Source organism: Nocardioides nanhaiensis (assembly GCF_039542785.1).
In the GTDB taxonomy this organism is placed as follows: domain Bacteria; phylum Actinomycetota; class Actinomycetes; order Propionibacteriales; family Nocardioidaceae; genus Nocardioides; species Nocardioides nanhaiensis.
Window position 1 is genome coordinate 1,028,747 of the sequence record NZ_BAABIM010000001.1, and the last position, 56,947, is coordinate 1,085,693.

Genomic DNA, 56,947 nt, shown 5'->3' on the forward strand with positions numbered 1-56,947 from the left:
ACCACTGGGCCAGCCAGCCCGGGGTGCGGCCGATCGCGAACAGGACGGTGAACATCTCCGGCGGGAACTGGAAGGCCTCGTAGATCAGGCCGGAGTAGAAGTCGACGTTCGGGTAGAGCTTGCGCTGCACGAAGTACTCGTCCTCGAGCGCGATCTTCTCCAGCTCCTGGGCGATCTCGAGCAGCGGGTTGACCCCGGTGACCTCGAAGACGTCGTCGCAGGCCTTCTTGATGATCTTGGCGCGCGGGTCGTAGTTCTTGTAGACCCGGTGGCCGAAGCCCATCAGGCGCTCGTTGCCGTCCTTGACGCCCTGCATGAAGGCGGGGATGTTCTCCTTGCTGCCGATGCGCTTGAGCATCCGCAGCACCGCCTCGTTGGCGCCACCGTGCAGCGGGCCGAACAGGGCGCCGACGCCGGCGGAGACGGCCGAGTAGGGGTCGACCTGCGAGGAGCCCACCGAGCGCACCGCGTTGGTGGAGCAGTTCTGCTCGTGGTCGGCGTGCAGGATGAACAGCACGTCGAGGGCCTTGACCAGGCGCTCGTCGGCCTCGAACTTCGACTCGCTCATCTTGAACAGCATCGAGAGGAAGTTGGCGGTGTAGCTGAGGTCGTTGTCGGGGTAGACGTAGGGCTTGCCCTGCGCGTGGCGGAACGCCCAGGCCCCGAGGGTCGGCATCTTCGCGATCATCCGGACGATCTGGATGTGGCGGTTGTCGGCCTCGGAGATGTTGCGCGCGTCGGGGTAGAACGTCGAGAGGGCCCCCACCGACGCCATCAGCATCCCCATCGGGTGCGCGTCGTAGCGGAAGCCCTGCATGAAGGACTTGACGTTCTCGTGCACGAAGGTGTGGAAGGTGATCTCGTGCTCCCACGCGTCGTACTCGGCCTTGGTGGGCAGCTGCCCGTGCACCAGCAGGTAGGCCACCTCGAGGAAGTTCGAGTGCTCGGCGAGCTGCTCGATGGGGTAGCCGCGGTACTCGAGGATGCCCTTCTCGCCATCGATGTAGGTCACGGAGCTTCGACAGGAGGCGGTGTTGACGAAGCCCGGGTCGTAGACGGCCAGTCCGGGCGTCTCGTCGTCGGCCTTGATCTTCCCGATGTCCGCGGCCTTGATGGTGCCGTCGGTGATCGGGACGTCGTACTCCTGGCCGGTGCGGTTGTCGCGTACGGTGAGAGAGTCGGTCACGCGCCCGACCCTAGACCTCGCCCCCAGCCTCCGGTAAGGCGGGCGGTCGCAGGATGGGACGGCGCCGACCCCGCCGCCGCCCGCCCCGCCGAATTGTGTCCGGCGTCCGCAGGCCCGTACTCTTGCGTGTCGCGTCCCTGCCGCGTCCTGTCCTGGTGCCCGTCACCTGGGGCGGGGTGCAGATCCGGACGGCGTCCCACGACGTCGAGCCGGGCCGTGTTCGTCAGAAGACGCAGCAGCACCGCCGGTCGTCCGGGCCGGCTCCACGAACGAACGAAGAAGGTCGTCATGCGCACCTACAGCCCCAAGTCGTCGCACATCCAGCGCAGCTGGCACGTGATCGACGCCGAGAACGTCGTCCTCGGCAAGGTGGCGGTCGAGGCCGCCAACCTGCTCCGCGGCAAGCACAAGCCGCAGTACGCGCCGCACATGGACATGGGCGACTTCGTGGTCATCGTCAACGCCGAGAAGGTCCACCTCTCCGGCTCCAAGCGCACCACGAAGATGGCCTACCGCCACTCCGGCTACCCGGGCGGTCTGACCGCCACCCCGATCGGCGAGATCCTCGAGAAGGACGCTCGCAAGGCGATCGAGAAGGCCGTGTGGGGGATGCTGCCGAAGAACAAGCTGAGCCGGCAGCAGATCAAGAAGCTCAAGGTCTACTCCGGCCCCGAGCACCCGCACCAGGCCCAGCAGGTCACCCCGCACGAGATCAAGCAGATCTCCCAGTAGTCACCGCCGCCCGCGCCGACGTAGACCAGAGTTGAGGAAGAACCACCGTGTCTGAGAACACCACCGAGGTCGAGGAGACCTTCGAGACCGACGAGCGAGGCGTGGCCTACAGCTCCGAGAGCGCGCCCTCCGCGGACGCCCCCGAGCGCCCCGCCACCATCGCTCCCTCCGCGGCCACCGGCCGTCGCAAGGAGGCCGTGGCCCGCGTGCGCCTCGTGCCCGGCACCGGCGAGTGGACCGTCAACGGTCGCACGCTGGACTCCTACTTCCCGAACAAGCTGCACCAGCAGGTCGTCAACGAGCCCTTCGTGACCACCCAGCTCGAGGGCCGCTTCGACGTCATCGCCCGCATCCACGGCGGCGGCATCACCGGCCAGGCCGGCGCGCTGCGCCTGGGCGTGGCCCGGGCGCTCAACGCCCTCGACGTCGAGGCCAACCGCGCCTCGCTCAAGAAGGCCGGGCTGCTCACGCGCGACGCCCGTGTCATCGAGCGCAAGAAGGCCGGTCTGAAGAAGGCGCGCAAGGCGCCCCAGTTCAGCAAGCGATAACTCGCCACGCACGGCGGGCACCCGGCACCGGGTGCCCGCCGTTGCTGTGTCCGGACGACATGACAAGGCGGTTCCCATGACGCGCATCTTCGGCACGGACGGCGTGCGCGGGCTGGCCAACGGCCCGCTCACCGCCGAGCTCGCCCTCGACCTCGGCGTCGCCGCGGCGCGGGTGCTGGTCGACCACGGCGAGTACGACCGGCCGCGGCCGCTGGCCGTCGTCGGCCGCGACACCCGCATCTCCGGGCAGTTCCTCGAGCACGCCGTCGTGGCAGGGCTCGCCGCCGCCGGGGTCGACGTCGTCCGCCTGCGCGTGCTGCCCACCCCCGGCGTCGCGCACTTCACCGACGCCCTCGGTGCCGACGTCGGCGTGGTCATCAGCGCCTCGCACAACCCGATGCCCGACAACGGCATCAAGTTCCTGGCCCGCGGCGGCGTCAAGCTCGACGACGCGCTCGAGCGCGAGATGGAGGCGGTGCTCGACACCGACTTCGCGCGCCCCACCGGCGCCGACGTCGGACGGGTCACCCCGCACCAGGACACCGTGGCCGCCTACGCAGCCCACCTGGTGGGCACCCTCGACGCGCCCCTGGCCCCGCTGAAGGTCGTCCTCGACTGCGCCCACGGCGCGGCGTGGGAGGTCGGCCCGCTGGCGCTGCGCCAGGCCGGGGTCGAGGTCGTCGTCATCGGCGCCGAGCCCACCGGCCTCAACATCAACGACGGCGTCGGCTCCACCCACCTCGACCCGCTGCGCGCCGCCGTGCTCGAGCACGGGGCCGATGCCGGGTTCGCCGTCGACGGCGACGCCGACCGCTGCCTGGCCGTCGACCACACCGGCGAGGTCGTCGACGGCGACCAGATCATGGGCGTGCTGGCGCTCGCGCTCCACGAGTCCGGCCGGCTGCACGACGACACCCTGGTCGCCACCGTGATGAGCAACCTCGGGCTGCTGATCGCGCTGCGCGAGGCCGGCGTGACCGTGCAGCAGACGGCCGTCGGCGACCGCTACGTGCTCGAGGAGATGCGCCGGGGCGGCTACAGCCTCGGCGGTGAGCAGTCGGGCCACGTGATCCTGCGCGAGCACGCCACCACCGGTGACGGCCTGCTCACCGCGCTGCACCTGCTGCAGCGGATGTCGCAGACCGGCCGCACGCTGCGCGACCTGGCCTCCCTGATGACCCGCCTGCCCCAGGTGCTGGTGAACGTGGCCGGCGTCGACAAGGCGCGCGCCTCCTCCGACGAGGGGCTCGCCGCCGCCGTCGCCGAGGCCGAGGCCGAGCTGGGCGACACCGGCCGGGTGCTCCTGCGCCCCTCGGGCACCGAGTCGCTCGTGCGGGTCATGGTCGAGGCGCCCACCCAGGAGCAGGCGCAGGGAGTCGCAGAGCGGCTCGCCGACGTCGTCCGGCACCGCCTGTCGCTGTAGCCGCTGGCGTCGCTGCTGAGGCGGCTCAGACCTTGCGCAGCCGCACGTAGCGCACCGAGTGGTCGCGGTCCTTGCGCAGCACCAGGGTCGCCCGCGAGCGGGTGGGCAGGATGTTCTGCACCAGGTTGGGGCCGTTGATCGTGTCCCAGATGCGGCCCGCCTCGGCCACCGCCTCCTCGCGGCTGAGCCCGGCGTACTTGGAGAAGTAGGAGTCGGGGTCGCGGAAGGCGGTCTCGCGCAGGCGCAGGAAGCGCTCCACGTACCAGTCGCGGATCTTGTCGCGGCCGGCGTCGACGTAGACGGAGAAGTCGAAGAAGTCGCTCAGCGTGAGGCCGCTGCGGCCGTCCTCGCGCTGGCGCGCCGGCTGCAGCACGTTGAGGCCCTCGACGATGACGATGTCGGGCCGGTGCACCACCACCTTCTCGTCGGGGACGACGTCGTAGACCAGGTGGGAGTAGATCGGGGCCTCGACCTCGTCCTTGCCCGACTTGATGTCGACGACGAAGCGCAGCAGGGCACGGCGGTCGTAGGACTCCGGGAAGCCCTTGCGCTGCAGCAGCCCGCGGCGCTCCAGCTCGGCGTTGGGGTAGAGGAAGCCGTCGGTGGTCACCAGCGCCACGTTGGGGTGCTCGGGCCAGTGCGCCAGCAGCTGCTGCAGCACGCGCGCCGTCGTCGACTTGCCGACCGCCACCGATCCGGCCAGGCCGATCACGAACGGGGTGCGGGGCGGGACCCGGCGGTGCAGGAAGTCCTCCTGCTGGCGGTGCAGGGTGCCGGCGGAGGCCACGTAGAGGCTCAGCAACCGCGAGATCGGCAGGTAGACCTCCTCGACCTCGCGCAGGCTCAGCGAGTCGCCCAGGCCGCGCAGCCGCTGCACCTCGGCGTCGCTGAGGGGGATCTCGGTGTCGGGGGCGAGCGCGGCCCACGCGTCGCGCTCGAGCTCGATGTAGGGGGAGGCCTCGCGGTGCGCCTCGTCGCGGCCGTGCGCGGGACCAGCGGACCCAGCGGCGGACCCAGCGGCTGACATGGGATGTGATTCTTGCAGCACGGCTCGCCGCACGCCGCGCGCGACCCCGGGTCGGACCTGCCCCGGGCACTAGAGTCTGGCCTCATGTGCGGGATCGTCGGCTACGTCGGGCACCGCTCCGCGGCCTCAGTGGTGGTGGAGGGGCTGCGACGCCTGGAGTACCGGGGCTACGACTCGGCGGGCATCGCGCTGGTGTCGGTCGAGGCCGGTGAGGACGGGTCCGGCGGGCTGGCCACGGAGAAGCGGGCCGGCAAGCTGGCCAACCTGGAGAAGGCGATCGCCGACACCCCGCTGCCGGAGGCCACCACGGGCATCGGGCACACCCGCTGGGCCACCCACGGCGCGCCCAACGACGTCAACGCCCACCCGCACGCCGGGGCCACCCGCCGCGTGGCGCTCGTGCACAACGGCATCATCGAGAACTTCGACGACCTGCGCGCCCGCCTCGAGACCGACGACCACGTGCTGCTCTCGGAGACCGACACCGAGGTGGCCGCGCACCTGCTGGAGCTGCAGGTGCTCTCCGGCATCGACCTGACCACCGCCATGCAGCGGGTCTGCCAGCGCCTCGAGGGCGCCTTCACGCTCGTCGCCGTCGACGCCGAGGACCCCTCCCGCGTGGTGGCCGCCCGCCGCAACTCCCCGCTCGTCGTCGGGCTGGGGGAGGGCGAGAACTTCCTCGGCTCCGACGTCGCGGCGTTCATCGAGCACACCCGCGAGGCGCTCGAGCTGGGCCAGGACCAGGTCGTCACGATCACCGCCGAGGGCGTCGAGGTCACCGACTTCGACGGCACGCCGTCGTCGGGCACCGCCTACCACGTGGACTGGGACCTCTCCGCAGCGGAGAAGGACGGCCACGACTGGTTCATGCGCAAGGAGATCTTCGAGCAGCCGCGCGCCGTGGCCGACTCGCTGCTCGGCCGACGCAGCCGCACGGGGCGGCTGCAGCTCGACGAGATGCGGCTCTCCGACGACGAGCTGCGCGACATCGACAAGATCATCATCATCGCGGCCGGGACGTCGTTCTACGCGGGCATGGTGGCCAAGTACGCCATCGAGCACTGGTGCCGGGTCCCGGTGGAGGTGGAGCTCTCCTCGGAGTTCCGCTACCGCGACCCGATCCTCGACTACTCCACCCTCGTCGTGGCGATCAGCCAGTCGGGCGAGACCGCCGACACCCTGCAGGCCATCCGCCACGCACGCACGCAGCGCTCCAAGGTGCTCGCCATCTGCAACACCAACGGCTCCACCATCCCGCGCGAGTCCGACGCCGTCATCTACACCCACGCCGGGCCCGAGATCGGCGTCGCCTCCACGAAGGGGTTCCTCACCCAGCTGGTGGCCTGCTACCTGCTCGCGCTCTACGTCGCGCAGGTCAAGGGCACCCGCTACGGCGACGAGATCGCCGAGGTGATGCACCAGCTCGAGGCCATGCCCGACCACGTGCAGACCGTGCTCGACGGCGCGGACGCCGTCTACCAGCTGGCGCGTGCGCACACCGGGACGAGATCAGTGCTCTTCCTGGGCCGCCACGCGGGCTACCCGGTGGCGCTCGAGGGAGCGCTGAAGCTCAAGGAGATCGCCTACCTGCACGCCGAGGGCTTCGCGGCCGGTGAGCTCAAGCACGGCCCGATCGCGCTCGTCGAGCCCGGGCTGCCGGTGCTGTGCGTGGTGCCGCCCCGCGGCCGCGACCAGCTGCGCGAGAAGATGCTGAGCGGCATCCAGGAGGTGCGGGCCCGCGGGGCGCAGACCATCTGCCTGGTCGAGGAGGGTGACGACTCGATCGGCCCCTACGCCGACGTCGTCATCCGGCTGCCCTCGGTGCCCGTGCTGCTGCAGCCGCTGGTCTCGGTGGTGCCGCTGCAGCTGTTCGCCTGCGAGCTGGCCACCGCGCTGGGTCACGACGTCGACCAGCCGCGCAACCTGGCCAAGTCCGTCACGGTCGAGTGACCTGCCCGTGGCGGTGATCGGCGTCGGCATCGACGTGTGCGACATCGAGCGGTTCGGCGAGTCGCTCACCCGCACCCCGGCGCTGCGCGAGCGACTCTTCACCCCGGCCGAGGCGACCCGCCCCCTCGCGTCGCTGGCTGCCCGCTTCGCCGCCAAGGAGGCGATGGCCAAGGCCCTCGGGGCTCCCCGTGGCATGCACTGGCACGACGCCGAGGTCGTCTCGGAGGACTCGGGGCGCCCGCTGCTGGTCATCCGCGACTCCGTGCTCGCCCGCGCCGACGAGCTCGGCGTCGCCCACGTGCACCTCTCGCTCTCCCACGACGCCGGCATCGCCTCGGCCGTGGTGGTGCTCGAGTCCTGAGCGGCGCCGGCCACCCGCGGGGTCACCCGTGGCTGCTCGCCCGCGCCGTAGGTTGGGGCGATGCGGTGCGCACACACGGTGGAGCAGGTCCGGGCGGCGGAGTCGCAGCTGATGGCGCGGCTGCCCGAGGGGGCGCTCATGCAGCGGGCGGCCACCGGGCTGGGCCACGCGGTGGCCGAGCTGCTCGGCGGGGTGTACGGCCGGCGGGTGCTGTTGCTGGTCGGCTCGGGCGACAACGGCGGCGACGCGCTGCTCGCCGGGGCGATGCTGGCGCGCCGTGGCGCCCGCGTGGAGGCCTGGCAGCTCGGTGAGCGCTGGCACGACGACGGCGCCGCCGCCCTCCGAGCGGCCGGCGGGCGGTGCGTCACGGCTGTCTCCGCGACGGCGACGCCGGCACCGGCCGCAGGTGGCTACGACGTCGTCGTCGACGGCGTCACCGGCATCGGGGGCCGCCCCGGGTTGCGGGACGCAGCGCGGGCCGCGCTCGACGTCGCGTTGGCGGCGGGCACGGCAGGCGGCCGGCCACTCGTCGTCGCCGTCGACACGCCCTCGGGCGTCGACGTGGAGACCGGCGAGCTGCCCGAGGGCGCCGACCACGTGCGCGCCGACCTGACGGTCACCTTCGGCACCCACAAGCCGGTGCACCTGGTGGAGCCGGGGGCCTCGGCCTGCGGGGCGGTGCACCTGGTGGACCTCGGCCTGGACCTGCCGCCGGCGCCGCTCGAGGCCCTGCAGCCGGGCGACGTGTCGGCCCTGCTGCCGCGCCCCTCGCTCGAGGCGCACAAGTACACGCGCGGGGTGGTGGGCGTGCGTGCCGGCTCGACCACCTATCCGGGTGCTGCGCTGCTGAGCGTGGCCGGTGCGGCGAGCGGGCTGGTGGGCATGGTGCGCTACGTGGGCTCCGATGCCGTGGCCCGCACCGTGCGCGAGCAGCACCCCGAGGTGGTGGGGGAGGGGCGCGTGCAGTCCTGGGTTGTGGGCTCCGGCAGCGGCGACGACGCCGCGCAGCACCTGCGCCAGGCCGGCTCCGACGGCGTCCCGGTGGTCGTGGACGCCGACGCCCTGGCGCACCTGGAGATCCTCGGAGCGGCCGAGCAGCGCCCGCCGCTGGTGCTCACGCCGCACGCCGGTGAGCTCGCCCGGCTGCTCGACGTCGAGCGCGAGCAGGTGGAGGAGCGGCAGCTGCACCACGCGCGCGAGGCGGCTGCCCGGTTCGGCGCGACGGTGCTGCTCAAGGGGCCGCACACGCTCGCCGCCGCGCCCGACGGCCGGGTGCGGGTGACGACGACCGGCACGCCCTGGCTGGCCACGGCGGGTGCCGGCGACGTGCTCGGTGGCGTGGTCGGTGCCCTGCTGGCGGCTGGGCTGGAGCCCCTCGACGCCGCCTCGGTGGGCTCGTGGCTGCACGGCGCCGCGGCCACCCTCGCCGCGGCCGGAGGGCCGATCGTGGCCGGTGACGTGGCCCGTGCTCTGCCCGCCGTCGTCCGTGGGCTGCCGCTCGCATGAGCGGTGGCAGTGGGAGGATCGGGGGCATGAGCCCGCTGCGACCCGAGATCGTCGTCGACGACGGTGCGCTCGCGCGCAACGTGGCGCGGCTGACCGAGGTGGCACAGGGCGCGGCGCTCATCGCCGTCGTCAAGGCCGACGGGTACGGCCACGGCCTGGTGCCGGCCGCGGGCGCCATGCGCGCCGGCGGCGCCCCCTGGCTGGCCACCGCGACGCCGGCCGAGGCCCTGGCGCTGCGCGCGGCGGGCGACGAGGGCCCGCTGCTGTGCTGGCTCACGGTGCCCGCCGACGACCTCGCGCCCGTGGTGGCGGCCGGTGTCGACGTCACCGCCTACAGCCTCGCCGAGCTGGCGCAGGTCGCCGACGCCGTGACCCGCACCGGCCGGCCCGCCCGCCTGCAGCTCAAGGTCGACACCGGGCTCTCCCGCGGGGGCGCTGCGCGTGAGCAGTGGCGCGGCCTGTTCGCCGAGGCGGCGCGCGGCGAGGCCGAGGGTCGCTGGCGCGTCACCGGTGTCTGGAGCCACCTGGCCTGCGCCGACGACCCCGCGCACCCCGCCAACGACGCCCAGGAGCAGGCCTTCCGCGAGGCGCTCGAGGCCGCCGACGCCGCCGGCCTCGAGCCCGAGGTGCGCCACCTGGCCAACTCCGCCGGCACGGTGCTGCGCCCCAGCGCGCGCTTCGACGCCGTGCGCTGCGGCATCGCCACCTACGGCCTGGACCCCGCGCCCGGGCACACCGACGACCTGGGGCTCGATCTGGAGCCCGCGATGACGGTGCGGGCGCCGCTGGCGCTCGTCAAGCGACTGGAGCCCGGCGACGGCGTCTCCTACGGCCACACGTTCACCGCCGACCGTCCGATGACGGTGGGCCTGGTGCCCGTCGGCTACGGCGACGGCCTGCCCCGCCACGCGAGCAACCGCGCCCAGGTGTGGGTCGGAGGCAGGCGCCGACCCCTGCTCGGGAGGGTCTGCATGGACCAGGTCGTCGTCGAGGTCGGCGACGGGGCCGCGCCCGGCGACGAGGTGGTGCTCTTCGGGCCGGGAGACCGCGGCGAGCCCACCGCCCAGGACTGGGCGGAGGCCTGCGAGACGATCAACTACGAGATCGTCACGCGCATCGGGGGGCGGCTGCCGCGCCGGCACGTGACGACGAGCGGGCGGTCCGACCGCGTGGTGGCGGAGGCCGTCCGGTGAGCGTGCGTCGTCGTGTGATCGGGGCCGTCGCAGGGGCGCTCGGCGTCGCCGCGGCGGGCACCGCGGTCGGGGTGGCGCGCCAGCAGCAGGCGATCAGCCGGCGCGCGGGCGAGGCGGTGCCGTTCGGCGCCCTGCGCTCCACGCCGATCACGGTCGTGGCCGACGACGGGCTGCCGCTGCACGTGGAGGTCGACGAGGTGGAGGGGCCGCAGGGCCTGCGCGAGCGGGTCGCGGGCCGCCGGCGTGCGCAGGGCGGCGACCACACCGCGGTGACCGTGGTCTTCGTGCACGGCTACTGCCTCAACCAGGACTCCTGGCACTTCCAGCGCGCGGCCTACCGCGGCCTGGTGCGCACGGTGTTCTACGACCAGCGCTCGCACGGACGCTCCGGACGCTCGACCCGCGAGAACGCCACCATCGACCAGCTCGGGGCCGACCTGCACCAGGTGCTCGACCAGGTCGTGCCCGAGGGGCCGGTGGTGCTGGTGGGCCACTCGATGGGCGGCATGACGATCGTGGCGCTGGCCGAGGCGCACCCGGAGCTCTTCGGCGACCGCGTCGTCGGCGTCGGCCTGATCTCCACCACCGCCGGTGGGCTGGATCCCGGCCGCATCCTGCTGCCGCTGTTCCCGACCCGGCTCAGCGGCGGGGTCACCACGCGGGCGGTGGGCACGCTGCGACGCGGGCACCGGCCGATCGACCTGGTGCGGCGTGCCGGGCGCGCGATCGCCACCGTGGCCACCGACAAGCTGGCCTTCGGCCAGGCGGTGCCCGAGAGCTACGTGCGGTTCGTCGACGAGATGCTCTCCGCGACGCCCTTCGAGGTGGTGGCCGACTTCTTCCCGAGCTTCTCGAGCCTCGACAAGTTCGACTCCGTGGAGGTGCTCGGTGCGGTGCCGACCTCGGTGCTGTGCGGCACCTCCGACAAGCTCACCTCCATCGGCCACTCCCGCAAGCTCCACGCCCGCATCCCGGGCTCGCAGCTGCTCGAGTGCGAGGGCGCGGGGCACATGCTCCCGCTGGAGCGCCACGACCTGGTGAACGCCGAGCTCGACCAGCTGATCTCCGCGGCCGCCGAGAGGGTGGTCCGCCGGTGGTGACGCCTCCCGCCCGGGTCGAGGTGCGACGCGTCGGGCCCGATGACGCCGCCGCGCTGCGCGCCGTCGTCCTCCCGGCCTTCGAGGCCCGCCAGCCGCTGGACCCGCCGGCTGCCGCGCTGGCCGAGACCGAGGAGCAGCTGGCCGAGCTGCTCTCCCACTTCGGAGGGCTGGTCGCCCGCTACCGCGGCGAGGACGTCGGGGGGCTGGTGCTCGACCCCGTCGGCCAGACCATGTACCTGCGCCGCTTCGGGGTCGCCCCGGGCCACCAGGGCCACGGGGTCGCGCGGGCGCTGATCGACGCCGCCGTCGACGCCTCCCACGGGTACGAGGACCTCACGGTGGTGGCCCGCGAGGAGCTGCCCGGGATCGTCCGGTTCTGGGAGCGCCAGGGGTTCCGGGAGATCCTGCGCGACCCGCCCAACGTCGAGCTGCGCCGGCCGCTGCGCACCTTCCTCTTCGACGTCCCCGACGCCGAGGCCATGCGCGCGCTCGGCGAGAGCCTCGCCTCCCGGCTGGAGCGGGGCGACCTGGTGGTCCTCAGCGGCGAGCTGGGCGCCGGCAAGACCACCTTCACCCAGGGCGTCGGCGCCGGCCTCGCGGTGCGCGGCCAGGTCACCTCGCCCACCTTCGTCATCGCGCGCGAGCACCCCTCGCTCGGCGAGGGCCCGGGCCTGGTGCACGTGGACGCCTACCGGCTCGGTGGCATCGACGAGCTCGACGACCTCGACCTCGACGCCTCGCTGGACGACGTCGTCACCGTCGTGGAGTGGGGCGAGGGCGTCGCCGAGGGGCTCGCGGAGTCGCGGCTGGAGGTGCGGATCATCCGCGCGCTGGCCGACGAGGACGACGGCCTGGACCCGCGCCGCGTGCTGATGACGCCGATCGGCCCGCGCTGGCACGACCTCGACACGCCCGCCTCCGAGCGGCGGCCGCTCGCGGCCAAGCGCGACGAGACGCTGCTGGTCGACTTCCTGCCCTGTGCCGAGGACGAGCTGGACTCCCTGGACCCCGCGATCCCGCTGCGCCTCTCGCTGATGACCGCGCGGCTGGGCGACCGGGTGCTGGTGGTGCGCAACGCCGTCAACGGCGAGTGGGAGCTCTCCGGCGGCGAGGTCGGCGAGCACGAGACGCCGCGCGACGCCGCCGTGCGCCGCTTCCTCGAGGAGACCGGCGTGCGCGCGGGGCCGGTGGCCTTCGTCGGCGTCGCGACCGCGCAGATCGGGCACGCCCGCGACATCGAGTTCCTGGCCCTGTTCCGCACCACGCTGGTCGTCGAGCCGCCCACCGAGGACGGCGTCGCCCCCACCCGGCGCGAGCTGGCCTGGTGGCGTCCGGGCGAGGCGATGCCCGGGCTCTCGCCCATCGACGCCCACCTGGCCGAGGTGTCGCTGCGCGAGGGGCACAGGTAGGCAATACCCTCAGGGCGTGCTGCTGGCCCTCGACACCTCCTCACCCACGGTCGCCGTCGCGCTGCACGACGACGGCGCGGTGCTGGTCGACCTGGTCTCCGAGCGGCCGATGAAGCACGCCGAGCAGCTCGCGCCGCTGATCGAGCAGGCACTCGCGCGCACGGGCACCGACCGGCACGACCTGACGGCGATCGCGGTCGGCGTCGGGCCCGGCCCCTTCACCGGCCTGCGGGTGGGGCTGGTGACCGCCCGCACCCTGGCCTTCGTGCTGCAGGTGCCGGTCTACGGCGTGTGCTCGCTCGACGTCGTCGCCGCCCAGGCGCTGGCCGAGCAGCCGCTCGAGGACGCCGGCGGCTCCCTGGTGGTGGCCACCGACGCGCGGCGCAAGGAGGTCTACCTGGCCCGCTACGACGCCGGGGGCGCCCGACTGGAGGGCCCGCTCGTCGAGAAGCCCGCCGTCCTCGCCACCGACCTGCCGGTCGCCGGTGAGGGAGCAGTGCTCTACCCCGACTCCTTCCCGCACGGGCGCGGCCCGGCGCGGCCGAGCGCCGGCTGGCTGGCCCGCTGCGTCGCCGAGGAGCTCGCAGAGCTCCACGACCCCGACCCGCTCTACCTGCGCCGGCCCGACGCCGCCAGCCCGGCGACCCCCAAGCGGGTCTCGTGATCCGCACGGCGGTGCACGCCGACGTGCAGGTCGTCGCCGACCTGGAGCAGCGCTGCCTCGGCGCCGACGCCTGGTCGCCGTGGCTGGTGGAGCAGGGTGTGCGCGGCGGGCTGCCGACGGTGCACTACGTGGTGTTCGAGCACGGCGACGCCGGCGTCGTCGGCTACGCCTGCGTGAGCATCGTGGCCGACATCGCCGAGCTGCAGCGGATCGCCGTGGCACCCGAGCACCGGCGCACCGGGGTGGCGCGCACGATCCTGGACGCCGTCGTCTCGCGCGCCCGCGCCGGGCGCGCCGACCGGCTGCTGCTCGAGGTGCGCGAGGACAACGCCGGCGCCCTCGCCTTCTACGCCGCCGCCGGCTTCACCGAGATCGACCGCCGGCCCCGCTACTACCGCGACGGCACCACTGCCGTGGTGATGCTGCGCCGTCTGCGTCCCGCTCCACCGGACTGACCCGGACCGACCCGGACTGCCACGGAGTCGCCGACGTGACGGGTCGGGGGCCCGTCCGGGTGGTGCGGGCATGGCCCGTTCGGGTGATTTCCGGTCCGTGCCCCTCCCGGACCTGCTGTACACACCCCCGGGGGTGTGTCCGGTCTGGACCGGGCCTGCCAGGGTGGGGGCACTGCTGATCCAGGCTGTCGCTCCGGGTGCGACCGCTGCCCGCACGGGTGACGATCGCTCCCCGGGCCTCCCTCGACGTCCTGTCCCGTCTCGGAGGACGTCTCGTGCTGCTCGCCCCACCCCGCGCCGCCGTGCGCCCACGCGCGCCGATCGGTCATGGTGCCCCTGATCCCTCTGGGTCATCGTCCCCGACGAGCGGTCAGGGCGTCCGCGTTCGCCCGCGCGCCGGCGCCGGCCACCGCAACGATGCTCCCAGGAGCATGAGGGAGGGCAGCCCCGCGACGTCGTCGGTCGACGACGCTGCGGGGCTGTGCGGGGGGACGCCTTCTCGAGTCGGATCATTCGAGGGAGCAGTGTCGTGAGCACCGCCGTCCGTCCGCGTCAGCAGCGGCGCGTCGCCCAGAGGTGGGCCGCCCTGGTGGCCGCCTGTGGCGTGGCCCTGAGCCTGCTCTCCTCGTTCGCGGTCGCGACGGCGCCCCCGGGTGGCTCCGCGGCGCGCTCCTCGCTGCTGCAGCTCGCGGCTCCGGTGGCAGGTCCGACGACGGTCACCCTGCGCGGTCGCGCCAGCACGCGAGCGGTGGTGCTGCAACGCCGCACCGACCGCGGATGGCAGCGCGTGCGCCGGGTGCCGGTGCGTCAGGGGCGGTTCGCCGTGCGGATGCCGCGCACGGACTCCGCGCAGCGGGTGCGCGTGCAGGCCGACGGGCAGCGCAGCGCCGTCCGCGTGGTGCCGCCGCGCGCGACCACCGCGCCGGCCCAGGTGCGTGCCCCGCAGGACGCCTGCGGCGCCCGGCCCCGCAAGGCGGACGGCACCTACTGGTCGTGCACCTTCGTCGACGACTTCGACGGCACCGAGCTCGACCCCACCAAGTGGGTGAAGCAGACCATCTTCAGCAGCGGCACGGACTCCACCTACGCGTGCTACCACGAGGACAACGTGGCGGTCGCTGGCGGCTCGCTGCACCTGACGCTGCGGTACGAGGAGGAGCCGAAGCCCTGCATCGGTTCGGACCGTTCCACGCGATACACCGCGGGCAGCGTGATGACCTACGGCCTGTTCAGCCAGCAGCACGGGCGCTTCGAGGCGCGGATCAGGAACACCGCCACCCATGCTCCCGGCCTGCAGGAGGCCTTCTGGCTCTGGCCGGACGAGTTCGTCAAGGACCCGAAGCTGATGTGGCCGGCGGCCGGCGAGATCGACATCAGCGAGACCTACTCGGCGTGGTCGTGGCTCTCGATCCCGTCGCTGCACTACGGCGCGGGCGGCGCCGGTGAGGATGGGGTCACCACCGCCTGGGACTGCGCGGCCCCACGCGGTGCCTGGAACATCTACGCCCTGGAGTGGTCGGCCGAGAAGCTGGAGGTCTTCGTCAACGGCCGCAGCTGCCTGGTCAACACCGACGGCGCCGACATCGCCTTCCAGCACCCCTACATCGTCGCGTTGACCCAGCTGCTCGGCACGACGGGCAACGAGCCCTCGGCCGACACCCCGCTCCCCGCGACCATGAGCGTCGACCACGTGCGCGTCTGGCGCTGACCCACGCGGCACCGGGTCGGACGTCGACCGGGGCTGGCACGATGGCCCCGTGACGACGACCCGCGGCGACGAGCCCCTCGTGCTCGGCATCGAGACCTCCTGCGACGAGACCGGCGTCGGGCTGGTGCGCGGCCGCACGCTGCTGGTGGACGCGGTGGCCAGCAGCGTCGAGGAGCACGCCCGGTTCGGGGGTGTGGTGCCCGAGGTGGCCAGCCGTGCCCACCTGGAGGCGATGGTGCCCACCATCGAGCGCGCCTGCGAGCAGGCCGGCGTGCGGCTGCACGACGTCGACGCCGTCGCGGTCACCAGCGGCCCGGGCCTGGCCGGCGCGTTGCTGGTCGGGGTCGCCTCGGCCAAGGCGCTGGCGCTGGGGCTCGGCAAGCCCCTCTACGGCGTCAACCACCTGGCCGCCCACGTGGCGGTCGACGAGCTGGAGCACGGCCCGCTGCCCGAGCCGTGCCTGGCGCTGCTGGTCAGCGGTGGGCACTCGAGCCTGCTGCGGGTCCTCGACGTGACCGACACCGTCGAGCCCCTGGGCGCCACCATCGACGACGCCGCGGGCGAGGCCTTCGACAAGGTGGCCCGCCTGCTGGGCCTGCCCTTCCCGGGCGGCCCGCACATCGACCGCGTGGCGCGCGAGGGCGACCAGGTGGCCATCGACTTCCCGCGCGGACTCACCAGCCGGCGCGACCTGGAGCGGCACCGATTCGACTTCTCGTTCTCCGGCCTGAAGACCGCGGTGGCCCGCTGGGTCGAGGCGCGTGAGTGCGCCGGTGAGCCGGTGCCGGTGGCCGACGTCGCCGCCTCGTTCCAGGAGGCGGTGTGCGACGTGCTGGTGCGCAAGGCGCTCGACGCCGCGCAGCAGGACGGCATCGAGGACCTGCTGATCGGTGGCGGCGTGGCCGCCAACTCCCGGTTGCGCGCCATGGCCGAGGAGCGCGCCGCCCGCGTGGGCGTGCGGGTGCGGGTGCCGCGCCCGGGGCTGTGCACCGACAACGGCGCGATGGTGGCGGCGCTCGGCTCCTCGATGGTCAGTCGCGGGCGGACGCCGTCGGCGCTGGACCTGCCCGCCGACTCGAGCATGCCGGTCACGCGCGTCCTGGTCTGAGCCGAGGCCGACCCCGGCTCCGCCGACGCAGCGACGCCGGCCCCGCGGTGCGCGGGGCCGGCGTCGTCGTTCTGTGCACGCTGGGGGTGCGGTGGGTCAGTCGAGGACGGCGTGCGCTCCGCCCTCGTCGTCGAGCCAGTCCTGGCCGTCGTCGAAGAGGTCGCGGGTGGTCTCTGGCTTCTCGTCGTCGCGACGGCGACCGCCGCGGCCGGCGCCTGCGCCCACGCCGCCCTTGCCTGCAGCGCCCTTGCCCTGGGCGCCCGGCTTCTGGTTGCGGCCCGCGGTGCCGGCGGCGCCACCCTTGGCGCCGCGCGCGCCCGCGGTCCCGGTCTTACCCCCGCGGCCGGCTGCCCCTGCTGCTCCGGCCTTGCCGCCGCGAGCGGCCGCACCGCCGCGACCCGCGCCCGCGCGGGCGGTGGAACCGGCCGCCGGGGTCGCCCCCCGCCCCAGCGCACCTCCCGTGCCGCTGCGACCACCGGAGCCGATGGCGCGTGTGCCCGAGGGGCGGGTGCTCTGACCGGGGACACCCGCCGAGCCGCCGCGGCCCAGCGCGCGGCCCAGGCCGGTGGCCAGGGCGCCGGCACCCAGACCGATGCCGCCGGCCATGCCGGGGTTGAACCCTCCGCCTCCGCCGCCGGGCGACCCGGGGCTCACCGGGGTGCCCGGAGCGCTGGGGTTGCCGCCGATCTCGGTGCCGTCGCCGCCGGGGCCACCCGGGGTGCCGGGGGTGCCGGGATTGCCCGGGTCGACCGGCGTGGTGGGCACCGTCGGGTTGGTCGGGTGCGTGGGGTTCGTCGGATGGGTCGGATTCGTCGGGTGGGTGGGGTTCGTGGGGTTCGTGGGGTTGGTCGGCGGCTGCGTGCTGATCGGCGCCCCGGGTCCGGTGCCGGTGGGCATCCCACCGCCGGAACCGCCGGAGGGTCCGACCTCGGGGTCGGGCAGGCCGTGGATCTCCTTCATGGTGTCGCCGTTGCGGCGCAGGTCCTCGTTGAGCTTGTCGAGGATGACCTTCGCCCTGCGCTCACGCCTGTCGAGCGCGGCCTGGTAGTCCTCCATCGCACCCTCGTGCTTGCCGCGCTCGGTGTCGATCTTGGCCTGGTCCCAGTCGTCCTTGATCTCGAAGGTGGGCGCCGACGCCGGGACCGGGAAGTCGGCGTCGAGCTGACCGCGGTCGAAGCCGGCGAAGAAGAAGGACCAGTCGGCGCCGTTCATGGCCTGGACGCCCTGGAAGAGGCGGTCCTTCTTGGCCCTGACCTCCTCGGCGGCCGCGGTGAACGCGGAGCGCATCGAGTTGCCGGTCTCACCCTGGATGTTGGTGTTGGCGGCCTCGTGCAGTGCGTCCTCGACGGCCTGGAGGCTCTCGTGCCGGGCCTTCCAGTCCTTGTCGGTGATCTGCTCCCGGTTGGCGGTGTCGATCGCCTGGTTCAGAGCGCTCTCGTTGGGGCCCACGCGTGCTTCCTCTCCGATCTCGGTGACTTCTGACGGTCGGCCGTCAGCCGTCGGAGGTGTTCAGGTCGTCGTTGTCGAGGTAGTTGGTGCCGAGGCCGATGGTGCTCTCGTCCACCTGCCAGGCCAGTGTGTTGACGTCGTCGGCCGCGTTCTGGTCCGCCTCGAGGTGGATCTCCTCGGCCTTGTTGACCGCGGTGCGGTAGTTGGTGATGCCGTCGCGGATCGCGACCAGCGCGTCGATGGCGGCCTGCTCGGCCAGCGAGGTGTGGTGCGCCATGTACTGCCCGCCGTCCGAGGGGCCGAAGGCCGAGGCCGGCGTCGTGGCGTCACCGGTGCCGGACAGTGCTGCGATCGCGCTGTCGAGCTGCCCCCTGAGCGTCTCGATCGCGGTCGTGTCGACCTCGACGGTGCCGCCACCGCCTCCCTCGGCCTGCAGCTGCGAGACGGCTTGCGAGATTGCCTGGGTGAGATTGGCGAACCCGGCCATGTCACTCCTCACGGGCTGGTGTGTGGGTGCGCCGGCGCGGCGCAGGGGGAACGATCCGGTACTACCCTGCCTCACCCGCCGCGAAACCTCAGACTTCACCGAACCCGCCGGCCCGGTCCGCGCGGTGTGCGGACGGCGTGCGGGCGGTGGATGCGGGCGGTGGATGCGGGCGGTGGATAGGGTGACCGCCGGGCACGCGGTGTGCCCCGCACATGTCTCGGTTTCTCGGGAGGGGCGAGTCGCATGAAGGTCGGACGCGCGCACGGCGGCGTGCTCGGGGCGACGGCGGTGCTGGTCGCGCTGGTCGCGTTGGTGACCGGGTGCGGGACGGACGAACCCCGCACCGGGGGCTCGCAGGAGACGTCGGCCGAGACCTCGCAGGGCGCCTCGGAGTCACCCTCGGACTCGGGCTCGCCGTCGGACTCCGCGTCCGGTGCTGCGGAGTCGTCGACACCCAGCCCCAGCGTGGCTCCGGCCGACGGCCCGACCCTGCGCACCACCGACGGCGTCTCGGTGACCGTGCCCCGCGGCTTCGACGACGGTCAGGCGGGGCGCCTGGACACCGTGGTCATCAGCCAGCGGGAGAGCGACCTGAGCGAGATCACGGTCTCGACCCGCCAGCAGGTGGGTGAGCAGGACTTCGAGACGTTCAAGGCGATCTCCCTGGAGTCCACGCCGTCCGCCATCTCGTTGCGCGAGGAGGCCGACCGGGAGCTGCTCGGCCAGCCGGCCTACCACTTCGCCGGTGCGTGGAACCGCTACCAGCGCGCCGACGAGTTCGGCGTCGTGGTCGACGGCACCGTGGTCTCGCTGCGCTTCGTGCTGCTCAAGACGCTGACGCCGGCCCAGCGCGACGAGGTCATCGAGCCCGTGCTGGCCTCGATCGCCGTCGACGGCTGACTCAGCTCGCCGCCTCGAGCACGAACGGCGCCGGGAAGGCGTCGGCGGACGCGCCGTCGGTCGCCAGCACCTCGCCCTCGCCGTCGAGGCCGACCCGCACCAGCTGCCACCCGTCGTCGCTGACCGTGACTGCGAGCAGGTGCTCGTCGTCCTCCCAGGCGGAGGTGGCGACGACGCCGCTCGGCGGCGTGTAACGCGCGGTCTCGCGGCCGGTGTCGGCGTCGATGATCGCGAGCCAGGCGTTGCCGAGCCCGTCCTGGTAGGGGTGGGTGCCGCTGAGGTGCCGGCCGTCGGGGGAGAAGGCGAACAGCGAGCTCTCGCAGGAGGCCCAGGCCTCGGCGCCGGTGGCGGCGTCGCGCACCGCCCAGCACGACTGCTCGCCCTCGTAGGAGGTGAGCACCGCGGCCATCCCATCGCGGGAGACGTCGACCACCTCGATCGCGTCGGGCACCGGCGTGCGCTCGCCGTTGAACGCGTCGACGACGGCCGCGCCGCCGGCTCCTTGCACGTAGACCGGGCAGGTCGCTGCGTCCACCTGGCACTCAGGGCTCAGCGCCGTCACGTAGTCGTTGCGGTCGAGCCGGACGGGCCGGCGCTGCTCCGGGGCGGCGGGCTCGGACTCCGAGAGTGGGGTGGAGACGACGGTTCCCGACACCTGCAGGGTCCGGTCGGCGTCGACGACGACCGCGGTCGCCGAGCCGTTCACGACGGGCACGTCGAGCACCCGCTCCTCGGACTCCACCTCGCCGTCGACCAGCGTCGCGAGGAGCAGGTTGCCCTGCTCGTCACGGCTGGTCACCAGCACGCCCGTGCCGAGGTCGACCACGCTGTCGTACCTCTCGGCGAGGGAGACGGTCGAGCCGTCGTACCGGTGCAGCGTGGTCCCCTGCAGGTAGGCGCGGGTGCGCGTGTCAGCGCCGGTGGAGCCGCCGTCCGTGGGCGTCGCGGGGTCCGAGGCGGCCGGCTGATCGGGTGCGTCGTCACCGAGACCGCCGACCCCCAGCACCGCCACGGGCAGCACGACGGCGGCCGCGGCGAGCACGCTGCCCGCGGCCACCGCCCGGCGACGGCGCCGGATGGCGCGGGCGCTGCCCTTGACGGCGTCGAGGGTGAGCGGCGCGGCGTGCAGGTCGCGCACCCGGCTCTCGAGGCTCTCGCCCACGACGTCCTCCCAAGGATCGTTCTGCTTGCTCATCGATCGGCCTCCGGGGTGCGTGGGTCGAGGTCGGCGGGGGCGCGGTCGCGCAGGGTGGCGAGCGCGCGGCTGCACTGGCTCTTGACGGTGCCGGTGCTGATGCCGAGCACGTCGGCGGTCTCGGCCTCGGTCAGCTGCTCGTAGTAGCGCAGCACCACCACGGCCCGGGCCTTGGGCGGCAACGAGCGCACCAGCTGCCACAGGGCGTCGCCGGTGCCGTCGTCGTGCCGGTGGGGGGACGCGGCGTCGGGCAGGGTCTCGGTGGCGCGCTCGCGCTTCTTCCAGCCGCGCCGCCACAGCGAGTTGTGCTCGTTGACCATGATCCGGCGCACGTAGGCGTCGGTGGCGCCGCGGTCGTGCACCTTGTCCCAGGCCAGGTACAGCTTGGCCAGGGCGGTCTGCAGCACGTCCTCGGCGGTGTGCAGGTCGCCGGTGAGCAGGTAGGCGGTGCGCATCAGTGCCGGCTGCCGCGCGTGCAGGTAGTCGGTGAACTCCTCGTCGCGCCGCTGCTCGCGGCTGCGCGCACCCGACACGCCCCTGGCCACGGGCCCAGTGTGGGGCCGCGGCACGGCCTGCATCGTCATCACCTCGTCCACACACCCAGGACGCGAGCGCCGGCGTAAGGGTTGCAGTCCTCCGCGAAGGTCCTTCAGCCGGCGTTCAGCCGCCACCTGGGACGATCAGGGGATGCGCGTGCTGGTGGTGGACGACGAGGTGCGGCTGGCCCGCTCGCTGCGGGTCGGCCTGGAGGCCGAGGGCTTCGCCGTCGACGTCGCCCACGACGGCACCGACGGGCTGTGGCTGGCCCGCGAGCACGACTACGACGCGATCGTGCTCGACCTGATGCTGCCGGGCATCAACGGCTACAAGGTCTGCGAGGCGCTGCGCGCCGAGGAGGACTGGACGCCGATCCTCATGCTCACCGCCAAGGACGGCGAGTGGGACCAGGTGGAGGGCCTCGACACCGGCGCCGACGACTACCTCACCAAGCCGTTCTCGTTCCCGGTGCTGGTGGCGCGGCTGCGCGCCGTCGCGCGGCGCGGAGCCCGCGAGCGCCCCACCGTGCTGGAGGCCGGCGACCTGCGGCTCGACCCCGCCGCCCGGCGCGCCTGGCGCGGTGAGCAGGAGGTCTCCTTGACGGCCCGGGAGTTCTCGATGCTGGCGTTCCTGATGCGTCACCGCGACGACGTCGTCTCCAAGACCCAGATCCTCGAGGCGGTCTGGGACGTCGACTTCGACGGCGACCCCAACATCGTCGAGGTCTACGTGCGCCACCTGCGCAACAAGGTCGACCGCCCCTTCGGCCGCGAGGCCATCCAGACGCTGCGCGGCGCGGGCTACCGCCTGGCCGGCAACGGGGGCTAGCACCGTGTGGGCATCCGTGCGCGTGCGAACCACGGTGGGCGCCGTCGTCGTGGTGGCGCTCGCGCTGGTGCTGGGCGGCCTGCTGCTGGTGGGGCTGCTGCGCGACTCGCTGCGCTCGGGCCTGGAGGGTCAGGCCGAGGCCCGCGCCGCCTCCCTGGTCGCCCAGATCGAGGACTCCGGTGTGCCGGGAGCGATCTCCGACGACGACGACGGTGACGACTCCGACGACGACGTGGAGGACCGTCCCCGTCGAGAGGGCGCCCGGGACCCCGACGACCCCGACGATCCCGACGAGACCGTGCTCTGGGTCAGCGACGACGACGGCCGCGTGGTCGTCTCCTCCCAGGCGGTGGCGGTACCGGCCGCCCGCGACGGCGAGGTGTCGCTGCCCGGCGGCGACCACGCCTACGTGCTGGTGAGCGAGGACGCCGAGGACCCCGACGGCGAGGAGTACCTGGTGCGGGTGGCGGTCAGCACCGAGGAGGTGGCCGACTCGACCTCGGCGCTGGTGCCGCTGCTGGGCGTCGGGCTGCCGGTGCTGCTGCTGGTGGTGGCCGGGACCACCTGGGTGGTGACCGGGCGGGCGCTGCGGCCGGTGGAGCGGATGCGCGCGGAGGTGGCCGAGATCTCCGACGACCGGCTCGACCGGCGCGTCCCGGTGCCCGGCTCGCGCGACGAGGTGCACCGGCTGGCGCTCACGATGAACGAGGTGCTGGCCCGGCTCGAGACCTCCCGGGAGCGCCAGCAGCGCTTCGTCTCCGACGCCTCCCACGAGCTGCGCTCGCCCCTGGCCAGCATCCGCCAGACCGCCGAGGTCTCCCAGGCGCACCCCGGCGCGCTGCCCGAGGGTGAGCTGGCGGAAGCCGTGCTCGAGGAGGGGTTGCGGATGCAGCGCATCGTCGAGCAGATGCTGGTGCTCACCCGCGCCGACGAGCGCGGCGTGCGCCCGCGTGAGGAGGTCGACCTCGACGACCTCGTGCTCGGGCAGGCGCGCCGCGTGGCGCGCGAGGGGCTGCGCGTCGACACCCGCGGCGTCGGCCCCGCACGGGTCGTCGGTGACACAGCGGCGCTCACCCAGGTGGTGCGCAACCTGGCCGACAACGCCGCGCGGCATGCCGCCTCGAGGCTCGCGGTGGGGCTGGTGGAGCAGCAGGGTGGAGCAGTGCTCTTCGTCGACGACGACGGCGCGGGCGTGCCACCCGCGGAGCGCGAGCGGGTCTTCGAGCGCTTCGTGCGCCTCGACGAGTCCCGCAGCCGTGACGCCGGGGGATCCGGGCTGGGCCTGGCGATCGTGCGCGAGATCGTCCGCGCCCACGGCGGTGAGGCGCACGTCGAGGACTCCCCGCTCGGCGGTGCGCGCTTCGTCGTCCGGTTGCCCCGCGGCGCGGCGTGAACAGCGGCCGGACGGCTGGCTGAAGGACCTTTCAGGCGGCTTCAGGAAGGGTTCAGCGACCTCCCGCGAGGGTGGGGTCATCAGGTCGGGAGACAGCCTCCCGCCGCACCCCACCAGGAGGATCCACCATGAAGAACCCCCTCGCCCGCCTGCGCACCCGGACCCGTGACCTGCCCCGCAAGCGCGTCGTCGTCCCGGCCCTCGCCGTCGTGGCGGTCCTGGGCGCCGGCGGCGTCGCCGTCGCCGCCACCGCCGGGCCGGACGACCTGCAGGGCACCGACCGCGACCGCGCCGCCTCGGCCGCGCTGGAGTTCGCCGGCGGCGGCACCGTCACCGACGCCGAGACCAGCGACGACCGCGGCACGGCCTACGAGGTCGACGTCACCCGCGAGGACGGCACCGAGGTCGAGGTGCACCTCGACGACGCCTACCAGGTCGTGCGGTCCGACGAGGACCGCGACGGCCGTGACGACGACGACCGCGACGACGACGACCGCGACGACAGCGACGACCGCGACGACGACGACAGCGACGACCGCGGCGGCGACGACCGCGCCGTGACCGCCGAGCAGCGCGAGCAGGCCGAGACCGCCGCGCTGGCCGAGGTGCCCGGCACGGTCACCGAGGTGGAGGCCGAGGACGACGGCGCGACCAGCGGCGAGGTCTACGAGGTGCACGTGCTGACCGCCGAGGGCCAGGAGTGGCACGTCGGCCTGGCCGAGGACTTCACCGTCGTGGAGAAGCACCTCGACGACTGACCGGCACCGGCACCGGGAGGCCCGGTGGTCCAGGATCGGTCGAGAGCCCCGCCCAACCGGGCGGGGCTCTCGACCGTCTTCCTGGTGGGACCGCCCGGTCCCGCCATCCGGCCCCGACGCACGAGGAGCGACCGATGCCCCGGCCGCACGACGACGACTTCGTCGCCTTCGCGACCGCCTCGATGCCCGACCTGCGGCGCACGGGCTACCTCGTGTGCGGCGACTGGCACCGGGCGGAGGACGCGGCCCAGGAGGCGCTCGTGCGGCTCTACGGCGCCTGGGACCGGGTGGAGCGACGCGAGGGGCTGCTGGCCTACGCGCGACGCAGCACGGTCCGGGTGCTCATCGACGAGTCGCGCCGCCCGTGGCGGCGTCGCGAGACGTCCTCGCCCATGTACGACCACGACGTGGTTCAGTCCGATCCCGCCGACGGCGTGCTCGACCGTGACGCGGTGGTGCGCGGGCTGGCCGGGCTGTCGCCGCGGCGTCGTGCCTGCCTGGTGCTGCGCTACTACCAACAGCTCTCCGTGGCCGAGACCGCCCGGGTGCTCGGCTGCTCCGAGGGCACGGTCAAGAGCCAGACCGCCGACGCCCTGCGCGCCCTGCGTCCGCTGGTCGGCGGAACGGTGCCCGCCACCACCCCGACGACGAGGAGCCGACGATGAACGAGCACCACCCCGACCTGCAGCGCCTGCTCGCCGCGGCCGCCGACGACGCGGACCGCCCGCTGCGTGTCGACCCCGTCGCCCTGCTCGCCAGGGCCAGCGCCAGCGACCGACGCCGTCGACGGCAGCGCGCGGCAGGTGCCGCTGGCAGCGTGGTCGCCCTCACCGTCGGGGCCGTCCTCGTGGTGCCCGCCCTGGTCGGTGGCGAGCCGCCGGTGCCCGCGTCCGCCCCGCCCACACAGAGCCCGGCGACGGCCGCACCCGACGAGCCTGCCGGCCTGCCCGCGGCCGAGGTGGTGCGCCGCTGCGAGCCCCAGCTGGCCAAGTACCGCGAGCTGCCCATGTACTCGCAGGGCCGCCACGTCGTGGCGCACCCGCGCTCCTACGAGCCGGGCGACGTGGTGGCGCTGGACTCGCGCGACGGCAACGGCAACCCCGTGCTGTGCGTGGTCCCCGAGGCCGGCGCCGAGGACGAGCCGGTGCCGTTCGAGCGCTTCCTGCCCGACGCCGAGGACCGGCTGGAGGTGGCCGAGGTGTGCGCCGAGGTGAACCAGCCGACGCCGCCACCGTCGTGGTTCCTGCCTCGTCGCTTCCGGCAGACCGACGACGACGAGCAGCCGACCTGGACCGACCTGCGCACCGCGAAGGTGACCCGGGTCGACCAGGAGGGCGTGGTCACCACGGCGGTGCTGGAGCGCGGTGCGCAGGCCTGGCAGTGCACCCTCAGCCCCGCCAGCTGGGACGTCGGGCTCACCGAGGTGCAGCCCACCGTCCGGGGACCGGTGTACCTGACGGGCTCCGCGACCGGAGCCTCCGGCAAGTCCATCGTGGCCGAGGAGGCCACCTGGTACACCGCGGCCGGCCTGACCGACCCGCGAGCGGCCACCCTGCTGCTGCGGTTCGCCGACGGCACCACGGCGCAACGGCCGGTGGAGCGGGGGCGCTACGCCGTGGTGGTCCGCGTGCCGGGGGGCGGTGGCGTGCAGGGGGTCGACGTCGACGTGCTCGACGCCGACGGTGACGTGCTGGCCAGCTATCCCGCGCCGTAGGCGTCCCGCCCCGGCGTCGGCTCCGTGGACCGCCCTGGTTGCATGGGCGCACACGGTCCGGCGCACGCCGGGCCACCCGCACGTCGAGAGGATGTGGCATGCAGCAGGTCAAGGCGGTGGTGGCGCGGAGCAAGGGTGCGCCGGTCGAGCTGGTCACGATCAACGTCCCGGACCCAGGTCCGGGCGAGGCCGTGGTGAAGGTGCAGGCGTGCGGGGTGTGCCACACCGACCTGCACTACCGCGAGGGCGGGATCAACGACGAGTTTCCCTTCCTGCTGGGCCACGAGGCCGCGGGTGTCGTCGAGGCGGTCGGTGACGGCGTCACCGACGTGGCGCCCGGCGACTTCGTGGTGCTCAACTGGCGTGCGGTGTGCGGCGAGTGCCGCGCCTGCAAGCGCGGTGACCTGCAGTACTGCTTCGCGACGCACAACGCGACCCAGAAGATGACGCTGGAGGACGGCACCGAGCTGAGCCCGGCGCTCGGGATCGGGGCCTTCGCCGAGAAGACGCTGGTGGCCGCGGGGCAGTGCACCAAGGTCGACGCCGACGCGCGGCCGGCCGCGGTGGGCCTGCTCGGCTGCGGCGTGATGGCCGGCATCGGTGCCGCCATCAACACCGGTGCCGTCACGCGCGGCCGGTCGGTGGCCGTCATCGGCTGCGGCGGCGTCGGTGTGGCCGCGGTGGCGGGCTCCGCGCTGGCGGGTGCCAGCCCGATCATCGCCGTCGACATCGACCCCAAGAAGCTCGAGGCCGCCCAGCGGCTGGGCGCCACGCACACGGTCGACTCCTCGAAGGTCGACGCCGTGGAGGAGATCAAGCGGATCTGCGCGGAGACCTACGAGGGCGCCGAGGGCGCCGACGTCGTGGTCGAGGCCGTGGGCCGCCCCGAGACCTGGAAGCAGGCGTTCTACGCCCGCGACCTGGCGGGCACCGTGGTCCTGGTGGGTGTGCCGACCCCCGACATGACCGTGCCGGAGATCCCGCTGATCGACGTGTTCGGGCGTGGCGGCTCGCTGAAGTCCAGCTGGTACGGCGACTGCCTGCCCGACCGCGACTTCCCGATGCTGGTGGACCTGTACCGCCAGGGTCGGCTCGACCTCGATGCGTTCGTCACCGAGGAGATCGGCATCGACGACGTGGAGGCCGCCTTCGAGAAGATGCATCACGGCGACGTGCTGCGCTCGGTGGTGGTCCTCTGATGGCCAGCGGACTGCGGGTCGACCACGGCACCGTCTCGGGCATTTTCAGCCTCGACGGCGAGACGCACGAGGTCGAGAACAACATCTGGGTGATCGGCGACGACGAGGAGTGCGTCGTCATCGACGCCCCGCACGACGTCGAGGCGATCCTGAAGGTCGTGGAGGGGCGCACGGTCAAGGCGATCATCTGCACCCACGCCCACGACGACCACGCGCGGGTGGCGCCGGAGCTCCGGCAGGCCGTGGGCGCGCCGGTGCTGCTGCACCCCGACGACAAGCCGCTGTGGGAGCTGACCCACAGCGACGAGCTGTGGGACGCCGACCTCGAGGACGGCCAGTCGATCAAGCTGGCGGGCGCCTCGATCCAGGTGCTGCACACGCCCGGCCACGCGCCGGGCGCCGTCTGCCTCTACGTGCACGACCTGGGCTGCGTGTTCACGGGCGACACCCTGTTCCAGGGCGGGCCCGGGGCCACCGGTCGCTCGTACTCCGACGAGGACCTCATCAAGGAGTCGATCCGCGCCAAGCTGTTGGCACTGCCCGACGAGACGGTCGTGCACACCGGTCACGGCGAGAGCACCACCATCGGAGCCGAGCGGCCCGGCCTGGAGTGACTCCGGGGTGAGACTGTTCCGCACCCTGCCCGGGCTCGCCCTCACCCTGCTGGTGGGGGCGAGCCTGGTGCTGTTCCTGGCGCCGCTCGGCGACCCCGGTGGGCCCGAGGACTCCGACAAGGTGGCGCACCTGGGCATCTTCGCCACGCTCGCGCTCGCCGGGTGCTGGGCCCGGCTGCCGGTGCTGCGGCTCGGGCTGGGCCTGGCGGTCTACGCCGCGCTCGTCGAGGTCGTGCAGGGCACGGTCACCGTGCTGGGTCGAGCCGGTGACGTCCGCGACCTCGCCGCCGACCTGGTCGGCATCGGCGTCGGCCTGGCGGTGGCCGCCGTCCTCGGGCTGGTGAGGGGTCGGAGCGACGCCGAGGAGCCGTCGGGGATCAGCCCCCGGGGGTGAGCGCCGCCCGCTCGGCGAGCGCGCGGGCGGCGGTGGGCGCCGGCGGGAGCTCGGGCAGCAGCGCTGCGTGCACCGAGTGGTAGAGGTCGGGGCGCCCACGCCACACCGTCGCCGAGGCGTCCAGCGCGGGTGAGCGCTCGTGCACCCAGGTGCAGGTGGCGGGGTCCTCCCAGACGGCCGCCGCGTGCGCGCGCCAGGCAGCGAGGTCCTCGGCGTAGCGCGGGTCGCCGGTGGTGACGGCGAGGGTCGACGCCGCGCACACCGCCTCGGCCACCACCCAGTGCATCCGCGTGCGCACCACGGGCATCCCCGACCAGTCGGTGGTGTAGACGAACCCGTCGGCGCCGTCGCGGGCCCAGCCGTCGGTGACGGCGCGGTCGTAGAGCCCGCGCGCCGCGATGACGGCGTCGAGCACCGCCGGGCGGCCCGCCGCGGCCAGCGCGGCGTCGAGCTGCAGCACCAGCCGCGACCACTCCAGGCCGTGACCGACCGTGGCGCCGTAGGGCTCGAAGGGGTGGTCGGGCTGGTCGCGGTGGTGCTCGGGCTGCTCCACCCACGCCTCGCCCCGGGCCTGGGCGGTGAAGTGCTCCGGGACGCGCCAGTCGCGCTCGGCGGCCCACGCCACCACCGGCGTGGCCACGGCGACGGCGCGGTCCAGGTGGCGCGCGTCGTGCGCCACGTCCCACGCGGCCAGGCTGGCCTCCAACAGGTGCATGGCGGCGTTGACCCCGCGGTAGGGCGCGAGGTCGGTGAAGGTGCGGTCCCACCGGTCGACCGGGAGGCCGGTGGCGTCCACGAGCCGCTCGTCGAGCACGTCGGTGGCGAGGGCGAGCAGCTCGGCGGCGCCCGGCACCTCGGCGACGGCGCCGCTGGCCGCGGCCAGCAGCACGAACGCGTGCGGGTAGGCCGACTTGGTGCCCTCCTGGGCCGGGGTGCCGTCGGCGTCCAGGCCCGCGAACCAGCCGCCGTGCTCGTCGTCGTGCAGCGGACCTGCCAGGGCTGCGACGGCGCGCCGCGCCAGCTCGCGGTACCCCGCCGCCTCGTCGCCGCCGGTCAGCAGGACGCCGAGGGAGTACACGTGCGCCATCCGCGCGGTGATCCAGGTGTGCACGCCCTGGGCCGGGTCCGGCTCACCGTGCTCGTCGAGCCACCGTGCGCCGTGGTCGTCGGGGAGGGATGCGCGGCCGAAGGCCAGCTGGCGTCGGACCGTCGCGCGCCACCCCACCTCGACCACCGGTGCTGCCCCGGGGCCGGGCTCGTGGCCCGGTTCGTGCTCGCTGCCCTCGATCATCCGCCCCGCCCCTGCCCGCCCCGTCACTGCCCTCGCGAGCCTCCCGAGCCCGCTGCCTGCACGCTACGGGTCGACTGGGTGTGGTGGATCAGAACGGCGCGACCAGCAGGCAGGTGCCGCGCCCGGCGACCCGGGTCAGCACGATCGTGGCCTCCTCGTCGCCGCGCAGGTCCAGTCGGCGCCGCAGCTGCTCGGGCACCACCTCGACGCCGCGCTTCTTGATCGTCAACCGCCCGATGTCGCGCTCCCGCAGCGCGGCCTTGAGGGGCTTCTCCCGGTAGGGCAGGTGCTCGAGCACGCGGTAGGAGCGGGCGAAGGGCGTGCGGAACGAGGCGTCGGAGGTCACGTAGGCCAGGTGCTCGTCGATCAGCCCGCCCTGCACGCCGGCCGCGACCGCGGTGACCAGACCGGCACGGATGACGGCGCCGTCGGGCTCGTAGAGGTAATCGCCGACCTCGCGCACCTCCGCACCGGGGTCGTCGTCCTCGGTGAGCGTCGCGAGGCCGCCGTCGCCGATGACGGTGGCGCGGCGCGCCGTCGAGGCGAGGGTGCCCGACCACAGCGCGGCCTCCTTGACCTCGCCGCGGTGGCTCACCCACTCCGCCTCGACCCCGTCGGGCACCAGGTCGTGCGGGATCCCCGGCGCCACCTTGACGCACGCGTCGCGCGCCAGCAGGCCCTGGACGAAGGACCAGGGCGGGCTCCAGGCATCGACGTCGAAGGTGCGCCCCGCGCCGGTGCGGCGTGCCGGGTCGGCGAAGGCGACGGCGAAGGGGGAGAGGTCCACGTCGGTGACCTCGGCGACCCCGACGGCGCCGCTGAGCTGCAGTGCCGCCAGGTTGGCCTCCGCGACGGCGACGCGCACGGGGTCGCGGTCCACCCCCACGCAGGTGACGCCCACGGCGGCCGCGGCCATCAGGTCGCCGCCGATGCCGCACCCCAGGTCGACGAGCGAGTCGGCGCGGAAGGCCGCCAGCCGGGCGGCGCGGTGCGCGGCGACGGGGCGGCGGGTGGCCTGCTCGAGCCCGTCGGGGGTGAAGTAGAGCCGCGCGGCGTCGTCGCCGAACTTCTCGGCGGCACGGCGGCGCAGCCCCACCTGGGTCAGGGCCGCAGCGGCGCGCTCGGCGTCGGCGTCGGGCTCGCGGCGCAGGGTCTCCTGGGCGCGCAGCGGGTCGGCGTCGCCCACCTCGGTGGCCCGGGCGAGCAGCCGCTGGCCGGCGTCGGTCAGCAGCCACCGGAAGGCGTCGAGGTCCACGGCGGCATCCTCGCAGCCCACACTCCGGCCAGGGCCAGGGCCAGGGTCGGGGCGTGCGGGTCAGCGGCGGGGGAGCCCGAACTCCGTGTGGACGCCGGGGCTGAACGCCACGTGGTCGGGCTCGCGGTCCACCAGCTCGGGCAGCCCCACGGAGGCGAGCACCTCGGCGTCGAGGTGCTCCAGCGTGGCCTCGTGCAGCGGCCAGGGCTCGTGCTGGTTGGGCACCACGATCGTGCGCCCGAGCACGCCGGTGTGCAGGCGCCACCGCGCGGAGACGAAGTGGTCCAGCGGCGTCGGGGTGCGGGCGGCGCCCACGCGCACGCGCACGTCGGTGCGACCCTCCGGTCGACCCACGCGTACCCGACGGCGCAGCCGGCTGCGGTAGGCGTGCACGGCGCCCGCGACGCCGTCGCCACCCTGGTCAGCGGGGGTGGGGGCGGTGGCCGCGTGGCTCATCGTGGCCCAGCGGTAGGGGATGCCCAGGCTGGCCCGGGCGCCGAGCACGACGGCGAGCCGGTCGGCGTCCAGGCTGAGGAACACCACACCGCGGCGCCCACGCTCGTCCATCGAGTACAGCCGCACGTTGGTCTCCAGGAAGGTGCCGAAGAACGGCACGCTGCTGCGCGGCCCGAAGCCCGCGTCGACCATCCGGAACGGCACCAGGCCCACGTAGGTGAGCCCCTCGTGCTCGTCGGGTCGCACGCCCGGCGGCATGAACGAGACCAGCCGCGCGGGCTCCACGGCCCAGTGCACGTAGAGCAGGTCGCGCCAGTCCTGGTTCATCAGGCGCGGCCCGGTCAGCCGCGGTGCGTGCGGGTCGACCGGCTCGGCCCGGGGGGCGGGTGTCGTGCTCGTCGCCATGCTCCGATCGTCCCGGACCCCTCCAAGTCGCCCCGGCCGCGGCGGTTTCCGGTCCGCGCCCGGGGGGCACCCTGTGCCGGTGAGACGCCCCCGTACCGCGCGCCCCGTCGTGCGTCCCCTCGCCCTGGTCCTCGCGCTGGCCGCACTGATGACCGCCTGCACCGGGGAGGACGACGAGGCACGCCGGGCCCCGGTCGGGGCGCTGGCCGACGGCGTCGTCTCGGTGGAGGGCCGCACCTCCGTGATCGCCCTGCCGGGGCTCGAGCTGCGGGCCACCGTGGGTCTGCCGGTGCAGGAGCTCTCGGCGGCCGGCGTCGACCTCGACACGGCGCCCGAGGGCGGCAGCATGGTGCCGATCAGCTGGACCGTCGACCTGGCCGGTGCCGTCCGCCTGCCGAGCCTGCCGGACGCCGAGCCGCCGCAGGTCGCCGTCTCGCTGCTCGCCGACGGCCGCGCCTACCCGCTCGACGAGGTCCTGCTGCGCGATCGCGCCGAGGTGGAGCAGGGCGACCCGGTGCTCGAGCTGAGCGGCAGCACGGCCGTGGCCATCGCGGAGGAGGAGCCGCGCGACCTGGCGGTACGCGTGGAGTGGGACGGCGTCACGATCGAGGCGGAGCGCGGCGAGGAGGTGCGCGACGCCGGTGTCGCCGAGCGCCTGGCCACCGTGCCCTCGCGCCTGGTGCGCACCACCGTGCCCTGCGACCCGCCGCGGGTGCGGTCCCCGCGGGGACCGCTGCAGGTGCGGCAGAGCGCCTGCCCCGTGCAGGTGCAGCGCACCCCGTGGGTGGGCGGGCTCGGGTGGGCCGAGCCCGGCCGGCAGTGGCTGGTGGCCACCGGCAGCACCACCCTGGTCGGTCTCACCACCACTTCGCGCCGAGATCCGGTGTCCTACGCCGTCGTGGAGACGAGTCCTGGACCGCTGACGCTGGACGGCGAGCCCGCGGTCCGCGAGCCGGCGGTCGAGGCGGGATCCACGGCGTTCCTCGCCGTCTTCGAGGTCCCCGAGCAGGACGGCGTGCACACGCTGGAGCGCGTCGACTCCGTCACGACGCTCGGCGGCTTCCCCGAGGTGGGGGAGGACCCGACGGTCGTGGTGCGCTGGAGCGTCGACGTGCCGATCGTCTGAGCGCGGAGTGCGGCACCGCTGGACCAGCGTTGGCACTCGACCAGGGGGAGTGCTAGTTTCTGGATTGGCACTCTCACCACGAGGGTGCCAACAGCTCGCCGGGTCCACGACCCCCGCGACGGCGTGCCTCCCGCGAGCCCTGAGTTCATCACCCCGTGTTCAGCGATCAGCAACGAAAGTGGAGGTCGACATCGTGTCGGTCAACATCAAGCCTCTCGAGGACCGCATCGTCGTCAAGCCGCTCGACGCCGAGCAGACCACGGCCTCGGGCCTGGTCATCCCCGACACCGCCAAGGAGAAGCCCCAGGAGGGCGAGGTCCTGGCGCTGGGTCCGGGTCGCGTCGACGACAACGGCAACCGCGTCCCGCTCGACGTCGCCGTCGGCGACAAGGTCATCTACAGCAAGTACGGCGGCACCGAGGTCAAGTACGCCGGCGAGGAGTACCTGATCCTCTCCGCCCGCGACGTCCTCGCCGTCGTCTCCTGACGCACCTGGCATCCCGGCTGGCGGCGTTGCCGTCGCTCGACGACCGCTCCGCTCCCAAGGTCGCCGTCGCGACGGCGCCTTGCCAGCCAAGCGCCACGCGCGTCATCTGAGTGCCCAGGGTCGTGTGCCCGGGCCCGGTCCGCTGATCGGGGCCGGGTGCACGACCCTCTCTCGTTCCCGGGCGTCCCGACGCCCGCCCACCGACAGTCCCTGACAGTCGCCTGACAAGGAGTCAGATCGCCCATGCCCAAGATCCTGGAGTTCGACGAGAACGCCCGCCGCTCCCTCGAGCGCGGCGTCGACGCGCTCGCCAACGCCGTCAAGGTCACCCTCGGCCCCAAGGGCCGCTACGTGGTGCTCGACAAGAAGTGGGGCGCCCCCACGATCACCAACGACGGCGTCACCGTCGCCCGCGAGATCGAGCTCGACGACCCCTTCGAGAACCTCGGTGCCCAGCTCACCAAGGAGGTGGCCACCAAGACCAACGACGTCGCCGGTGACGGCACCACCACCGCCACCGTGCTGGCCCAGGCGATGGTCCACGGCGGCCTGCGCGCCGTGGCCGCCGGCGTCAACCCGATGGGCCTCAAGCGCGGCATGGACGCCGCCGCCGAGGCGGTCGGCAACGCGCTGCGCGACGCCGCCCGCGAGGTCGAGACCAAGGAGGACATGGCCAGCGTGGCCACGATCTCCAGCCGCGACGCCGTCATCGGCTCGCTGCTCGCCGACGCCTTCGACAAGGTCGGCAAGGACGGCGTGATCACGGTCGAGGAGTCCAACACCATGGGCACCGAGCTGGAGTTCACCGAGGGCATGCAGTTCGACAAGGGCTACATCTCGGCGTACTTCGTCTCCGACCCCGAGCGCATGGAGGCCGTCCTCGACGACCCCTACATCCTCCTGCACCAGGGCAAGATCTCGGCCGTGGCCGAGCTGCTGCCGCTGCTGGAGAAGGTCATGCAGTCGGGCAAGCCGCTGTTCATCCTCGCCGAGGACGTCGACGGCGAGGCGCTCTCCACCCTGGTGGTCAACAAGATCCGCGGCACGTTCAACGCCGTGGCCGTCAAGAGCCCCGCGTTCGGTGACCGCCGCAAGGCGATGATGCAGGACATCGCGGTGCTCACCGGCGCCCAGGTGGTGGCCCCCGAGGTCGGCCTCAAGCTCGACCAGGTGGGCCTCGACGTGCTGGGCACCGCCCGCCGCGTCGTGATCACCAAGGACAACACCACCATCGTCGACGGCGGTGGCGACGGCGCGCAGGTCGAGGGCCGGGTCAACCAGATCAAGGCCGAGATCGAGAACACCGACTCCGACTGGGACCGCGAGAAGCTGCAGGAGCGCCTGGCCAAGCTGGCCGGCGGCGTCTGCGTCATCAAGGTCGGCGCCGCCACCGAGGTGGAGCTGAAGGAGAAGAAGCACCGCATCGAGGACGCCGTCTCCGCGACCCGCGCGGCCATCGAGGAGGGCATCGTCGCCGGCGGCGGCTCGGCCCTCATCCACGCCGTCAGCGTGCTCGAGGGTGGCCTCGGCCTCGGTGCCGAGGAGGAGGTCGGCGTCAAGATCGTGCGCGACGCCGCCCAGGAGCCGCTGCGCTGGATCGCCGAGAACGGCGGCGACAACGGCTACGTGGTCACCACCAAGGTGCGCGAGCTGGGCGTGGGCAACGGCTTCAACGCCGCCACCGGCGAGTACGGCGACCTGGTGGCCCAGGGCGTGCTCGACCCGGTCAAGGTGACCCGCTCCGCGCTGGTCAACGCCACCTCGATCGCGGGCATGCTGCTCACGACCGAGACCCTCGTGGTGGACAAGCCCGAGGAGGAGGACGAGTCCGCGGCCGGTGGCCACGGGCACGGCCACGGTCACTGACCTCCCCGCAGCACCCGCAGCACCCGCAGCACCTGAACGACGACGAGGGCCCCGCCAGCCGGCGGGGCCCTCGTCGCGTCCTGGCCGGGTCCGGCTCAGTCCAGGAGCCGCCCGACGTACCGCGTCACGCCGTTGCGCCGGTTGACCGGCACGTGCCACATGACCTCGCGCGGGCCGGCGGTCGGACCGCCGACGCCGAAGTTGGAGACGGCGTCGGCCAGCTTCAGCAGCCGGTCGCTCGCGAGGTCGTAGGCGTAGTACCCCGCGTCGGGGTCGCGCCGGGTGCTGCCCCACGACTGCACCGGCACCACCTCGCTGCCGGCGGGGAGGTGGCCGTCGATGCCGGAGTCCTGCAGCGTCACCACCTGCTCGCCGCTGGTGGTCAGCACCTGCACCCGGTCGTCGCGGACGCCGCCTTCGTAGTCGCCGCAGTACTGGCCCATCACGATCCGGTCGCCGCTCGCCCCGAAGCCGAGCAGGTTGCACCGCTCGCCGCTGCGGGGGTCGAAGCTGCTCTCCTCGCCGGTGGCGAGGTCCCGTACGTGCACCCGGCCAGCCTCGCCGTTGGTGCTGTCGGTCCACACCATCGCATCGTCGGTGAAGGCGACGTCGCCGACGCTCAGCCCCTCGTCGCGCGCGTCTGCCGGGTCGGTGAGGGAGACCGACCACAGCCGGAAGGTGTCACCCGGGGCATCGGAGTCGTCGGCCTCCCCGTCCTCGCCCACGGGCCAGCCACCCGGCGGCGGGCCGCCCTGCGTCGCGGGCACGCCCACGTAGAGGCGCCCGTCGGGGCCGATGTCGCCGGAGGGGAAGCCGACCGGCGGCAGGTCCGGCCAGGCGATGGTGCTCCACTCCCGGGTCCCACGGTCGAAGACGTGGGCGACCAGGGGCAGGTCGTCGAGGCCGCTGACGTCGCTCTCGTCGTTGCCGAGCAGCACCAGCCGCTCGCGCGAGAGCTCCAGCGGCCACGCCTGCGCCTGACCGATCCGCAGCCGGGGCAGCTCGTCGCGCTCGCCCGTGGCGGGGTCGAGCAGCGAGTAGGTCGGGTAGAGCCGGTCCAGCTTGGGTCCGTCCCTGAAGAGCACCAGTCCGTCGTCGGTGGTGCCCTCGAGGTACTCGCCGTTGTCGCGGTTGAGGTTCTGGTTGGTGTGGCTGGTGAGCACCTCGTAGTCGCGCCCCTCCACCGCGGGCTCGGCGTCGGCGAGGGTGATGGTGGGGGCGTCGGGGGCGGGAGGCGCCCCGCGGCCGGCGGCGGCGTCGGTGCGCCCGTCCCCGCCGGGCGCGCCACCCAGCGGCGTGAGCAGTGCTCCGGTCGCCACCACCGCCGCGACGGCGAGCGCGGCGCCGCCGGTGACGAGGCGACGCCGGGTCCGCACCCGGCGACGCCCGGCGCCGACGACGGCGCCCAGGTCGAGGTGGTCGGGGGGCGGTTCGCCCACGTTCTCGCGCATCAGCTCGCGCAGCTCGTTCACCACGGCAGGTTCCTCTCTCCGGCCACCACGAGCTCCTCGCGGGCGGCGTCGTCGAACATGGCGCGCAGCGAGGCGAGCGCGCGGGAGGTCTGGCTCTTGACGGTGCCCTCGCTGCACCCGAGCGCGGCGGCGGTCTCCCGCACGTCGAGCTCCTCGAAGTAGCGCAGCACCACGCAGGCCCGTTGCCGCTGCGGCAGCCGGTCGAGCGCGAGCATCAGCGCGGCCCGGTCGGCCACCGCCGAGGCGACGTCCTCGGTGGAGGCGACCTCGGGTGCGGCGTCGGTGGGCCGCTCGGTGCTGGACCGCTTGCGCGCGGCGTCCAGGAAGGCGCTCACCACGGCGCGCCGCGCGTAGGCCAGCTCGCCGCCACGCCTGGTCAGCCGCGGCCAGGCCACGTAGACGCGGATCAGCCCCTCCTGGACGTGGTCCGACGCGCGGTCCCAGTCGCCGCACAGCAGGTAGGCGGTGCTGCGCAACCGGGAGCGGCTGGCGGCCGCGAACTCGGTGAAGGCGGCGTCGGCGGCCGCATCTCGTCGCATGCTGGGTGAACGAGGTGGGCGGCCCCGGGGTTGCACGGGGTGGTCGACCAATCGCGTGGCGAGGGAGGGGAGGTGATCCCACGTCCACGTGGGATCACGGAACAGGGGGGCCGGAATACTGGCCCTCCGGTTCCGCGATCACCCCGCCGCGCGACACGGGTGGGGCGAGCGGGACAGGTGTGACGTGCGGCTCGCGACGGTCGCTGACACGCGCCCGTCACAGGCTCGACACACGGGCGAGCCACCGTGGGGACCATGCTCTGGAGAGTCCGCGCCACCCTGCCCGACCGCCCCGGATCGCTGGCTGCCCTGGCCGCCGAGTGCGGCAAGGCCGGCGTCAACATCGCCAGCCTCCAGGTCTTCCCCCAGGGCGACCGCGTCGTCGACGAGCTGGTCCTGCGTGTGCCCGCCGACTGGCGCGCCCCCGACCTGCACGAGCTGCTCGAGCGGGCCGGCGGCGAGGAGGTGGTGGCTCTGCCCAGTGCCGAGGCGTCCGTCGTGGACCAGCCGGCCCGCTACGTGCGCGCCGCCCGCGAGATCCTCGCCCAGCCCGCGTCCTTCCCGGAGGTCGTCGCGCACCTCTTCGACGCCGATGCCGACGCCGATGCCGACGCCGACGCCGACGAGCCCCGCGCCGGCGCCGTGCTGGAGCTCGTCGTGGGCGACGTGCTGGTGCAGATCCGCCGGGCGACACCCTTCACCACCGTGGAGTACCAGCGCGGTGAGGCGCTGGCGGCGCTGGTGGGCGACGTGCTCGGGCGCGAGCGGCCCAGCGGTGCGGACCGCCGCCGGATGGGGGCGGGCACCGCGCCCGTCTACGCGGCCGGACCGGACGGCGTCACAGCCACCATCGACGAGGTGCCGGTGGGGCGCAGCCGCATCGGAGCGGGATCGACCGCCGAGCCCTCCGTGCGCCCGGTCGACCTCGAGGTGGACCCCGCGTGGCAGCGGCGCGGCATCGGCACCCGGCTGCTGGCCGAGACTGCCCGGTTGGCCCGCGGGCAGGGGGCCACCGAGATCGTGCTCACCACCCGTGCCGACAACCAGGCGGTGCTGCCGGTGGTGCTGGCCGCGGGCCTGCGGGGGCGGATCCGGATGGCGGGGGAGCAGCTGACGGTGCGCATCGGCCTGGCCGAGGTGCGCCCGCTCACCGGCAGCAGCCTGCTGGGCGCCCCCTGACGCCGCCGGTGCCGACGCCGCTGGGGTCGCGCGAGCGCCCGGCGCCCGCAGACCGGCGGTCCAGCCCGGTGGGGCGACGCGGGGCGGGCGATCGCGCCGCGGGCTCGTAGACTCGTCGCGTGGAGCTCCCCGAGAAGTTCGCCAGCCTGGGCCTGACCTACGACGACGTGCTGCTGCTGCCGGGCCACTCCGACCTGGCGCCGGACGAGATCGACACCTCGGCCCGGCTCACGCGCGAGATCGAGCTCAAGGTGCCGCTCGTCAGCGCCGCGATGGACACCGTCACCGAGTCGCGGATGGCGATCGCGATGGCCCGCCAGGGCGGGCTCGGTGTCCTGCACCGCAACCTCTCCATCGAGGACCAGGCCTACCAGGTCGACCTGGTCAAGCGCACCCAGACCGGGATCATCTCCAACCCGGTGACGATCACCCCGGACCGCACCCTGGAGGACCTGGACCGCATCTGCGGGGAGTACCGGGTCTCCGGCCTGCCCGTCGTCGACGCCGGCAACCGGCTGCTCGGCATCATCACCAACCGCGACCTGCGCTTCACCCCGGTCGCCGAGTGGGCCACCACCAAGGTCGACGAGGTGATGACGCCCATGCCGCTGATCACCGGCGAGGTGGGCATCTCGCGCGAGGAGGCCACCACGCTGCTGCGCCAGCACAAGCGCGAGCGGCTGCCCCTGGTCAACCCCGACGGCACCCTCGGCGGCCTGATCACGGTCAAGGACTTCGTTAAGTCCGAGCAGTTCCCGCTGGCCTCCCACGACCAGCACGGCCGCCTCATGGTGGGCGCCGCCGTCGGCTACTTCGGTGACGCCTGGCAGCGCGCCACCACGCTCGTCGAGGCAGGCGTCGACGTCATCGTGGCCGACACCGCGCACGGCCACGTGACGCTCCTGCTCGACATGGTGCGCCGGCTCAAGTCCGACCCCGCGACCCGCCACGTGCAGGTGATCGGCGGCAACGTCGCCACCCGCGAGGGCGCGCAGGCCTTCGTCGACGCCGGCGCGGACGCCGTCAAGGTGGGCTTCGGGCCCGGCTCCATCTGCACCACCCGCGTCGTCACCGGCTGCGGCGTCCCGCAGGTGACCGCCGTCTACGAGGCCTCGCTGGCGTGCGCGCCCGCGGGCGTGCCCGTGATCGCCGACGGCGGCCTGCAGCAGTCCGGCGACATCGCCAAGGCGTTGGTGGCGGGCGCGAGCACCGTGATGATCGGATCGCTGCTGGCCGGCTGCGAGGAGTCGCCCGGCGAGACGATCTTCGTCAACGGCAAGCAGTTCAAGTCCTACCGCGGCATGGGGTCGCTGGGCGCCATGAGCTCGCGCGGCAAGAAGTCCTACTCCAAGGACCGCTACTTCCAGGCCGAGGTCACCAGCGACGACCAGATCGTGCCCGAGGGCATCGAGGGCCAGGTGGCCTACCGTGGTCCGCTCTCCGCCGTCGCCCACCAGCTGATCGGCGGCCTCACGCAGTCGATGTTCTACGTGGGCGCGCGCACGGTGGAGGAGCTGCAGACCCGGGGCCGGTTCATCCGGATCACCTCGGCCTCGCTCAAGGAGAGCCACCCGCACGACGTGCAGATGACCGTCGAGGCCCCCAACTACGCGGGCCGTTGACCGACCCCACCAGAGAGGCTCGTGCTGTGAAGGACACCGGGAGCGGCGTGGCGAAGCAGACGCCCCGCCGCCGCCGCTACGACGCCAGCGGGCGACGCAAGGCCGCCGAGGAGCGACGTCAGCTGGTGCTCGACGTGGCCGCGCGCCTCTTCGCCGAGAACGGCTGGAACGGCACCACGCTCACCCAGGTGGCCTCGGAGGCCGGGGTCTCCGTCGAGCTGGTCACCTCCGCCTTCGGCACCAAGCCGGGGCTGCTGATGGCGGCCATGCGGCGGGTCAGCTTCGGCGAGCACGACCTGCCCTCCGCGGTGCGCGCCCTGGGCCTGGCCGACGAGCCCGACATGGGTCGCCGCCTGGACCTGGTGGTCGAGCTGGCCCAGCGGGCGCTCGCGCCCCTCGCCCCGCTGGTGCCGGTGCTGACCCAGGCGGCCGACCGCGACGACGACGCAGCCGCCACCGTGCGCGGCGCGCAGGTGCGCCACCGCGAGGCGGCGCAGCTCATCGCGGAGCTGGTGAGGGGCGGCCCGGTGGACGACGAGCTGGTCGACGAGGTGATGGTGCTGACCCGCTCGGAGACCTTCCTGTTCTTCACGCGCGAGCGCGACTGGAGCAGCGAGCAGTACGGCGCCTGGCTGCGTCGGGCTCTCGCCTGGGTGCTCGAGGTGCCCGCCGGCTGAGTCCGGAGCCCGGCCGACGGTAGGCTCCACCGGTGACCGAGATCCAGATCGGCCAGGCCAAGCGCGGCCGCCGGGCCTACGCGTTCGACGACATCGCCATCGTGCCCTCCCGGCGCACCCGCGACCCCGAGGAGGTCAGCGTCGCCTGGCAGATCGACGCCTACCGCTTCGAGCTGCCGGTGCTGGCCGCCCCCATGGACTCGGTGATGTCGCCCGAGACCGCGATCGCGATGGGGCGCCTGGGCGGCCTGGGCGTGCTCAACCTCGAGGGCATCTGGACCCGCCACGAGGATCCCGAGCCGCTGCTCGAGGAGGTCGGTGGCCTGCGCGGCGTGGAGGCCACCCAGCGGATGCGCGAGATCTACTCCGAGCCGGTGAAGGCCGAGCTGATCACCGAGCGGCTGCGCCAGGTCCGCGCCGCGGGCGTCACCGTGGCGGGGGCGCTCTCCCCGCAGCGCACCAAGGAGTTCGCCAAGACCGTCGTCGACGCCGGCGTCGACATGTTCGTCATCCGGGGTACCACCGTCTCGGCCGAGCACGTCTCCTCGCAGGCCGAGCCGCTCAACCTCAAGGAGTTCATCTACGAGCTCGACGTGCCCGTGGTGGTGGGCGGCTGCGCCACCCACCAGGCGGCGCTGCACCTGATGCGCACCGGCGCGGCCGGGGTGCTGGTGGGCTTCGGTGGCGGCGCGGCGCACACCACGCGCACCGTGCTGGGCATCGCGGTGCCCATGGCCAGTGCCGTGGCCGACGTCGCCGCGGCGCGTCGCGACTACCTCGACGAGTCCGGCGGCCGCTACGTGCACGTCATCGCCGACGGCTCCATCGGCAAGTCCGGTGACCTCGCTAAGGCCGTGGCGTGCGGGGCCGACGCCGTGATGGTGGGCTCGCCGTTCGCACGGGCCACCGACGCTCCCGGCCGTGGCTTCCACTGGGGCACCGAGGCCCACCACGCCGACCTGCCGCGCGGCCAGCGGGTGGAGTTCGAGCAGGTGGGCTCGCTGGAGGAGATCCTGCTCGGCCCCTCGCGCGTTGCCGACGGCACGATGAACCTGATCGGGGCGCTGCGCCGCTCGATGGCCACCACCGGCTACACCGAGCTCAAGGAGTTCCAGCGGGTCGAGGTCGTCGTCGGCTGACGTCGTCCGACGTGCGGATACCCCGGTGCGACGGGTGGCTCCGCTGGGGCAGGATGACGACGTGAGCGACTCCCTGGTGCTTCCCCCGCCGACCGTCTGAGCCGGAGCCGCCCCGGCCGGGTGACCACGCCCGGCCCGCCCGTGCTCCGGACGTCCGACGTCCGTCCCTGCCCAGGAGCACGCCCATGTCCTCGTCACCGTCAGCCCTCAACGAGCACCGCGCGGTCGAGCGCTGGGGCCTGCCGCAGGTCTGCGCCGCCGGCGTCCTGTGGGGCACCGGCGGCCTGGCCGTCCAGCTGGTGCGCGAGCACGCGCCGCTCTCGGCGCTCAGCATCAGCGGCTGGCGCACGGGGCTCGCGGCGCTGGTGCTGCTGGTCGTGGTGGCGGCCGGACGACGCGCCGGCCTCGCGGTGCGGCTGCTGCGCGAGCAGCCGCGGCAGGTCGTCGCGGTCGGGCTCTGCACGGCCGCCTACCAGGCGCTGTACTTCGGCGCCGTCGTGGCGGCCGGTGTGACCGTCGCGACCGTGGTGAGCCTGGGCCTCGCGCCGGTGCTGCTGACGGCGCGCGACGCCGTCCGCGGCCGTCGGTGGCCCCGGGCGGTGGAGCTGGGCCCGGTCGTCGTCGCGCTCGTCGGCCTCGTCCTGGTGAGCACTGCTCCGGGGCACGGCGGCGGATCGGGCGGTGAGGCGCCGGTGCTCGGCGTCGTGCTCGCGGTCGCGAGCGGTGCGACCTACGCGCTGGCCACCGCGCTGGGGGAGCCGCTGGCGCGCAGCAACGACCCCTTGGTGCTCACCACCGCGACCACGACGGTCGGCGCGCTCGGTCTGGTGCCGGTGGCGCTCGTCGTCGCCCTGGTGGCCGGCGAGCCGGTGCTGACCGCCGACCCCGCGGCGCTGGGCTGGCTGCTCTACCTGGGGGTGCTCACCTTCGCGCTGGCCTACGGGCTGCTCTACGCCGGCCTGCGCTCCACCTCGAGCAGCGCCGCCGTCGTGGCGACGCTGCTGGAGCCGGTGACGGCGGGCGTGGTCGCGGCGCTGGTGCTGGGCGAGCGGATCGGTGCTCTCGGGGTGCTGGGCATGGTGCTGGTGCTGCTCGCCGTCGCCGGGCTGGGGTGGCGGCGCGAGCCGCGTGCCCCCGTGCCCGAGCCGGCGCACTGACCGTTGTCAGGCATCGGACACGGGCCGCGACGAGAGAGGCGTCCGGGACGCTTGTGGCAGGTGGTGCACCCGAGTGCGGCAGTCGCCGAGCTCACCGAGCGATACTTCGCACGAGGAGGTTCGGCGATCCCACGTATGCGTGGGATCGCCGCACCACTGTGGACCGACTACACCCCCGGGGGCACCCGCGCGAGCACGCCGTTCAGCTCGAGCCCGGGCGGCATCGTGCCGAGTGCGCCACCCCAGTCGCGACCCAGCCGCGTGGCGCAGAACGCGTCGGCGACGGCGGCGGGAGCGTGGCGCACGAGCAGCGAGCCCTGCAGCACCAGCGCCAGCTGCTCGACCACGCGACGGGCGCGCAGCTCCAGCTCGGCGCCATCGGAGAGCTCCTTCTTGCACAGCGCCACGGCGTCGTCGAGGCGGTGGTCGGCGCCGGCGGCCAGCTCGACCTCGGTGAAGAACGCCTCCACCGAGGCGGGCTCGCGGCCCATGGCGCGCAGCGCGTCGAGGGCGGCCACGTTGCCCGAGCCCTCCCAGATGGAGAGCAGCGGCAGCTCGCGGTAGATCCGCGCCATGCCGTGCTCCTCCACGTAGCCGTTGCCGCCCAGGCACTCCATGGCCTCGCCGGCGTGGGCGGGTCCGCGCTTGCACACCCAGTACTTGCTGACGGCGAGCGCCAGCCGGCGGAAGGAGGCCTCCGACTCGTCGCCGGCGATGGCGCGGTCGGTGGCGCCGGCCAAGCGCATCGCCACGGTGGTGGCGGCCTCGGACTCCACGACGAGGTCGGCCAGCACGTTGCGCATCAGCGGCTGCTCGAGCAGCGGCTTGCCGAAGGCGGAGCGGTGCCGCGCGTGGTGGACGGCGGCGACGGTGGCGGCGCGCATGCCCGAGGCGGTGCCCAGCGTGCAGTCGAGCCGGGTCATGTTCACCATCTCGACGATGGTGCGTACGCCGCGACCCTCCTCGCCCACGAGCCAGGCGACGGCGTCGTCGTACTCGATCTCGGAGGAGGCGTTGGAGCGGTTGCCCAGCTTGTCCTTGAGCCGCATCAGCCGCATCGGGTTGAGGCTGCCGTCGGGCAGCACGCGAGGCACCAGGAAGCAGCTCAGCCCGCCGGGCGCCTGGGCGAGCGCGAGGAAGACGTCGCTCATCGGGGCGGAGGTGAACCACTTGTGGCCGGTGAGCCGGTAGCTGCCGTCGGGCTGGGGGAGGGCGCGCGTGGTGTTGGCGCGCACGTCGGAGCCGCCCTGCTTCTCGGTCATCGACATGCCGGCGATCAACCCGGCCTTGCCCGTCGGCTCGCTCAGGCCGGGCTCGTAGGTGGTGGAGGTGAGCAGCGGCTCGTAGCGCGCGGCGAGCTCGGGGGCGTGGCGCAGCGCGGGCACCACCGCGTAGGTCATCGAGATCGGGCAGCCGTGGCCGGCGTCGACGTTCCACACCATGAACTTGGCGGCACGTGCCACGTGCGCGCCGGCGCGCACGTCGGCCCACGGAGCGGCGTGCAGGCCGTGGCCGACGGCGGTGCGCATCAGCTCGTGGTAGGCGGGCACGTACTCCACCTCGTCCACGCGGTGGCCGTAGCGGTCGTGGGTGTGCAGCACCGGCGGGTGCCGCTCGGCCAGGCGGCCCCAGTCCTGCGCCTGCGCGCCGCCGGCCAGTCGCCCCAGCGCGCGCACCTCCTCCAGCGCCCACCCGGCGCCCTCGCGCTCGAGGGCCGCCAGCAGGGCCGGGTCCTCGGAGGTGTCGTGGCCGACCAACGGCGGCGGCTGGTTGACGACCGTGTGGGTCTGGTGGGTCTGGTGGGTCGGGCCGGTCGAGTGCGTCATGCGGGTGCTCCCAGGGTGCGCAGGGTGGTGGCGGTCAGGGCGTGCAGGGTGCCGCGGGGCAGGGCGCCGTCGCGCAGCGGTACGACGAGCACCTCGGCCAGGGCGCCGACGATCGCGGCCGCGGCCACCTCGGCGTCCTGGGCCGGCAGCTCGCCGCGCTCGACGCCCTCGGCCACGAGGGCGGCGAAGACGGCGCGGTAGGCGCGGCGGTACTCCAGGCGGGCGGCCTCCACCTCGGGTGAGGCCGGCTCGGCGAGCAGGGCGTAGGCCAGGCGGGGCGCGGCGAAGGCGCGCTGCGCGAAGACCTCCACGCAGCGCGCGACGCAGGCCACCACGGGCCCGGTGCCGTTCGCGGCGGCGGCGACGGCGTCGACCTCGCGCTGGCTGGCGATGCGGAAGACCTCCACCAGCAGCGCCGCCTTGTCGGGCAGGTGGCGGTAGACCGTCCCGGTGGCGACGCCGGCCGCCTCGGCGACGGCGGCGACCGAGCAGCCGGCCCAGCCGTGGGCGCGCACCTGGTGCTCGGCGGCGTCGAGGAGGCGCGCCCGGGCGGCGTCGAGACGCTCCTGGACGGCGGTGGTGCGACGGTAGGGCACGGAAGAAGTGAACTACGGTTCATCACTTGCCGCAAGGGTCCGTTGACAACTAGAACGTGTTCCAGTGATGCTGACCGGTGTGACCCAGGCCACGCCGACGCCCCAGTCCCGGCTGCAGCGGTCCAGCCGCGACGCCACCTCCGTGCCCGCCGCCATCGCCGCGTGGCTCACCGACCTGCTGCCCGGCGGCGCGGACCCGCACGTGGTGCTGCACAGCGGTGTCGACGCCAACGGCATGAGCAGCGAGACGCTGCTGCTCGACGTCACCTGGACCCACGACGGGCAGCAGCAGGTGGGGCGCTACGTCGCGCGGGTGGAGCCCTCCGCCCACGACTTCCCGGTCTTTCCCCGGTACGCGCTGGCCGACCAGCACGAGGCCATGCGGCTGGCCGGCGAGCTCAGCGCGGTGCCCGTGCCGGCGGCGCGGTGGATCGAGCCCACCGGCGAGGTGCTCGGGACCCCCTTCTTCCTCATGGACAGGGTCGAGGGGCGCGTCCCGCCCGACGTGCTGCCCTACCCCTTCGGGGACAACTGGCTCTTCGACGCCGACCTGGCGCAGCAGCGCGCTCTCCAGGACGCCTCGGTCGCGTTGGTCGCCGCCCTGCACGCCATCCCCGAGGGTGCCGACCGCTTCGCCTTCCTCGACCCCGCGCGGGCGGGGCACGCCGGGCCGACGGCGCTGGCGCGCAACCTCGCCCGGCTGCGCGCCTGGTACGACTTCGCCGTGCCCGACGTCGGCCGCTCGGCCACCGTGGAGCGGTGCCTGGCGTGGCTCGAGCGCGAGCTGCCGACCACGCAGGAAGCAGTGCTCTGCTGGGGCGACGCACGCATCGGCAACGTCATCTACGAGGACTTCACACCGGTCGCGGTGCTGGACTGGGAGATGGCGACCGTCGGCCCGCGCGAGCTCGACATCTCGTGGATGCTCTTCGCCCACCAGGTCTTCCAGGGGATCGCCGAGGTGTTCGAGCTGCCCGGCATGCCCGACTTCCTGGGTGAGGACGACGTCCGGGCCGCCTACGCGGCGGCCGGGGGCGGCGAGCTGGGCGACCTGCGCTGGTACCACGTCTTCAACGCCGCCCAGTGGTGCGTGGTCTTCATGCGCACCGGCGCCCGGCAGTCGCACTTCGGCGAGATCGAGCGCCCCGACGACGTGGACGCGCTCTTCCACCACAAGCCCATCGTCGACCGGCTGCTGGCCGAGGTAGGGGCCTGACGTGGTCACCGAGCTCGACGAGTACCCGCTGCACCAGGCGCCGCTCCCGCTGCTGTGGCCGGCCAGCAGCGACCGCAACTTCTACGACCGCTGCTACTTCAACGCCCACGACCGCACCGGCGACCTCTTCGTCGTCACCGGTCTGGGCTACTACCCCAACCTCGGCACCAAGGACGCCTTCCTGCTGGTGGCGCGGGGCGGCACTCACACGGCGGTGCACCTGGGCGACCTCTGCGACGGCGACCGGCTGAACCAGCGCGTCGGCGGCTACTCCGTGGAGGTGCTCGAGCCGCTGCAGCGGCTGCGGGTACGCCTGGAGGAGACCGAGGGGGTGAGCGCCGACCTCACCTGGGAGGGCAGCTTCCCGGTGCTGCAGGAGCAGCCGCACGTGCTGCGCTCGGGCGCGCGGGTCACCCTCGAGGCCCAGCGCTTCGCCCAGGTAGGAACCTGGAGCGGGCACCTGACCCTGGACGGCGAGCGGATCGAGGTGAGCCCCGACCGCTGGGTCGGCACCCGCGACCGCTCGTGGGGCATCCGCCCGGTCGGCGAGGCCGAGCCGGCCGGCGCCCCTGCCGACCCGCCGTTCGAGGGCATGTGGTGGCTCTACGTGCCGATGCGCTTCGAGCGGTTCGCCGTCGTCGTCATCCTGCAGGAGGACCCGGACGGCTACCGCACGCTCAACGACTGCCACCGCGTCTGGCCCGACGGCCGGGTCGAGCAGCTGGGGTGGCCGCGGGTGCAGGTGCACTACCCGAGCGGGGGCCGGATGCCCACCGGCGCGACCCTGCGCTGCACCAGCGGCGCGGGTGACGCGATCGAGATCGAGGTCAGCTCGCTGCTCGCGGCGCCGCTGCACGTCGGCGGCGGCTACGGCGGTGACCCCGACTGGACCCACGGCACGTGGAAGGGCGAGAAGCTCGCCGAGCGGGTCAGCTACCGCCTCGACGACGAGGCGGTGCGCGGACGGCTGATGTTCGGCTGCACCGACCACGTGGGCCGAGCGGTGCTCTCCGAAGGTGGCGCCCAGCACGAGGGATGGGGGCTCTTCGAGCACTTCTGCATCGGCCGCCACGACCCCTCCGGCTTCACCGACTTCTTCGACGTCGCCCCCTGACCTGCACGCAGGACCCGCAACCCCAGCCCGAGGAGACCCATGTCCCTGGACCGCGACAGCTTCTACATCGACGGCGGCTGGGCCGCGCCGCGTGGCTCCGGCCTCATCGAGGTGGTCTCACCGCACACCGAGCAGGTGGTGGCCACCGTGCCCGAGGGCGCGGTGGCCGACATCGACGCTGCCGTGGCTGCTGCGCGCCGCGCCTTCGACGAGGGGCCGTGGCCCCGGCTGACGCCGGCCGAGCGGATCGACGTCGTCCAGGCGTTCTCGGGCCTGTACGCGGCTCGCCTGGGGGAGATGGCCGACGTCATCACCACCGAGATGGGATCGACGACCACGTTCGCCAACCTGGCGCAGGCGCCGGCGGCGTGGATGCAGGTGGAGGCGTTCCTGACGATCGCCCGGGACTACGGCTGGGAGGAGACGCGCGCCGGTGCGCTCGGCTCCCCGGTGATCGTCCGGCGCGAGCCGGTAGGGGTGGTGGCCGCGATCCCGCCGTGGAACGTCCCCCAGTTCACGATCATGAGCAAGCTGGTGCCGGCGCTGCTCGCCGGGTGCACCGTGGTGGTCAAGCCCGCCCCGGAGACCCCGCTGGACGCCTACCTGCTGGCGGAGATCCTCGACGAGGCCGGGGTGCCGCCCGGCGTCGTCAACATCGTCGCCGCGGGTCGCGAGGTGGGGGAGCACCTGGTCTCGCACCCCGGCGTCGACAAGGTCGCCTTCACCGGCTCGACCGCCGCCGGGCGCCGCATCGGCGCCATCTGCGGCCAGCAGCTCAAGCGGGTGAGCCTCGAGCTCGGCGGCAAGTCCGCCGCCATCGTGCTCGAGGACGCCGACCTGGCCGCGACCGTCGAGGGTCTCAAGTTCACCGCGCTCATGAACTCCGGCCAGGCCTGCGTGGCCCAGACCCGCATCCTGGCCCCGCGCTCGCGCTACGCCGAGGTGGTCGAGGCGCTCGCCGCCGGTGTCGCCGGCATGCAGGTGGGCGACCCGGCCGACCCCGCGAGCGAGATCGGACCGATGGTGGCGGCCCGGCAGGCCGAGCGTGTCGAGAAGTACATCGCCCTGGGCCAGGAGGAGGGCGCGCGCCTGGTGCTCGGCGGCACCGGTCGCCCCGAGGGCGTCGACCGCGGCTGGTACGTGCGCCCCACCGTGTTCGCCGACGTCGACAACCGGATGCGCATCGCCCAGGAGGAGATCTTCGGGCCGGTGCTCTCGGTCATCCCCTACGAGGGCACCGACGAGGCCGTGCGCATCGCCAACGACTCCGAGTACGGCCTGGCCGGCACCGTGTGGACCGCCGACGATGCCGCCGGCCTCGACGTCGCCCGCCGGGTGCGGACCGGCACCTACGGCGTCAACACGTACACGATGGACATGGCGGCTCCGTTCGGTGGCTACAAGAGCTCCGGCGTCGGCCGCGAGTTCGGCCCCGAGGGGCTGGCGCAGTACACCGAGTACAAGTCGATCTACACGGCCTGATCCCGACGCCGGGCGCGACCCCGCGGGGGGTACTAGGACCATCGTCCGATGGTCCGCCGATCGACCGGGCCCCACCCTGGTCCCATGGTCAAGACGTGGATCGCGCTCGCCGCCGCCCTGCTGGCGGCGATCCCGGCGGCGATCGGGCTCATGGGCAATGCCTCCTTCACCCGCGACCTGCCGGTGCGCGCCCCCGCCCAGGTGGCGGACTCCCCGAACCCGCGAGCGTCGGAGTCTCCGGGCCCGCGCGGGTCCGGTGAGGACGGCCGCGGCTCCGACGACGACGCAGGTCGCGACGAGGACGCCGACGGCCGGCAGGGCGGGCAGCGGGGCGACGAGGACGACCGCGACGACGACCGTTCGCGCGAGGACGACCGTGCGCGCGAGGACCGCTCGGACGACGACCGTTCGCGCGAGGACCGCTCGGACGACGACCGCTCGGACGACGACCGCTCGGGTGAGGACCGCTCGGGTGAGGACCGCTCGGGTGAGGACGGCTCGGGGCGCGGCCGATCAGGCGAGGACTGTTCCGAGGACCGTTCCGAGGACCGCAGCGAGGACCGCAGCGGCCGCGGCGGCGACGACGGCGGCCGCGGCGGCCGTCAGGGCGGTGATCGCGACCGGGGCGACGACGACGCCGACCACCGCGACGACGACCGGGGCGGACGTGGCGGGGACGACGGCGGGGACGACGGCGGGGACGACGAGGGGGACCACGGCGGGGACGACGAGGGTGACCACGGCGGGGACGACGACGGGCACGAGCGTGGCCGGGAGCGGGCATGAGCACCGGATCGGTCGCGTGAGACGTGGACAGCCCTCACCATGGTCCCTGTGACCGAGACGCGGGCAGCACCCGACAGTGCAGCGCCCTCGGGGCCGGGTTGGGTCGTGGTGGCGCGACCGCGCGCCACCGGCGGCCCGGATGCCTCGCTCAGGACGGGCCGACTGCTCGCCTGGGTTGCCGCGAGTGTCCTCGTGGCGTTGGTGGCGGTGGCGGTGGTCGGTGTCTTCGCCGCGCGCAACCTGGCTGAGCGGGAGGCTGTCAACGACGCCGCGGCCAGCGCGGACCTCATCGCCGAGGCGGTGATCCAGCCGGCCCTGCGTGACGACCTGGTGGACCAGGACCCGGCCGCGGTGGCCGCCATGGACGACGCCGTGCGCCAGTACCTGGAGAACACCACGCTCACGCGCATCAAGCTCTGGACCCGCGACGGCACGATCGTCTTCTCCGACGAGCCGCGCCTCCTCGGGCAGCGCTACGAGCTCGACGCCGACGACCTGGAGGTCTTCGAGGACCCCCAGGTGCGGGGCGAGATCAGCGACCTCTCCGAGCCCGAGAACCGCTTCGAGCGCGGCAGCGGCCAGATGCTCGAGGTCTACCGCCCGGTCTGGACCCCGAACGGCACCCCGTTGCTGTTCGAGACCTACTCGCCCTACGACGACGTCGACGTGCGCGCCGGCCAGCTGTGGCGCGGCTTCGCCGGGGTCACCCTCAGCAGCCTGCTCTTCTTCGCGGCGCTCCTGCTGCCCATCGGTGCGCGGATGCTGGTCAAGGTCCGTCGCGCCCAGCGCCAGCGCGAGGCGGCGCTCGAGGCGGTCGTGGAGGCCTCCGCCGAGGAGCGCCGCCGGATCGCCGGCAACCTGCACGACGGAGTGGTGCAGGAGCTCGCGGCCACGGCCTTCACCGTCGCCGGGGCCGCCGCCCGGGCCGAGCAGCCGACCCGGGACCCGGGGCTGGGCCGCGAGCTGCACGAGTCCGCCGGCACGCTGCGGGCCAGCATCGGCAGCCTGCGCTCGCTGCTCGTCGACATCTACCCGGCCACCCTCACCAGCGGCGGCCTGGCGGAGGCCCTGGACGACCTCGCGGCCTCGTTGCGGACCGTCGGTGTGGCCGTCCAGGTGGAGGTCGCCGACGACGGGGCGGCGCTCGACGAGGACGGCCGCCGGCTGGTCTTCCGGGTCGCCCAGGAGTGCCTGCAGAACGTCAGGCGGCACGCGGGTGCGCGCGAGGCCGTCGTCCGGCTCACCCGTGAGGAGGATGCCGGGGGAGCCTGGATCGTCCTGGACGTGGCCGACGACGGCGTGGGCTTCGACCCCGACCAGGCACTCGACGCGCCTGCGCGCGGCCACTTCGGGCTGCGGGTGCTGCGCGACCTGGCCTCGGCGGGCGGTGCCGAGCTGCTGCTCGACACGGCGCGCGGGGCCGGGTGCCACTGGCGCCTGCGGGTGCCGCTCCCGTGAGCAGCGCTCCGATCCGGGTGCTGCTGGTCGACGACCACCCCCTGGTGCGCGCCGGGCTGGCGGGCCTGATCGCCTCGACCGCCGACGACATCGAGGTCGTGGGTCAGGCGCAGGACGGCGCCGAGGCGGTCCGGCTCGGCACGACCGGGGACCGTGAGCCCGACGTCGTGCTGATGGACCTCTCGATGCCGGGCACGGGCGGGGTGGAGGCCACCCGGCAGCTGTTCGCGGCCGGCTTCGGCGGTGCCGTGGTCGTGCTGACCTCGTTCTCCGAGGCCGCCCAGGTGACGGAGGCGCTGTCGGCAGGTGCGGTCGGCTACCTGCTCAAGGACAGCGAGCCGGACGCGGTCCTGGGTGCGATCCGCTCGGCCGCCGCGGGCCACGCGCCGCTGGACCCGCGGGTCGCCAGGGCGCTCCTGCCCGGCGCGTCTGACCACGGCTCCGCGCCCGCCTCGCCCGTGGGCCACGCGCGGGGTGACGCGGCCGCGGTGCTGAGCGGCCGGGAGCGCGAGGTGCTCGACCTGGTGGCGCAGGGCCTGGCCAACAAGCAGGTGGCACGTCGTCTCGGCATCACCGAGCGCACCGTCAAGGTGCACCTGACCAACGTGTACCGCCGCATCGGCGTGGGTGACCGCACGAGCGCGGCCCTGTGGGCACGCGACCACCTGCCGCGCCAGCCGGACCGGTGAGACGCGGCCGCACGGCCCCGATGGGCGCAGTCCTCGGGCGGGCATGACGACGGGGCCGGGCTGCGTGGTCCTGTGGACCACGAGCCCGGCCCCGTCCGGCGCCCATGGGGACGGCGCCGCCTCCGATGAGGTCAGGGTCGCAGCGCCGTCACGGCGCGGCGACGTCGTACACGACCGTGCCGCTGCAGCTCTGGTCGGCGAAGGTAGCCATCGCGACGAAGGTGTCGGTGCCCGGCGCGTCGGCGACGGTCTGCTCGACCGAGAACGACCCGCTGGGGCCCATGGTGGTGGCGGGCCCGGAGAACACGGACTGCCCGTTGCGGGCCACGACCACCTGCCAGGTCTGGCCGCTGACGTTCGAGTCCACCTCGAACTCCCACTCGATGCCGCCGTCCTCGTCCTTGGCCTTCAGCTCCCACCGGGCTCCACCCGTGCAGGGGCCCTCGCTCTCCACCCGCTGGTCGTCGCGCGCTCCGCCAGCGTGGTGGTCCTCGCCCCCGCGGCCCCCGTGGCGACCGCCGTGGCGGCCGCGGTGGTCGTCGTCGTGGTGGCGCCCGTGGTGCCGGCCGCGACCGCGCGAGCGGTCGTCGTCCGAGCCGCGACCTCCGTGGCGCCGGCCGCGGTCGTCGCCGGGGCCGTCGTCGGAGCCGCGGCCTCCGTGACGCCGCCCGTGGTCGTCGCCGGCGCGGTCGTCGGAGCCGCGGCCCCCGTGGTGGCGGCCGCGGTCGTCGCCCGGGCCGTCGTCGGAGCCGTGGCGGGCGACCGCCGGGCCCCCCAGCGCCAGGGTGGCGCCCACGGTCAGGGCCACGGCGCCCGTGGTGAGGGTGCTGATTTTCATGGTGTCCTCCAGGTCTCTCCGGGGTCGCTCTCGACCCCACACCACGAGACTGGCGCCGCCCGGGTCTCAGTCGCCATCGGGCGATGGTGCTAGTACCCGGTCGAACACGGCGGCGGGCCGTGCGCCGCCGACGCCGAGGTGGAGGAGGTCCTCGACGACCCCGTGCGAGCCCCGCGCGTCCGTGCCTGACGCGGTCCGTCACCAGCACGCGGCGCCGGACGTGGGACTAGGCGGCTCCAGGCGCGCGCGCCAGCAGTCGCGCGTGCGCCGGGGTGCCCGGCGTGGGGAACCACCGCACGATCACGGCCGTCTGGCCGGTGGTCCACAGCGCGCTGCACACCCAGTAGACGAGCAGCGCCACGGGCACGACGCCGCCGGCCAGCAGCATGCCGCCGGCCGAGAGCGCCGGCACCCACTGCTGCGCGGTGGCCATGGCCTCGGGCAGGTCGGCGGTGTTGGTGTTGCTGCCCACCAGGTAGCGCTGGGTCGCGAACTGCAGCAGGGCGGCGGTGACGGCCAGACCGGCGACGACGGCCAGGTGCACCGGGCCGGCGCCCGCGTAGCCGCGACTGGCCAGCGGCACGCCCACGAGCGTGGCGGTGCCGAGCGAGGCCACCAGGCCGCCGTCCATGGCACCCACGGCGGTGCCGGCGGCGACGTCGGAGAGCAGGTGGTAGAGCGAGATCCAGATCGGGATCTGCAGCAGCAGCGGCAGGCACCCCAGGCGCGATATGCCGTGCTCGGCGGCGATCGCCTGGCGCTCCTCGGCCATGGCGCGCAGGCTCTCGGCGTCGCGCTTGCCCTGGTAGCGCTTCGAGAGCTCGCGCAGGTGGGGGCGGGCGCGGGCGGCGGCGTGTGCCTGCCGCACGCCCGAGACGGTGACGGGCAGCAGCAGGGAGCGCACCACCACCACGACGACGGCGACGCAGACCAGCCAGGTCAGGCCGCCTCCCGGGTCGGCGCCGAGGGCGGTGAGGGCGGAGTGGGTCAGCGAGAGGATGCCGGCGAGGGCGTCCTTGACCGGGGCGAGAACAGACATGGGAAGGCTCCTGGGGTCGTGCAGGGGTGGGTGGTCGGCTGGTCGCGCGGGTGCGCGGTCAGCCGATCCCAGGAGCGCGCGGGCGGCGCGGGTGCACGCGGGGCGCGGTGACCCGGTGGGGGAGCACCGGCGGTGCGGTGCCCCAGCGGGTGGGCGTGGCGGTGGCGGTGCGCACCACCAGCACACCGTGCCGGCTGCCGGCCAGGCACAGCGTGGCCAGCGAGACGAGCACGACGGCCAGCGTGGTACCGGCCGGGGTCTCGGCGGCCAGGCCGAGCGAGGTGGCGATCAGCAGGACGGCGGCGAGCAGGGCCGTGACGACGGCGCCGCGGCGTCGTCGGTCGGGTGCGGCCGGCTGCATGGTGACGAGTCTACGCCCGTCTACGCCCGCGAGCCCCGAGGCGCGGGCCTCAGCCCGCGGCCTGCTCGCGCAGGCCGCTGCGGGCGCCGTCGGCCTCGAGCGCCGTGGCCACCCGGTCGACGACGCGCGCCGAGGGCCAGGCGTGCCGGGCCAGCAGCGCCAGCGAGACGACGGCGCCGACCGCGTAGGTGAGGATCGTGCTGGGCGTCAGCACGAAGGTGAGCGCCAGGGCGACGAACGCGATCGTCTCGGAGAGCGCCAGGCGCAGCACGGTGCCCGACATCAGCCGCTCGCCGGCCTGCCTGCTCGTCGTCGCGGTGTCCTGGCCCGGCGGGAGTGCGGGCGCCCGGTACCCGACGGCCTCGATCACCAGGTGCAGCGCGAGCCCGGCGACCACCAGGCCGGCCGCGGCGACGGGGTCGGGAGCCGAGAGCGCCTCGTCGGGCGGCAGCGTGACCCAGAGGGTGAGGCCGATGACGACCAGCGATCCCATGACGGCGCCGACGACGGTGCGGTGCTGCTGCATGCGCTCACCCTAGGGGCGGCCCGGCGGGGCTCGACCGCCCCGCGGGGGCACTTGACAAAAGCGCCTGCTGTGTCAAGCGCCACAGATGATGGTCGAACAGTGGTCGGCGAGACGCTGACCACATACCCTCGGTAGGCATGAGCGCTCCCAACCCGGTCCCCGCGGGCGGCCCGGCCGTCGACGGCCCGCACGACCCCGAGCACGACCCCCGCGCCTCCTACGGCCTGGAGCCCGACTACGTCGAGGGGCTGACCCGCCGGCTGGTCGCCACCACGGGCCGGACGGCGCCGCTGGAGAGCCCGCTCAACGGCGCCCCGCTGGCCCACGTGCCGCAGTCCGACGCCGGCGACGTCGCGGAGGCCTTCAAGCAGGCGCGGCGCGCGCAGGCCGCCTGGGCCCGCACCTCGCTCGAGGAGCGCTCGGCGATCCTGATGCGCCTGCACGACCTGGTGCTGGAGCGCCAGGAGGAGATCCTCGACCTGATCGTGTGGGAGTCGGGCAAGGCCCGCAAGCACGCCTTCGACGAGGTCTTCCACGTCGCGCTCACCGCGCGCTACTACGCGCGCACCGCCCACCAGCACCTCGACACCGAGCGCAAGCTCGGCATCATCCCGGGCCTCACCCGGGTCGAGGTCAACCACGTGCCCAAGGGCGTCGTCGGCATCATCGCGCCCTGGAACTACCCCTTCACCCTGGCGCTCTGCGACGGCCTGCCGGCGCTGCTGGCCGGCAACGCCGTCGTCACCAAGCCCGACAGCCAGACCATGCTGACGGCGCTGCTCGGCGCCCGGCTGCTCGACGAGGCAGGCTTCCCGGCCGACCTGTGGAAGGTCGTGGCCGGGCCGGGCAGCGAGATCGGCACCGCGATCATCGACCGCGCCGACTACGTCTGCTTCACCGGCTCCACCGCCACCGGCAAGCACGTGGCCCGCCAGTGCGCCGACCGCCTGATCGGCTGCTCGCTGGAGCTCGGCGGCAAGAACCCCTTCCTGGTGCTGCGCGACGCCGATGTCGAGCGCGCCGCCGAGGGCGCCGTGCGCGCCAGCTTCAGCAACGCCGGCCAGCTGTGCGTGGCCACCGAGCGGTTCTTCGTGGCCGACCAGGTCTACGACCGGTTCGTGGAGCGCTTCGTCGCCCGCACCCAGGCCATGACGCTGGGCGCCACGCACGACTGGGACAACGACATGGGCACGCTGATCTCCCAGGCGCAGCTCGACACCGTCACCGCGCACGTGCAGGACGCCGTGGGCAAGGGCGCGCGGGTGCTGGCCGGCGGCAAGGCCCGGCCCGACCTCGGCCCGTACTTCTTCGAGCCGACCATCCTCGAGGGCGTCACCCCCGAGATGACCTGCTTCGGCACCGAGACGTTCGGGCCGGTCGTCTCGCTGTACCGCTTCCACGACGAGGCCGACGCCGTCGCGCGCGCCAACGACGGCGAGTACGGGCTCAACGCGAGCATCTACAGCCAGGACGGCCCGCGGGCGCGCATGCTCGCGCGCCACGTCAAGTGCGGCACCGTCAACATCAACGAGGCGTTCGCGGCCACCTTCGCCAGCGTCGACTCGCCGATGGGCGGCATGCGCGAGTCCGGGGCCGGGCGTCGTCAGGGCACCGAGGGAATCCGCCGCTACACCGAGAGCCAGTCGGTCGCGACCCAGCGGCTGATGCGGTTCTCGCCTGTCCTCGGGATGTCCGACGAGACCTTCGCCAAGGTGATGACCGCCAACGCACGACTGATGAAGAAGCTGGGGAGGGCCTGATGGCCGGCAAGCACGCACGGACGGACCACGAGGACCACGGGCTCGACTTCGACGTCCTGGTGATCGGCTCGGGCTTCGGTGGCTCGGTGGCCGCGCTGCGCCTGACCGAGAAGGGCTACCGGGTCGGCGTCATCGAGGCCGGACCGCGCTTCGAGGACAAGGACTTCTCCTCGGGCACCCTCGACGTCACGAAGTACCTGTGGGCCCCGCAGCTGGGGTGCTACGGCATCCAGCGCATCGACGCCGTCCGCGACACCCTGATCGTGGCCGGCGCCGGCGTCGGCGGGGGGTCGCTGGTGTACGCCAACACGCTCTACGAGCCGCTCGAGCAGTTCTACCGCGACCCGCAGTGGGCCTCCATCACGGACTGGAAGGACGAGCTCGCCCCGTTCTACGACCAGGCCAAGCGGATGCTCGGCGTCACCGAGAACCCGGTGCGCACGCCGGCCGACGACGTCATGGAGAAGGTCGCCAACGACATGGGCGTGGGCGACACGTTCCACCCCACCCCGGTCGGCGTCTTCTTCGGCGGCCCCGACGCCAAGCCCGGCGAGGAGGTGCCGGACCCGTTCTTCGGCGGTGCCGGCCCTGCTCGCAACGCCTGCCTCAACTGCGGCGAGTGCATGTCGGGCTGCCGTCACAACGCCAAGAACACCCTGGTCAAGAACTACCTCTACCTGGCCGAGCAGCAGGGCGCCAAGGTCCTGCCGCTCACCACCGTCACGCGCGTCGCGCCCCGCGCCGACG

55 protein-coding genes (1 of these 55 only partly in view) are annotated in these 56,947 nt (G+C 74.0%); 38 read left to right on the forward strand and 17 right to left on the reverse strand.

Annotated elements, in window-relative coordinates:
• Window positions 1-1,186, reverse strand: a 1,186-nt coding sequence (locus ABD948_RS04980; protein ID WP_345263249.1) for a citrate synthase, incomplete at its 3' end; no start/stop codon positions are given.
• 288 nt (window positions 1,187-1,474) lie between these two features.
• Here ABD948_RS04980 and rplM point away from each other — a divergent pair.
• From rplM to glmM, 3 genes are all read left to right on the forward strand, one after another.
• The gene (rplM, locus tag ABD948_RS04985) at window positions 1,475-1,918 is read left to right on the forward strand and encodes a 50S ribosomal protein L13 (protein ID WP_345263251.1); all 444 of its coding nucleotides are present in this window, start codon (window positions 1,475-1,477) and stop codon (window positions 1,916-1,918) included.
• 47 nt (window positions 1,919-1,965) lie between these two features.
• Window positions 1,966-2,466, forward strand: a complete 501-nt coding sequence (gene rpsI / locus ABD948_RS04990; protein WP_345263253.1) for a 30S ribosomal protein S9 — start codon at window positions 1,966-1,968, stop codon at window positions 2,464-2,466.
• A gap of 76 nt (window positions 2,467-2,542) precedes the next feature.
• Window positions 2,543-3,889, forward strand: a complete 1,347-nt coding sequence (glmM, locus tag ABD948_RS04995) for a phosphoglucosamine mutase (protein WP_345263255.1) — start codon at window positions 2,543-2,545, stop codon at window positions 3,887-3,889.
• 25 nt (window positions 3,890-3,914) lie between these two features.
• Here glmM and coaA read toward each other — a convergent pair whose 3' ends face one another.
• Complete coding sequence (gene coaA, locus ABD948_RS05000) at window positions 3,915-4,916, reverse strand: type I pantothenate kinase (protein ID WP_345263257.1); 1,002 nt, start codon at window positions 4,914-4,916, stop codon at window positions 3,915-3,917.
• Window positions 4,917-5,000: 84 nt separating this feature from the next.
• On the opposite strand from coaA, the gene glmS reads away from it, so the two are divergent.
• From glmS to tsaD, 10 genes are all read left to right on the forward strand, one after another.
• Entirely contained in the window at window positions 5,001-6,866 is a 1,866-nt protein-coding gene (gene glmS / locus ABD948_RS05005) for a glutamine--fructose-6-phosphate transaminase (isomerizing) (RefSeq protein ID WP_345263259.1), read from the forward strand.
• Between the two features lie 7 nt (window positions 6,867-6,873).
• Window positions 6,874-7,227, forward strand: a complete 354-nt coding sequence (locus ABD948_RS05010) for a holo-ACP synthase (RefSeq protein ID WP_345263261.1) — start codon at window positions 6,874-6,876, stop codon at window positions 7,225-7,227.
• A gap of 60 nt (window positions 7,228-7,287) precedes the next feature.
• Entirely contained in the window at window positions 7,288-8,733 is a 1,446-nt protein-coding gene (locus ABD948_RS05015; protein WP_345263263.1) for an NAD(P)H-hydrate dehydratase, read from the forward strand.
• A gap of 26 nt (window positions 8,734-8,759) precedes the next feature.
• Window positions 8,760-9,926: an alanine racemase gene (gene alr / locus ABD948_RS05020; RefSeq protein ID WP_345263265.1), complete on the forward strand. Its 1,167-nt coding sequence runs from the start codon at window positions 8,760-8,762 to the stop codon at window positions 9,924-9,926.
• Window positions 9,923-11,026, forward strand: a complete 1,104-nt coding sequence (locus ABD948_RS05025; RefSeq protein WP_345263267.1) for an alpha/beta fold hydrolase — start codon at window positions 9,923-9,925, stop codon at window positions 11,024-11,026. The genes alr and ABD948_RS05025 overlap by 4 nt, the downstream gene beginning before the upstream one ends.
• Entirely contained in the window at window positions 11,020-12,435 is a 1,416-nt protein-coding gene (gene tsaE / locus ABD948_RS05030; RefSeq protein WP_345263269.1) for a tRNA (adenosine(37)-N6)-threonylcarbamoyltransferase complex ATPase subunit type 1 TsaE, read from the forward strand. The genes ABD948_RS05025 and tsaE overlap by 7 nt, the downstream gene beginning before the upstream one ends.
• Window positions 12,436-12,451: 16 nt before the next feature.
• Window positions 12,452-13,099: a tRNA (adenosine(37)-N6)-threonylcarbamoyltransferase complex dimerization subunit type 1 TsaB gene (tsaB, locus tag ABD948_RS05035; RefSeq protein ID WP_345263271.1), complete on the forward strand. Its 648-nt coding sequence runs from the start codon at window positions 12,452-12,454 to the stop codon at window positions 13,097-13,099.
• The gene (rimI, locus tag ABD948_RS05040; RefSeq protein ID WP_345263273.1) at window positions 13,096-13,554 is read left to right on the forward strand and encodes a ribosomal protein S18-alanine N-acetyltransferase; all 459 of its coding nucleotides are present in this window, start codon (window positions 13,096-13,098) and stop codon (window positions 13,552-13,554) included. Before tsaB ends, rimI begins: the two co-directional genes overlap by 4 nt.
• A gap of 529 nt (window positions 13,555-14,083) precedes the next feature.
• A complete protein-coding gene (locus ABD948_RS05045) occupies window positions 14,084-15,262 on the forward strand; it encodes a glycoside hydrolase family 16 protein (RefSeq protein ID WP_345263276.1) in 1,179 nt (392 codons plus the stop codon).
• 49 nt (window positions 15,263-15,311) lie between these two features.
• Window positions 15,312-16,370: a tRNA (adenosine(37)-N6)-threonylcarbamoyltransferase complex transferase subunit TsaD gene (gene tsaD, locus ABD948_RS05050; protein ID WP_345263278.1), complete on the forward strand. Its 1,059-nt coding sequence runs from the start codon at window positions 15,312-15,314 to the stop codon at window positions 16,368-16,370.
• 96 nt (window positions 16,371-16,466) lie between these two features.
• Here tsaD and ABD948_RS05055 read toward each other — a convergent pair whose 3' ends face one another.
• Entirely contained in the window at window positions 16,467-17,819 is a 1,353-nt protein-coding gene (locus ABD948_RS05055; RefSeq protein ID WP_345263280.1) for a hypothetical protein, read from the reverse strand.
• Between the two features lie 43 nt (window positions 17,820-17,862).
• Window positions 17,863-18,318 (reverse strand): hypothetical protein, encoded by a 456-nt coding sequence (locus tag ABD948_RS05060; RefSeq protein ID WP_345263282.1) that lies wholly within the window; start codon window positions 18,316-18,318, stop codon window positions 17,863-17,865.
• A gap of 231 nt (window positions 18,319-18,549) precedes the next feature.
• Between ABD948_RS05060 and ABD948_RS05065 the strand changes: the two genes are divergently transcribed.
• The gene (locus ABD948_RS05065) at window positions 18,550-19,206 is read left to right on the forward strand and encodes a hypothetical protein (protein WP_345263284.1); all 657 of its coding nucleotides are present in this window, start codon (window positions 18,550-18,552) and stop codon (window positions 19,204-19,206) included.
• A 1-nt stretch (window position 19,207) separates the two neighbouring features.
• Here the strand turns inward: ABD948_RS05065 and ABD948_RS05070 are convergent, their stop codons facing one another.
• Both ABD948_RS05070 and ABD948_RS05075 read right to left on the reverse strand, forming a co-directional pair.
• A complete protein-coding gene (locus tag ABD948_RS05070) occupies window positions 19,208-20,401 on the reverse strand; it encodes a TolB-like translocation protein (protein WP_345263286.1) in 1,194 nt (397 codons plus the stop codon).
• Window positions 20,398-20,946 (reverse strand): SigE family RNA polymerase sigma factor, encoded by a 549-nt coding sequence (locus tag ABD948_RS05075; RefSeq protein ID WP_345263288.1) that lies wholly within the window; start codon window positions 20,944-20,946, stop codon window positions 20,398-20,400. The genes ABD948_RS05070 and ABD948_RS05075 overlap by 4 nt, the downstream gene beginning before the upstream one ends.
• Window positions 20,947-21,088: 142 nt before the next feature.
• Here ABD948_RS05075 and ABD948_RS05080 point away from each other — a divergent pair, with 142 nt between their 5' ends.
• From ABD948_RS05080 to ABD948_RS05115, 8 genes are all read left to right on the forward strand, one after another.
• On the forward strand, window positions 21,089-21,766 hold the full coding sequence (locus tag ABD948_RS05080; protein ID WP_345263290.1) for a response regulator transcription factor: 678 nt from the start codon (window positions 21,089-21,091) through the stop codon (window positions 21,764-21,766).
• Between the two features lie 571 nt (window positions 21,767-22,337).
• Entirely contained in the window at window positions 22,338-23,159 is an 822-nt protein-coding gene (locus ABD948_RS22115) for a sensor histidine kinase (protein WP_425576545.1), read from the forward strand.
• A 128-nt stretch (window positions 23,160-23,287) separates the two neighbouring features.
• Window positions 23,288-23,917 carry a PepSY domain-containing protein gene (locus tag ABD948_RS05090; RefSeq protein ID WP_345263294.1) on the forward strand — a complete coding sequence of 210 codons (630 nt, stop codon included), beginning with the start codon at window positions 23,288-23,290 and terminating at the stop codon, window positions 23,915-23,917.
• A 134-nt stretch (window positions 23,918-24,051) separates the two neighbouring features.
• A complete protein-coding gene (locus ABD948_RS05095) occupies window positions 24,052-24,582 on the forward strand; it encodes a SigE family RNA polymerase sigma factor (protein ID WP_345263296.1) in 531 nt (176 codons plus the stop codon).
• Entirely contained in the window at window positions 24,579-25,631 is a 1,053-nt protein-coding gene (locus ABD948_RS05100) for a hypothetical protein (RefSeq protein ID WP_345263298.1), read from the forward strand. Before ABD948_RS05095 ends, ABD948_RS05100 begins: the two co-directional genes overlap by 4 nt.
• Window positions 25,632-25,729: 98 nt before the next feature.
• Entirely contained in the window at window positions 25,730-26,830 is a 1,101-nt protein-coding gene (locus ABD948_RS05105; RefSeq protein WP_345263300.1) for an S-(hydroxymethyl)mycothiol dehydrogenase, read from the forward strand.
• Window positions 26,830-27,444 (forward strand): MBL fold metallo-hydrolase, encoded by a 615-nt coding sequence (locus ABD948_RS05110; RefSeq protein ID WP_345263302.1) that lies wholly within the window; start codon window positions 26,830-26,832, stop codon window positions 27,442-27,444. The genes ABD948_RS05105 and ABD948_RS05110 overlap by 1 nt, the downstream gene beginning before the upstream one ends.
• A 7-nt stretch (window positions 27,445-27,451) precedes the next feature.
• The gene (locus ABD948_RS05115) at window positions 27,452-27,838 is read left to right on the forward strand and encodes a VanZ family protein (RefSeq protein WP_345263304.1); all 387 of its coding nucleotides are present in this window, start codon (window positions 27,452-27,454) and stop codon (window positions 27,836-27,838) included.
• Here ABD948_RS05115 and ABD948_RS05120 read toward each other — a convergent pair.
• The 3 genes from ABD948_RS05120 to ABD948_RS05130 form a co-directional block, all read right to left on the reverse strand.
• Window positions 27,822-29,129, reverse strand: coding sequence for an AGE family epimerase/isomerase (locus ABD948_RS05120; RefSeq protein ID WP_345263306.1), 1,308 nt, complete (start codon window positions 29,127-29,129; stop codon window positions 27,822-27,824). The genes ABD948_RS05115 and ABD948_RS05120 overlap by 17 nt on opposite strands.
• 88 nt (window positions 29,130-29,217) lie before the next feature.
• The gene (locus ABD948_RS05125; protein WP_345263308.1) at window positions 29,218-30,384 is read right to left on the reverse strand and encodes a class I SAM-dependent methyltransferase; all 1,167 of its coding nucleotides are present in this window, start codon (window positions 30,382-30,384) and stop codon (window positions 29,218-29,220) included.
• Between the two features lie 60 nt (window positions 30,385-30,444).
• The gene (locus tag ABD948_RS05130) at window positions 30,445-31,245 is read right to left on the reverse strand and encodes a YqjF family protein (protein ID WP_345263310.1); all 801 of its coding nucleotides are present in this window, start codon (window positions 31,243-31,245) and stop codon (window positions 30,445-30,447) included.
• A gap of 79 nt (window positions 31,246-31,324) precedes the next feature.
• Between ABD948_RS05130 and ABD948_RS05135 the strand changes: the two genes are divergently transcribed.
• From ABD948_RS05135 to groL, 3 genes are all read left to right on the forward strand, one after another.
• Window positions 31,325-32,371, forward strand: coding sequence for a hypothetical protein (locus ABD948_RS05135; RefSeq protein ID WP_345263312.1), 1,047 nt, complete (start codon window positions 31,325-31,327; stop codon window positions 32,369-32,371).
• A 193-nt stretch (window positions 32,372-32,564) separates the two neighbouring features.
• A complete protein-coding gene (gene groES, locus ABD948_RS05140; RefSeq protein ID WP_139978034.1) occupies window positions 32,565-32,858 on the forward strand; it encodes a co-chaperone GroES in 294 nt (97 codons plus the stop codon).
• 243 nt (window positions 32,859-33,101) lie between these two features.
• Complete coding sequence (gene groL, locus ABD948_RS05145; protein ID WP_345263314.1) at window positions 33,102-34,724, forward strand: chaperonin GroEL; 1,623 nt, start codon at window positions 33,102-33,104, stop codon at window positions 34,722-34,724.
• A gap of 95 nt (window positions 34,725-34,819) precedes the next feature.
• On the opposite strand, the gene ABD948_RS05150 is transcribed toward groL, so the two are convergent.
• Together ABD948_RS05150 and ABD948_RS05155 are read right to left on the reverse strand one after the other, a co-directional pair.
• The gene (locus tag ABD948_RS05150; RefSeq protein WP_345263316.1) at window positions 34,820-36,199 is read right to left on the reverse strand and encodes a hypothetical protein; all 1,380 of its coding nucleotides are present in this window, start codon (window positions 36,197-36,199) and stop codon (window positions 34,820-34,822) included.
• Window positions 36,193-36,735, reverse strand: coding sequence for a SigE family RNA polymerase sigma factor (locus ABD948_RS05155; protein WP_345263318.1), 543 nt, complete (start codon window positions 36,733-36,735; stop codon window positions 36,193-36,195). Before ABD948_RS05155 ends, ABD948_RS05150 begins: the two co-directional genes overlap by 7 nt.
• Before the next feature lie 255 nt (window positions 36,736-36,990).
• On the opposite strand from ABD948_RS05155, the gene ABD948_RS05160 reads away from it, so the two are divergent.
• The 5 genes from ABD948_RS05160 to ABD948_RS05180 all read left to right on the forward strand — a co-directional run bounded on the left by ABD948_RS05160 (window position 36,991) and on the right by ABD948_RS05180 (window position 42,509).
• Window positions 36,991-37,914: a GNAT family N-acetyltransferase gene (locus ABD948_RS05160; protein WP_345263320.1), complete on the forward strand. Its 924-nt coding sequence runs from the start codon at window positions 36,991-36,993 to the stop codon at window positions 37,912-37,914.
• A 119-nt stretch (window positions 37,915-38,033) separates the two neighbouring features.
• On the forward strand, window positions 38,034-39,536 hold the full coding sequence (gene guaB, locus ABD948_RS05165; protein WP_345263322.1) for an IMP dehydrogenase: 1,503 nt from the start codon (window positions 38,034-38,036) through the stop codon (window positions 39,534-39,536).
• A 26-nt stretch (window positions 39,537-39,562) separates the two neighbouring features.
• Entirely contained in the window at window positions 39,563-40,213 is a 651-nt protein-coding gene (locus tag ABD948_RS05170; protein ID WP_345263323.1) for a TetR/AcrR family transcriptional regulator, read from the forward strand.
• Window positions 40,214-40,245: 32 nt separating this feature from the next.
• Window positions 40,246-41,352, forward strand: a complete 1,107-nt coding sequence (locus ABD948_RS05175) for a GuaB3 family IMP dehydrogenase-related protein (RefSeq protein ID WP_345263325.1) — start codon at window positions 40,246-40,248, stop codon at window positions 41,350-41,352.
• Window positions 41,353-41,537: 185 nt separating this feature from the next.
• On the forward strand, window positions 41,538-42,509 hold the full coding sequence (locus ABD948_RS05180; RefSeq protein ID WP_345263327.1) for a DMT family transporter: 972 nt from the start codon (window positions 41,538-41,540) through the stop codon (window positions 42,507-42,509).
• A gap of 167 nt (window positions 42,510-42,676) precedes the next feature.
• Here ABD948_RS05180 and ABD948_RS05185 read toward each other — a convergent pair whose 3' ends face one another.
• A complete protein-coding gene (locus ABD948_RS05185) occupies window positions 42,677-44,335 on the reverse strand; it encodes an acyl-CoA dehydrogenase family protein (protein WP_345263329.1) in 1,659 nt (552 codons plus the stop codon).
• A complete protein-coding gene (locus tag ABD948_RS05190) occupies window positions 44,332-44,931 on the reverse strand; it encodes a TetR/AcrR family transcriptional regulator (protein WP_345263331.1) in 600 nt (199 codons plus the stop codon). Before ABD948_RS05190 ends, ABD948_RS05185 begins: the two co-directional genes overlap by 4 nt.
• 79 nt (window positions 44,932-45,010) lie before the next feature.
• On the opposite strand from ABD948_RS05190, the gene ABD948_RS05195 reads away from it, so the two are divergent.
• The 6 genes from ABD948_RS05195 to ABD948_RS05220 all read left to right on the forward strand — a co-directional run bounded on the left by ABD948_RS05195 (window position 45,011) and on the right by ABD948_RS05220 (window position 51,676).
• Entirely contained in the window at window positions 45,011-46,147 is a 1,137-nt protein-coding gene (locus ABD948_RS05195; protein ID WP_345263333.1) for a phosphotransferase family protein, read from the forward strand.
• A gap of 1 nt (window position 46,148) precedes the next feature.
• Entirely contained in the window at window positions 46,149-47,261 is a 1,113-nt protein-coding gene (locus ABD948_RS05200) for an Rv3169 family protein (protein ID WP_345263335.1), read from the forward strand.
• Window positions 47,262-47,300: 39 nt separating this feature from the next.
• Window positions 47,301-48,743, forward strand: a complete 1,443-nt coding sequence (locus ABD948_RS05205) for an aldehyde dehydrogenase (protein ID WP_345263337.1) — start codon at window positions 47,301-47,303, stop codon at window positions 48,741-48,743.
• Between the two features lie 84 nt (window positions 48,744-48,827).
• The gene (locus ABD948_RS05210; protein ID WP_345263339.1) at window positions 48,828-49,529 is read left to right on the forward strand and encodes a hypothetical protein; all 702 of its coding nucleotides are present in this window, start codon (window positions 48,828-48,830) and stop codon (window positions 49,527-49,529) included.
• A 192-nt stretch (window positions 49,530-49,721) separates the two neighbouring features.
• Window positions 49,722-50,987, forward strand: a complete 1,266-nt coding sequence (locus ABD948_RS05215; RefSeq protein ID WP_345263341.1) for a sensor histidine kinase — start codon at window positions 49,722-49,724, stop codon at window positions 50,985-50,987.
• The gene (locus ABD948_RS05220) at window positions 50,984-51,676 is read left to right on the forward strand and encodes a response regulator (protein WP_345263343.1); all 693 of its coding nucleotides are present in this window, start codon (window positions 50,984-50,986) and stop codon (window positions 51,674-51,676) included. The genes ABD948_RS05215 and ABD948_RS05220 overlap by 4 nt, the downstream gene beginning before the upstream one ends.
• A 148-nt stretch (window positions 51,677-51,824) precedes the next feature.
• On the opposite strand, the gene ABD948_RS05225 is transcribed toward ABD948_RS05220, so the two are convergent.
• The 4 genes from ABD948_RS05225 to ABD948_RS05240 all read right to left on the reverse strand — a co-directional run bounded on the left by ABD948_RS05225 (window position 51,825) and on the right by ABD948_RS05240 (window position 54,440).
• Window positions 51,825-52,514 (reverse strand): hypothetical protein, encoded by a 690-nt coding sequence (locus ABD948_RS05225; RefSeq protein WP_345263345.1) that lies wholly within the window; start codon window positions 52,512-52,514, stop codon window positions 51,825-51,827.
• Window positions 52,515-52,740: 226 nt separating this feature from the next.
• Window positions 52,741-53,553, reverse strand: coding sequence for a membrane protein insertase YidC (gene yidC, locus ABD948_RS05230; RefSeq protein ID WP_345263347.1), 813 nt, complete (start codon window positions 53,551-53,553; stop codon window positions 52,741-52,743).
• 58 nt (window positions 53,554-53,611) lie between these two features.
• Window positions 53,612-53,914 (reverse strand): hypothetical protein, encoded by a 303-nt coding sequence (locus tag ABD948_RS05235; RefSeq protein ID WP_345263349.1) that lies wholly within the window; start codon window positions 53,912-53,914, stop codon window positions 53,612-53,614.
• 49 nt (window positions 53,915-53,963) lie between these two features.
• Window positions 53,964-54,440: a hypothetical protein gene (locus ABD948_RS05240; RefSeq protein WP_345263351.1), complete on the reverse strand. Its 477-nt coding sequence runs from the start codon at window positions 54,438-54,440 to the stop codon at window positions 53,964-53,966.
• Between the two features lie 137 nt (window positions 54,441-54,577).
• On the opposite strand from ABD948_RS05240, the gene ABD948_RS05245 reads away from it, so the two are divergent.
• Both ABD948_RS05245 and ABD948_RS05250 read left to right on the forward strand, forming a co-directional pair.
• Window positions 54,578-56,200: a succinic semialdehyde dehydrogenase gene (locus tag ABD948_RS05245; RefSeq protein WP_345263353.1), complete on the forward strand. Its 1,623-nt coding sequence runs from the start codon at window positions 54,578-54,580 to the stop codon at window positions 56,198-56,200.
• Window positions 56,200-56,947 carry the 5' portion of a GMC oxidoreductase gene (locus tag ABD948_RS05250; protein WP_345263355.1) on the forward strand. It continues 1,004 nt past the right edge of the window, so the window shows 748 of its 1,752 coding nt (coding positions 1-748); its start codon is at window positions 56,200-56,202; its stop codon lies beyond the right edge, outside the window. The genes ABD948_RS05245 and ABD948_RS05250 overlap by 1 nt, the downstream gene beginning before the upstream one ends.

Coding starts and splice junctions, on each gene's coding strand:
- rplM (WP_345263251.1), top strand. CDS start 1,475: ATGCGCACCTACAGCCCCAAGTCGTCGCACATCCAGCGCAGCTGGCAC.
- glmM (WP_345263255.1), top strand. CDS start 2,543: ATGACGCGCATCTTCGGCACGGACGGCGTGCGCGGGCTGGCCAACGGC.
- coaA (WP_345263257.1), bottom strand. CDS start 4,916: ATGTCAGCCGCTGGGTCCGCCGCTGGGTCCGCTGGTCCCGCGCACGGC.
- glmS (WP_345263259.1), top strand. CDS start 5,001: ATGTGCGGGATCGTCGGCTACGTCGGGCACCGCTCCGCGGCCTCAGTG.
- ABD948_RS05015 (WP_345263263.1), top strand. CDS start 7,288: ATGCGGTGCGCACACACGGTGGAGCAGGTCCGGGCGGCGGAGTCGCAG.
- alr (WP_345263265.1), top strand. CDS start 8,760: ATGAGCCCGCTGCGACCCGAGATCGTCGTCGACGACGGTGCGCTCGCG.
- ABD948_RS05065 (WP_345263284.1), top strand. CDS start 18,550: ATGAAGGTCGGACGCGCGCACGGCGGCGTGCTCGGGGCGACGGCGGTG.
- ABD948_RS05070 (WP_345263286.1), bottom strand. CDS start 20,401: ATGAGCAAGCAGAACGATCCTTGGGAGGACGTCGTGGGCGAGAGCCTC.
- ABD948_RS05080 (WP_345263290.1), top strand. CDS start 21,089: ATGCGCGTGCTGGTGGTGGACGACGAGGTGCGGCTGGCCCGCTCGCTG.
- ABD948_RS05090 (WP_345263294.1), top strand. CDS start 23,288: ATGAAGAACCCCCTCGCCCGCCTGCGCACCCGGACCCGTGACCTGCCC.
- ABD948_RS05095 (WP_345263296.1), top strand. CDS start 24,052: ATGCCCCGGCCGCACGACGACGACTTCGTCGCCTTCGCGACCGCCTCG.
- ABD948_RS05100 (WP_345263298.1), top strand. CDS start 24,579: ATGAACGAGCACCACCCCGACCTGCAGCGCCTGCTCGCCGCGGCCGCC.
- ABD948_RS05105 (WP_345263300.1), top strand. CDS start 25,730: ATGCAGCAGGTCAAGGCGGTGGTGGCGCGGAGCAAGGGTGCGCCGGTC.
- ABD948_RS05110 (WP_345263302.1), top strand. CDS start 26,830: ATGGCCAGCGGACTGCGGGTCGACCACGGCACCGTCTCGGGCATTTTC.
- ABD948_RS05120 (WP_345263306.1), bottom strand. CDS start 29,129: ATGATCGAGGGCAGCGAGCACGAACCGGGCCACGAGCCCGGCCCCGGG.
- ABD948_RS05130 (WP_345263310.1), bottom strand. CDS start 31,245: ATGGCGACGAGCACGACACCCGCCCCCCGGGCCGAGCCGGTCGACCCG.
- groL (WP_345263314.1), top strand. CDS start 33,102: ATGCCCAAGATCCTGGAGTTCGACGAGAACGCCCGCCGCTCCCTCGAG.
- ABD948_RS05155 (WP_345263318.1), bottom strand. CDS start 36,735: ATGCGACGAGATGCGGCCGCCGACGCCGCCTTCACCGAGTTCGCGGCC.
- ABD948_RS05160 (WP_345263320.1), top strand. CDS start 36,991: ATGCTCTGGAGAGTCCGCGCCACCCTGCCCGACCGCCCCGGATCGCTG.
- ABD948_RS05180 (WP_345263327.1), top strand. CDS start 41,538: ATGTCCTCGTCACCGTCAGCCCTCAACGAGCACCGCGCGGTCGAGCGC.
- ABD948_RS05185 (WP_345263329.1), bottom strand. CDS start 44,335: ATGACGCACTCGACCGGCCCGACCCACCAGACCCACCAGACCCACACG.
- ABD948_RS05205 (WP_345263337.1), top strand. CDS start 47,301: ATGTCCCTGGACCGCGACAGCTTCTACATCGACGGCGGCTGGGCCGCG.
- ABD948_RS05210 (WP_345263339.1), top strand. CDS start 48,828: ATGGTCAAGACGTGGATCGCGCTCGCCGCCGCCCTGCTGGCGGCGATC.
- ABD948_RS05225 (WP_345263345.1), bottom strand. CDS start 52,514: ATGAAAATCAGCACCCTCACCACGGGCGCCGTGGCCCTGACCGTGGGC.
- yidC (WP_345263347.1), bottom strand. CDS start 53,553: ATGTCTGTTCTCGCCCCGGTCAAGGACGCCCTCGCCGGCATCCTCTCG.
- ABD948_RS05235 (WP_345263349.1), bottom strand. CDS start 53,914: ATGCAGCCGGCCGCACCCGACCGACGACGCCGCGGCGCCGTCGTCACG.
- ABD948_RS05240 (WP_345263351.1), bottom strand. CDS start 54,440: ATGCAGCAGCACCGCACCGTCGTCGGCGCCGTCATGGGATCGCTGGTC.
- ABD948_RS05245 (WP_345263353.1), top strand. CDS start 54,578: ATGAGCGCTCCCAACCCGGTCCCCGCGGGCGGCCCGGCCGTCGACGGC.